This window comes from Brumimicrobium glaciale, from assembly GCF_004152935.1.
Classification (GTDB): Bacteria; Bacteroidota; Bacteroidia; order Flavobacteriales_D; family Crocinitomicaceae; genus Brumimicrobium; species Brumimicrobium glaciale.
The window spans coordinates 1-57,671 of record NZ_SETE01000008.1 but is presented as its reverse complement, the minus strand read 5'-3'; the positions used below and the strand labels follow the sequence as shown (position 1 = coordinate 57,671).

The window sequence follows — 57,671 nt, the reverse complement described above, 5'->3', positions numbered from 1 at the left end:
CTTTTTTAAAGGAAACTAGTCTATTTTATACCTATCTAATCTCTTCTGTATTCTCATCCATTTTGAAAAGCTTGTCAATGTCTTTGAAACCTTGCAAGTCATCTAGTAGCATCTCGATTTGAGGAATAGATAATGATTTAGCAATAATCTTTTTGTCTTTATCCAAGATCCAAACACGTGGAGTCGAGTAAATATCATACGTTGATTGATAATTGATTGACTCGATAGTCGTTTTAGAAGGAATAAGTGAATATGGATTCTCACTTGCTTGCTCATAAATATCTCTAGTTACACCAACATTGATATAAGTCAATTTTTTGTCTTTAATGAATTTTTTCCAATCTTCGAAATCATCTCCTGTTGCTTTTCCAACAGAGTAAATTTCAATGTTACGCTCCTTAAATTTCTTTTCATAAAGCGTTTGAAGTTTAGGCGTTACTTTTTTACAATGTCCACATCCTGGATCCCAGAAAAATAGAATAATGTAATCAGCTTCAACTTCATGTAAGTTATACCATTTTTGATTCGTTGAATCTGGTAAAATTAAATTTGGTGGAACTTCACCTTGAACTAAATGCATTTGAATTTTTGTGTTTTCACACAACTCTTTCAACTTCTCTTGATCCATCCAATGTGCTTTAGGATTTCCGTTTTTGGCTGGTGCACAATAGAAACTACTTACCATTCTTGTTTTCACTTTATCCATTCCCATGAATTTCGATTTCTCAAAGTGAGTAGTCACATTGTTAACCACAAATCTGTACATCATAGATTCTTCTGGAATACTATTAATAACAGGGAAAACATATTTGATAATTGTATCAGGGTGCTGTGTAAGCATGTTTTTAGAATAGAAATACTCTATTTTATTTTGTAAAACAGGTGTATTTACCAAACGGTCATCATTCAAATCTATATTATCGAAAAAATGCTCTCTGAAATACTTATAAGCAAATGCTTTGTCGATTACCTTTCCGTCTGCGTCTTTCGGCGCTTCTGGAATCTGAATATCGGTTGACATTTTGATGATTTTAGAAACTAAAGTTGTCGAATTGTCTTTAACTACCTTATCCTGATAGGTCAATACACTTTTACCAACTTCTTCAATTTGAGCAGTCAATTTTGCTTTTTCTTCTGCATCTTCCTCTCCAAGTTTCGCGAGCTTTTCCTGCAATTCATTTGCTTCATCTCTGTTGGTTTTCATGAATTTCATGTAGTCAAGAAAAATGGTGTTTTCATTTGACTTTTTAACAACCATGTGTTCGATGTAATTAGGAGATTTCGTCTCCATGATTACCTTTTCATTATTGTAGATGAATTCGAAAAAGCGCTGACCTGGCATAAGAACAGCCAAAATTCCAGGATCTTGTTTACTGCCGTCAAAAGTTACTTTACCAGCTACCAATTGTGCTGTATCAGTATAGTATAATTTACTTCCTACGTATTTTACCAAGTGAACAGTGGTGTCTTTTATCCCTGTAACTTTAAATGATAAATCTTGAGCAAAACTGCCTATTCCGATAAAAGCAGTAAGTATTATTGTGTTAATTAACTTCATATTGATTTTTCAGTTTAATGCTAATATAATTTGTATTTATTACTCAGACGATGAATAAATTGATAGGTGTTTCCTTTTAACAGTATTTTAACGAAATAGTTTACAAAGTCTTTAGTACTCCCCGTTTTGCGTTGAAATAATTAACAATTGTATAAATTCCAAAGGCAAAAATAACGGCAAGAATACTTAAGAATGTAAAACCAGCATCAATTTGGATTCCTCCTTTATCTAACAACTTGTCGATGAAGAATTTTACCACACTGAAAGCAATAATACTTGCTCCAGAAATAACCGCAAAAACTTTAATGAAATACAATAAAATCGATTTAATTATCTTTTTAGGAGAATAGCCTTGACGCAATAATGTTCTGATTTCATATTCATTTCTTGAAATTAATAATTGAGCATACTGCACCAAAACTAATCCTGCTAGAAAAACAGTAATTACGCTTATTCCTATTAGGATAGAAAACAAAGTTCCAGCTACGCTTTTTAGTTTTCCTACAATCATTGAATTTTCCTTCGATTCTAAAGAACGTTTTTCTAAGTAGTTTTCAAAGTCTCCAAAACGCCCTTCTTTTACTGTCAGCATCAATTGAGTAATTATAGCAGGTTCGTCTTTTGGGAAATTTATATTTCCATATTCCATAAAAGAAGACGGAACTAAAATGGCAGAAACTTCATTCGTAAAACCTACAATTCTCACTTTTTCCATTTCTTTTTTGCCTGGACTGCTCAATGTGAATTTAAAACCAATTGATTTTGCTAAATCATCAGAAATTGGAGGTATTCCTTTCGCACTAGCAAAAGTATTGAGCATTACTAAAAATTCGCGTGGCAAAACAATGGGAATATATTCATCTCCAGGAGCCCATTTCCATTTATTGGTATCTATTTTTGTGAATTCATTGTCTACTGATTGAACAAATACATCTGTCCGTAAATAGGGAACCAATTCGCTGTCTGTCTGTAATGAAACATCAAAATTGTTGCTTAAAATTGGTTGTAACATTTCTGTGAACTCCTCTTTTCGAATGCTTTCAATTTCTCGTTCGCTAAAATCATTTTTGGATAATTTTAAACTACTATAATTGTTGATTTGCTTTTGGATAATCATTGTGTTATTTCCCAAAATTTCCTCTCCTTCGCCAAACTCATTTACGCGAATTAAATAGTGAATTGAAGTGACTAAAAAAGTAAATCCCAAAAATGAACCAATCATTGCGATGATCAATTGCGATTTGTTCTGATAACTAAATAATATTTTCTTAATCATTGATTTACAAATTTAATTCTCTGTCGAAATCAAAATTATGATTCTCTCCCAAAGTGGTTAAAATAAAACCTGATTTTATATCATTGACTCTGTTATTAATGAGCGACAAAGCACGCTGGGTGTTTTCTACATCCAAATTGCTAAAAGGTTCGTCCATCAATAACCAATCAAATGGCTGACATAAAGCACGAATTATAGCGACCCTCTGCTGTTGTCCCATCGATAGAATTCCACAAGGAACCGACCATTTATCATCGATTTCTAATTCTTCTAACATTTGTTTGAGTTCAGATGAAGAAAAAGAATCGGTTAAATTATTCTTTAAGTGTAAGTTTTCCTCCACTGTCAATTTAGAAAACAACTGTAAATCTTGGAATACAAAGCTAATTTGTTCTTTTCTTAAATCTGCCCATTCTTCTGGTGAAAAAGAAGTTATTTCTCTTTCATCAAAACGAATACTGCCATTGAAGTCCTTACGAATTCCAGCAAGCGTATGTGTGAAAGTGGTTTTTCCTTTTCCACTTGAAGCATTTAACATAACTTTTTCGCCCTTGTGAAGAGAAAATTCACTTCCCCAAATGCTTTTGTCGCTGTGTTGAATTCCAGATAAAGGAATAGGTATAACGTTATTAAAGTGAATATCCATAGGTTTCTATTTTATGGTTTAAAAATAGTCAATAATCGTTCCAATAGACTTGGTGAGATGGATAGTTTTTTTGATGGGTTGGGGGAGAGGAAGTTGTAGGATTGATTGTAAATTGAAAAGTAAGGTTTTTTCCTAAAAATAACCCGCCAATGTCTTCCCTACCTGCGAACCTAGGGCAACTCCCATTCCGCCCATTTTAACGCCAATTGCAGTATTCTTATTCAATAGCTTAACTATTGGGCTTTTTGTTTCTCCGACTCCCATAATTCCTGACCAAGAATAATCAATTGTAAAATCTTGATTGGGCAGGATGATAGTTTGAAGCATTTGTTCTAATTTGTTTTGAATGAGTTGAGTAGTTCCAAATTCTTCGGTTGTTTCTCCTTCAATACTCAAGTTTCTTCCTCCTCCTAGAAGAATGCGGTTGCCTACATTTCGGAAATAATAATATCCTTTTTCAAAATGAAATGTACCTTTTACTTTTAAATCCTTTATTTCATTCGTCACTATAACCTGAGCTCTTGCAGGTTTAATATCATCATCAATCCATTTCTTAGCGAAACCATTTGTAGCAATAATGCAATTTGAAGCTTTTACTTCTCCATATTTTGTTGCTACTTCAATCTCAGTTGAACTATTTTCCATTGAAAGCGCTTCTATTCCAAATAGTACTTCAATATTATTGCTGATTACCTTCTTATAAAGTTCTTGAACAAGTTTTCCTGTGTCCAAAGCACCTTCTAATTGATTGCAATAGGAGGTTTGTATATTATCTAAACCAAAATTATTTGCAGCGTGTTTGTCTTCGGAATAAATTTGATCAATTCCAGTAATCTTTTTAGACTGTGCGTTAATATAATTGATGAATTCGGCATTGATTTCATTCGTTACTCCACTTTCAATTAAATCCCAAGATTTACACTGAGAATATTCAATTGAGCTTTGACTCACCAGTTCAAATAAGCTTTGCAATCCATAATATCTATTAGAAAAGGTTTCCCAAACTAATTTCTCATTTATTGTTTTAAGATCGTCAAAAAGCTCAGTCGGACTCCCGAAGCAAGTAAATCCTGCGTTTTTTGAACTAGCTCCAGTGGGCAAATAACCTCTTTCGAGAATAACTATTTTGGCATTTTCATACTTTTTACGTAAAAACAAAGCAGTACTCATGCCCACGATTCCAGAGCCAATTATTAAAAAGTCTATGTTTTCAAAATAGGATCTTTTTTCCCAAAAACTTAATTGATCAATTTGAAGCATTGTTTTAAGTTTTTGAGTGAATATTAGATTTCTATTTGATTTTAACTTTCAATAAAATTACTGTTTAATTACTTTACTAACGCTGGTTTTTGTTTTTCTAAAATAGAAACCTGATCCTAATTGAGATAAATCTATTATAATCTTTGTTTCAGTATTCTCTAATTTAATAGTTTCTGATGTCACATTTTTGCCGAGTAGGTTGTAAATTAAAACCTCTTCTAGTTCAATTGCGTTTGCTTCAATAGTTATTTGATTATTAAATGGATTTGGATAAATTAATGGTTGACTATTTTCGAGACCTTTGATTTGAACACTTTTTATTTCAAAATATTCCGATCTACCATCAAAATCAGTTTGTTTTAATTTGTAGTAAGATATTCCATAAAAAGGATTGAAATCGATTGAATTATAGTTCAAATAAGTAGATGAATTTCCTGCTCCTTTCGTTATGTTTATTACCTCCCAATCTTTTGTGTTTTTAGATCTTTCTATAGTGAAAAAGTCATTGTTAATTTCAGATCCAGTTTGCCAATTTATGTTTACTTCTTTGTTATCAAATGCTTTTACTGAAAAATCAATAAGCGCAATAGGCAAAGGTGTTTGGACTGGGTTAATGGTGCCTAATGTGAATCTTAAATCGTTTTGTAATGCACTCACTCCAGTAAATTGATAAATATTTCCTCCTACATTTGTGGCTCCAAATATTGGTATTTCATCATTAAAGAAACCATCATTATCGCTGTCAACAAGCAACCCTAAGTCAGATGATGTAACCAGTCCTAAATCACTTAAATCAAAGCTGATATTTATAGTTCCAACATCTACTGCGGAGCCAGAGGTGTTTACTTCACTCGCTCTCCAGACTCTTTCAAATCTCTTCAAAATCGGTGCTGAAACATCTGTTGATTCAATTGCTAATTGCGTTCCATTATCATGTCCCCAAAAAAGAAACTCATTGTCCCCTAAATTAGATGGATTTGAGATCCTAACTATTCCAGTTCCTTGTGAATCTGAATGTTGGTTTGATGAATTTACTCTTCCAATTCCTGCAACATCATGATCGTAATTTCCATTCGCTGGATCATCTTGCTTGTAAAGATCATTGGATGCTAATGTTAATCCATATTTAGCGGATAAATAATTGGCGATTATTGTTTGTTCAGCGCTATTCAAAACCCTGGAAAATTTATAAACCTCTCCAATACTTCCTGAAAAACCTGTACCACCTCCGATTCCATGTCCACCTATCCAAGTGTTACTTGTTCTATCTTCGATATTGTGCGTAAAGTTATCTGTGTTTGCATTGTTTACAAAATACTTCAATCTGTTAGTACCAGCGTTAGCAAATGTTTTAGAATGATATGTCCAATCTGTTTTTGCTTTTATAGTGCTTGTCTGGTTGTTACCTCCAACGTAATCAGCATAATAGTCACTGGCCGATACTCCCATTGTATTTCTTCCCCCATGCTGGATTAGAATATTCAAAGATTCATCAGGAATGTAGCTATAAATTGCACCAAACGACATGTTTTCATTAGAATTCCCTTGGTAGCCTGATTCCAATTCTTGGGTTAAATTAAAAACAAGAGACGACATATTGTTAGCTCCAGCTGTCGTTGATGTAAAAGTTGGGCGTTCCCCTTCACTAGCAGTTAATGTTCTTCCATTTCCAGAGCGATCAGAAATTGAATTAACCAAAGCGTTATTCGAATAGCTTTCACCATTTGCTATATACCAGAATTCTAGATGCGAACTTCCATCAGCTTTTCCAACACCGCCAGGTCCGGTTTGTGAAAATGAGTAATTTAATACTATTGATAGTAGGAGTAAAGTGAAAACATATTTCAATGTAGTATTTTTTAACCTAAGTTGAGGCATGGAATTAATTGATTAGTTGAACTACAAGGATAAGTAGATTATTATGATAATATATCTCAGAATACCTATTATCATTGGTTTTATGGGAATAAGTCAGTTTTTTGTTTGAATATTTTTCAAGTATTAAAATTTAGAAATGGCAGTAATAATAACTTATTGTAAATAGTAGGAGTTTGCTATATAAATTTATCAATAATTGCCTCCTGAATTAAAAATCACAAATAATCCACCAATTATTCCAACCAAAACGGCAACAATTACCATAACACGAATTTCAAATCGAACATTTTTTAATAATGGAATTTTCGAAGTGTTTCTTTCAAAAAATGAAATCATTTTAGGTGCTGATTTTTCAAGGTCGCTGTCTGTTAAGTAACCACCTTCTTTTAAAATCACAATTGCGTTTTCAAAATCACTTTCTCTGACTTGCAGCTTGACTCCTCCAATTGCGTTTGAATATAAAGGATTGACTTGAACAGTTAATTCATCAATAACATTACACTCTATTCCCTCTGCTTCCAATCGTCCGCGAATTACTGCAGTTTCATGTGAGTAATAGACAGTGAGGACTGTTACGAAAATATTATTTTTTTCTATCAAAATAGTTTATTATTTTTTTGAATTATTGAATTTTCCAATTCCTAAATCTCAAATTTTAGAATCCCTTAATCCTTTAATTTTAAATCTCTTCCATTTTATCTTTCAATATATATCCATCTTCCATTTCAATGATTCGGTCTGTTTTTGCTGCGAAATCATGATCATGTGTAACCACCAACATGGACATGTCAAACTCGTCGCTTAAACTTCTGAGCACATTGAAAACGATTTCAGAATTCTTACTGTCTAAGTTTCCTGTAGGTTCATCGGCCATAATAATTTTTGGATTATTGATTAAAGCACGCGCAATGGCAACTCTTTGTTTCTGTCCTCCTGAAATTTTTGATGCTTTTTTGTTTGCTTGGTCCACAATTCCCAATAAATCTAATTTCGCCAGCGCATTTTTTTCTATTGTTTTCCTGTCCTCTTTACCAAGTTTGAGGGCAGGAAGCATCACATTTTTAAGTACCGTAAATTCAGGAAGTAAATAATGAAACTGAAAAATAAAACCAATTTTCTCATTTCTTATGCGCGATAAATCATCCTTGGATTGATTATTCATGCTTTGTCCATCAATTATTAGATCTCCTGTATAGCTTGTGTCCATAGTAGAAAGAATATACAGAAGCGTTGATTTCCCGCAGCCTGATTTCCCCATTATCGAAACAAACTCCTTTCTTTGAACTTGCAATGAAATGTCTTTTAGGACGTGAAATTTCGTTGGTGTTAAAAAGTATTTGTCTATATTTTTGGCTTCTAATATTGAATTCATAATCTTATTATTGTCCTCTAATTATATCGATAGGATCTATCTTTTGCGCTTTTTTTGCGGGTAAATATCCAGCCAGAAAAGTCGAGACTGTTGCGAAAATAAAACCTAAAATGTAAAAGTTAGGATTGTAATTTATTGGATATGTTTTGATTGTCGGTAAGGCTTCAGTTTCAAACTTAATATTGTCAATCAAAACAGAACCGCCATATCCAATAGCCATACCTAAAAATGCACCGATAAACCCGATAACTAAAGCTTGAAGTATGAAAATATACATGACATCTTTTCCTGTAAATCCAGTTGCTTTCAAAATGGCAATATCATTCATTTTTTCATAGATGAACATATTGAGAATGTTGTAAATTCCAAAACCGGCAACAATGAGTAAAGTAATGGAAACAGCATAAGAAATCAGTGTTCTTATATCCGATCCAGTATCAAATTGAGCATTGGCGGTGTTTATATCCAAAGCTTCAACGTCGTAAATGTTTTCAATCAGTTTAGAAAACGGGACAGCTTTTTCAATATCTTTTAGTTTAACATGAATTCTGCTAATGTAATTTCCTCCTGCGCTACTAATTTGTTGGGCCATTTTCAGGTTTACGAAACTTTGAATATCGTCTACTTCAGCTAATCCACTTTGGTATATTCCTCCAATATTAAGCGAGAAATTTGTTCCATTTGTGCTGGTTATTTGAATATTATCTCCAACAGAAAGGGATAGTTTTTTAGCGATTCCAGAACCTAATAATATACTGTTCTTCTTTTTAATTAGGCTGTTAACGTCGCCTTTTACCACGTATTCATTAAAGTTGAAAAGTCTTATTTCTTCATTAACTTCAATTCCGCTAATGACACCATTCAAATTGTTAGATCCCGATAAATAAAATACTTTACATGTCGTTTGAGGAGTTGCACCCAAAACATCATCATTCTTTTTAAGTTCAGAGAGAATAGGTAAAGCATTATGAATTCGGTCTAATCGACTTTTGGGTTTAATGGAATAAATTTGATTGATATTGCTGACTTCATCAAAGTATTTATTTGCAGGTTGATATTCAGTTGGCGTCGTTTTATTATAAATTTGAATATGTGGAGTTCTGTTTAAAACTAGGCCATCCAGAAGAATATTCAATCCAGTCATGAAGCTCATCATGATAATAAACATTCCAATTCCAAATGTAACTCCAAGTGCAGCAACAAGAGTTTGCTTTTTCTTGGCCAATAAATGCGTTTTTGAAATATCCAGAATTAGTCTCAGTTTGTCCATATCCTATGGTTTAATCAATGTTGTAGTCGAATCAATTCCTGATAATATTTCAACAAATTCCAAGTTCTTCATTCCTACAGCAACATTTTTCTCTCCTTCTAAAGTCATCACTCTATTGTTTGGAAGTAAGAATTCAGCAGGAATAACCAACGTGTTTTTTCTTCTTGAAACTATAATATTTGCTTCTCCTGCTAATCCATAATACAACTTATTCGGTTGTTTTACAAATACACTTTCCACCCTGAAAGTTTGACTCAAGTTGTCTTTTTTAGGATAAATTTTACTAACAATTGCTAGAAAGACTTCATTTGCATAAGCGTCTAAAGAAATCAAAACTGAATCTCCCAGCTTGATTTTTGTAATATCAACTTCATCAATATCCATTTCAATGATAAATTGATCGTGACTTCCAATTTCAGCGAACTTTTCTTGTGTACTAATAAAATCTCCCTCTTCTTTTAGAATAGAATAAATCTTACCATCCATTTTAGAGCGAATATTTAAGTCGGTGATTTCGTCCTTTTCTGTTTTAATTTGATTCAACGCTTTTTTGTAAACATTTCCAAGATTGCTTTTAGATTGTTGGAATTTCTGTTTTGCTAATTCAAGCTGAATTTTAGTGTTGTCATATTTTAATTTGACCAATTCGTAATTGGCTTGTGTACCAACATTACTCGCCAATAATCTTTGCTCTCTATTGAAATTTATGGAATCTTGTAATAAATTTTCTTCCAAATTTTTTATTTCTAACTGAATATTTTTGAGCAGATTATTACTCCCTAAATAATTCGATTTTGCTTCACTCAAATTGATTTCAGCATTTTCTAATTGTACATTCACACTTATAGTTGGTGCAATTTGAAATAAGATTTGATCTTTTTTAACCAATTCACCTTCCTTAATGAAAATGCTATCAATTATTCCAGAGCGCAATGGTTGCGAATTGTAATAAACTTCAGGAGTGATTTTTACTGAGCCATAAACTGACTCTGTAATGTTACTCTTTTTAGGCTTTATTTGATTTTCACTTCCTTGATGATTGCATGATGAAATCACGAAAATGACAAGGATTACTGAGATATATTTTTTCATTGTTTTTCTGAAATAGACAATTGCTTAAAAGTGGAAGGAATCTTTGTTTCAAATATTTTTCTGCACTTTTGAAATATACCTCTAAGTTGCTTATTTATTTATTAGGATGCAACACTAAAAACATGAGTTTTATCAGTTATGCCTTTTTGGTTTTTTATTGGTCGCTTAAATATATTATTCTGATTTTAAATCTTTTTGAGAAGCAATTGACCAATAATTATCAGCGAGATCATAAAATGAACCACGAACATCAGATTCACCCTTTTTTTTGAAAGGTGCTTCAATTATTTTGCAACCATTTTCGATAGCTAAATGAAAGGTTTTAAAAACATTAGGAACATAATAATGAAGCATAGTTTTGTGTGCTGGGTAAATATCAGTGCTATTACTGATCATCAAAACACTGTCATCTAGTTTTAGTTCTATATGTGCAATTCTTCCATTGTCATGATTAAATCTGCGCAATTCTTTTGCATTGAAAATAACCTTAAGCAATTCCACTAAATTTTCTGCATCATCAACTATTAAATAGGGTGATAAAGAATTGTAATCTTTGGGTTTAAATGTTTCTGACATAGTTGATTTATTAAATGTTAAAGCCTTTCAATCAAAAGTAATTAAAAGCGAGTGAATATTAATAAATGAGTTTTAATGAATTTTTTTAATTGATTATCAACTAAATAGACTCAGTTTTGATGATTTGTAATAATCAAATTAACCCCAGTCTTTTTTATCGATACTAAAAATATTAAAATCGCCAATTGTTTTTTCTAGTGTCATTCCGTTTTTTAGCGCCACTTTTTCTGAGCCTATATTCTCAATATGAATCATAGAAATTAAAGATTCTGAAAAGTTATTTTCGAAAGCATAATCTTTGCACAATGCTGCTGCTTCAGATGCATAACCACAATTCCAAAACTCAGGAAGTATAGAATATCCAATTTCTAATCGCTCTTCATTGTCAATATTTTGAATTAATAAACCACATTGTCCAATAAATCGATTTGTTTTATTGTTGATCATTACATTCATTCCTCCATTTCCTAAATCATATCTATTCAATGATTTCTCAAACCATTTTTCACACATTTCATTTGGAGACAGTTTTGGGTCAAAGTCTAAGTATTTAGCAATGTTTTCGGATTTAAATAATGGAAGCCATTTATCAAAATCATCTTCATGGAGAAGTCGAAATTTCAACCTTTTTGTTTCTTGATTTGAGAGGAGGTAATTCATTTGATAAAAATAATATATTCTATCATTTATTGTTAAGTAGTCTCTTATTTTAGTTTTTATTTGTTTTTGTATGAAAGTTAAATATTTTCTACTTTTCAACTATACCAAGCAATTTTGTGAGAAAAGCCTCTAGTCTAGAATGTTTTTATTCATATGTCAAAGGCAATCAGTAGAATATGTTCGTTTTTAACAAATAACAATTACGTTTTTTAACTAAATTATGTATATTTGTTTTTTACCTAGATCGCAATATAAATTTTAACCTATCCAAATGAAAAATCTTATATTAATATTATTCTTATTTTCTTTAAGCTCAACAGTCTATTCAGCTGATCGATATTGGATTGCCTCGTCATTAGGTCAATGGAATAATACAGCCAATTGGTCAGCAACAGATGGAGGTCCTGGAGGCGCTTCTGTTCCTTCAAATGGAGATTTCGTTTATTTCAATGCTAATGGATTAGGGAATTGTAATTTGGATGTAGCCGCTGCATTTGATGGAATAAACACAGAGAATTACTCAGGTATCATTGATTTAAGAGGCTTTTCATTTAACCCTACAGTTTCAGGAAATGAAGACTGTAGTTTTTTAGGAGGAACGATAAATGATTCTCCAGGAACTTCAGAGATTAATTATTCAACTTCAGGGCGGACTCGATTCCAGAATGTTAAATTCGGCGCTATTATTAACATTGAAAGCGGGAGAATAGAATTCAATGGAGGTGTCTTTAATGCTATTGTTACTGCTGAGCAAACTGGATCAGCCATCACAAATGGTGACGGTGGATGCATATTTACTGAAAATACAATTATAATTAATTCAGGATCTAGCCGATTAATTTTAGGCAGAATTAATCCCGATGAGTTTCTAAAGGATTTAGATATTATCAATAGTGGATCTGGAAGAATATTTTTAGCTGAGAATAGCTCAGGCAATATTGTAACGGGTGATCTAAAAATTACTGGAAATGGTTCTTCAGAGGCTATCATTTTAAGCGAAGATGAATTTAGTTCATTAGCTGTTGCTGGAGATATGACTGTTTTAACTACTTCATCTGCCAGTAATAGTTCTATTACTATTGGAAATTCTGGTTCTGTAAGCATTGCTGGAAGGTTGGATGTGACACAAAATGCAACTGGCGATAAGTCAAGAATTTTTATTGCCAACGCTGAAACATCAAAAGTTTCTGTTAATGGAGTATCAAAATTTATAAATAATGGAGTCAATGATGACACGAGAACTAATATTGGATTCAGAGGAGATGTGAGTTTTGGCGATTCTCTAATTTTAATCAATAATTCAACATCTAGCACGAATCAATTTATATTGAATCGTAATTCAGGAAGTAGTAATATTTATAATGGCCACATAGTAGTATCAAATACCCAGTCTGACGGTGATGGAGTTTATTTTGGAAATGCGGGTGGTTCAGGAGTTTTGGCTGCTAATAGACGTGTTTCAATTGGTTCTGGTGGGTTTGTTAGTGGTAAACTTCGTTTTGGGAATTTTAATCAGACTGGTACAACTGCACAATCCCTAACCTTAACAGGAACAGCAGAATTAAGTTCTGAATCTAGTGATTGGGGTGGGGATTTTAATGGAGTTGCATCGGGTGTAACTACCCATTCTTCGAGGTTTCATGGAAATACTTATATTGAGAAAACGGGAAATGAAACAGATGACTCCAAAGGAAATAACTTTTTTGATAGAAATGTAGTACTGAAAAACTCTGGTAAGGGTCGTTTCATTATGGGAAGTGATAATCCAGATGTCTTTCAAATGAACTTGGATATTGATAATTCTGGTGAATCAAACATATTCATAGCTAACAGTAGTGCAAATAATATCATAGTTGGATATTTATCTATTAACAACGATGGATTTGGTTTAGGGAGCAATATAGTTAGGATTGGTAACGACGCAGTATCTAGTATAACTATAGGTGGCGATGTTTTTATTAAAAATGTGGGTAGCGCAGATAATAGTAGGGTCTTTTTTCCTCATGCTGGTGGTATTGTATTAAATGGTGATTTGATTATTGATAACTCACCACAGGGTAAAGATGGTGAGGTTAACCTTTCCGCCAGCTTAAATAGTTCATTAGCCGTAAATGGAATACTTAATTTAATCCAAACTGCAAATGGAGGAGTTACAAAAAGGACATATATTGGTGAAAGAGGTTCGGTAGTTATAAATGGCAATACTTCCATTTCTAATAATTCTGACGCTAATAATAATTTCGTTCTTATAGCTGATAAAGCAACGTCAAGCGTTACTTTTAACGGTAATGTTGTTGTTGAAAATACGCACATAAACGGGGAAGGTGTGCAGTTTGGTAAGAGTGGAGGAACTACAAGTTTAGCTAATGGGTTTACTTTAACTATTGGTAGTGGAGGTTTTGCAACAGGAGAATTAATTATTGAAAACCTCACTCAAACCGGTCTCACAGCGCAAAACATTACATTAACAGGGTCCGCTAGTTTTGAAACTATTGGTTCTAGTTGGGAGGGTGATGTAAGTTTTATTAGTCCTAGAATTATATCAGAAAACACCACGTATAGAGGCTTAAGTTACCTTGAGAAAAATGGTGCTATTAACGATAATAGCGAAGGAGGAAATACTTTCGAGAGAAATTGTATAATAAAGAACACCGGATCAGGTCATATTAGAATGGGAAACTCTAGCTTTGATAGATGGGAAGAGAACTTGACTCTTTTGAGTGAAGGCGATGGTGATTTAGCGATTGCTTACGGAGCATTTGGAAACTTTATTGCTGGTGACCTTACTGTTATGGCATCCTCAGGTGCAGGAAGTGCTCAACAAGTAGTTATTGCAAACCAAATTACCTCCTCTTTATCTGTAGGAGGTAACACCACTGTAATTAACAATTCGAATGGTGTAAGAAATGATGTCATTATTGGTGAGAATGGTAAGGTATATTTTATCGGTGACTTAGAAATAACGAATTCATCTACCTCAAATAGAGCTGAAATCATTCTGGCTAAATCAACAAGTGCAGAGATAACAGTTTCGGGAAACACAACAGTCTTAAATTCAGGATTAGGAGGTAATATAAAACAAATTTATGTTGGGAACAGTGGAGATATAAGATTTATTGGATCACTTAATTTAACCCTGACTTCTAATGCCTCGGATGCTGAGATTTTCTTAAATCATGATATAGGTAGCGAGAATGTGTACTTTCAAGGTGTAACTATAAACGCACCATCTAGTTTATCAGATGGAGTATATTTTGGAGCAAACGGTGGAACAGGTACTTTGTCTAGCGGTAGTAATATTTCTATTGGTCCAGATGGTTTTATCGCTGAAAATCTATTAATGCAAAACCTTATTCAAATGGGGAGTACGGCTCAAGTTATAGAATTAAATACAGGAACGACTCGTTTGGAAAGTAATAATTCAATTTGGAACGGTGATGTAGTTTTTCGCAGTCCAAAGTTGTTTTCAAATAATTCAACTTATCATTCTTCTGCGATACTTCATAAAACGGGAGCTGATAATGATGAAAGTGATGGAGGAAATACTTTTTATGGAATTACTGTGTTAAGGAATACAGGGTCAGGTGATTTTAAGCCCTCTAATGTGATAGGTAACACTTTTAATGAAGACGTAACTTATGAAAAAGCTGGTACAGGTGACATTTTACCAACTTATAACTCGACAAGTAAATATGCCAAATCAATTATAATAAACTCTAACGATGTCATGGTTTTTGGGGCGTCTGGTGGCGGAACGGTGTCAATGAATGGGACAGGACCTCAATTTATCTCTGTGGTTGGAGCTACTCCAAAACCGGAGTTCGCCGCATTTGAAACTTCAAACCCAAATGACGACATTACATTAAACACTCCAATAGAAATAATAAATTTTCTCGTCTTGCTTCAAGGGAATATTAATACAACAGATATAAATATGCTGTTTATGTCGGATAATTCATTTGTAATTTCTGTTTCAAACAACGCTTTTGTAAATGGGCCAGTAACAAAAATAGGAAATGATTTGTTTACTTTTCCAGTCGGTAAAGCTAATTTTTATAGACCAATAAGAATGGCTTCAAAACCAGATGACATTTCCGCTCAATTTAGGGCTGAATATTTCCCGCAAAATGTTGTTTCGAGTGGTACTCCAAATAGTCCATTGGAAATTTCAATATTCAATATTAGCTCCTGTGAATATTGGCTTTTGGACAGATTGGCATCAAGTAGCTCAGTTGTTGTAGAGCTTTCATATAGAAATACGGTGCCTGGAAGTTGTAGTGGAGTTGTTGATCAATCTACTCTTTTGGTAAGTCGATGGAATGGAAGTCTTTGGGAAGATTTAGGAAATGGCGGAATATCTGGAAATGCATCAAATGGATCGGTAAAATCTTTTGGAGCTGTTCCTGATTTTAGTACGTTCACCATTGGAACAACAAATGATGTCAATCCTCTTCCTATTGAATTAACTGAGTTTGAAGTTAAAAAGCAAGATGCTTCAGCAATGGTAAACTGGACAACTGCTTCAGAATTGAACAATGACTATTTTGATTTAGAACGTTCAACAGATGGATTTAATTTTGAATCTATCAGCAAGCTTGATGGTGCTGGAAATAGTACTCACTTGATAAATTATAATCACCTTGATAGATATCCAGAAGCTGGAATCAGTTATTACCGATTAAAGCAAGTAGATTTTGATGGTAAATTTTCCTATTCAGATATTAAATCAATTTTGTTTGATGATATTGGTTCCTTGAATATTTATCCAAATCCTTTAAATACAGGTCATGATTTAATGATTGCTTCAAATCAGGTGATCTCTTCAATTGAGATTATAAATGAAACAGGGCAATTGATTCGTAGTGCCAAATTTGATGGAAAACAGAATGAAGTTAAGCTGAGCAATTTGAGCTTAACTTCAGGTTTTTACTTTGTGAAAGTTTATTCTGATATGAACTTGGAGGTTGAAAAACTAATTGTTCGATAGGAATATTGATTATAGCGAATAGTTTACTCGAAGGGCCTTTCATTCTTTATTCCGAATCCATTTTTGAGAGATTGTAGTTTTAAATTTCATAAGAAAATACCCAAAACTCACTAAAACGAGAGGAAGAATGGGGAGAGAATAGCGTTCTTCAATACCTCGTTGGACGAAAATGAGAAAGAAAACGTATATCAATAAGGCGTAAGAAAAGATAGATTTCAGATGAATTGGTGTTTTGAAAAATAAGCTAAAAATCAAAGTCACAAAAGCCAATACATGAATTGAAAAAGCGAATAATCTAAAGCCTTCCATTAGAAAGTTTCCTCTGAATGTTTTTTGGAAAATGTAAAAAGATAAATTCGAGTGAAATGCCAATTCTTTAAACACCTTTATTGGACTTGAAATATAATATTGAAACCAGAATTCTTTTTTGAAATCAGCTGTTAATTCATTAATCTGTAGAATTGTTTTTGTTTCAATTTCTGGAATTTCTTGAGGCATTGGTAGCCTATTCTCATAGTAGTATTTTTGATTTTCAATTGAAAGTTGATAGTTACTAAACATTGTCTCTATTTTGTTTCTATCTAGTTTTTCTACTACTTCATCAGGAAAATGACTAATGATTTTATCGATATCTTCTTGACTAGCATTGCCATGAATGGCTGAACTCCAGAATGGGCCGACATAAGAATGGAAATCCGCACCGATTTCTCCCCAACCTTTGCATAAATCCCAAAGCGCTTCATGTGTTGGGCGAAAACTAGATTGACTATTTTCAGGATAATAAATAGGATTTAATCCTACAATTTGATTGGTGATATTGTAATTCCTTACCTGCCAAACGATCATTCCACTAGAAGCTATAAGACCAACGAGTATTAATTGCGTAAAAAACTGTTTCTTTCTTTTCCAGAAATCTGCATAAATAAAGAATGGAAAAGCTAGACCTAAAATAGCCAAGACAGGGCGGGTAATAAAGAGAAATGAGAAAATCGCAGCAGCAATATAGTAGAAGAGAAGTTTCGCTTTATGCCGATTTTCTTCTTTGGCCCGCATTAAGAAAAACACAAAGAAAATAACAAGTGCTGGAGTAATAGCTTCTGTTAATGTATAATATAGAAAACCAGAAGCTAGGTTGGTAACTCCATAAATTCCCGTAATTAAAATGGCGATTTTCTTAGATTTTATATATCCAAAGGCAATGAAAAACAAGCAATAGACAGATAAAGCAAAAAGTATAAGTTGGGTTGTTTTCACAGCTTTTACTGCGTTTTCTATTTCAAGGAAAGAACCATAGAATACAAATAAAGAAGAATAGCCTGGAGGACGTAAAAAGTATGATCCATCTCCAACCATATTATTTTTTAACTCTCCAATTTCTAGGTAGTTCTGTGCAGGACGAATATAACTCACATCATCTGCAGTAATTACGGTTTCATTGTATCTTAATTCAACGCTGTCTTTCTTTAAAAAATGGATGTTTAATTCATTAAAAGCAAAAGCGCTGATTAAAGATAAGAGGCTAATTAGGATTGCTGTTTTTTGCATGTGTTTATTAGACGTGTTGTTTATTTTTCACTAAAATAACATTGAAAATCGTTTGATTTCAAAACACCCTTTAATTTTAATATTATTTATTTTTCAATTCGACACTATCAATTTTTTCCTTACTTTCTGATTTGAATCGAAATCAGTAACAACAACATAATAAATCCCGTTTGATAATTTAGAAATATCAAAAGTGTTAACATTTTCTTCTGTCATCATCAATTGACCTAGCGCACCATAAATCTCAGTTTTGAATTTCATGCTTTCAGGTAAATCAATCGTGAATGATTCCTTCGCTGGATTTGGATAAATATTTATGGAATTTCCAATCAAATCAAATTCAGAAGTACTAGTTGTCTGTTGAATAGCAAAGTCTTTTGTGTTTATATCAAAATAAATATTATCAACAGGCATAACTTTGATTCTAGCCGTTGTCGTTGTAGGAATGTCTGGAATAGTAACTGCTGCAGAACCATTGTTTGGTGTGCTTTGTGAAAGCACAATTGGATATGTATAACCGCCATCAACTGACAATAAAATCTTCACACTTTGTGTGTTAATTGGAGGAAGATCTGTGTTGTTTACATTCCAAGTAACCATTTGGTTTGACCAAACATCATAAACAATTCCAACTGTATTTTGACTTGTCACTTCAAACGGGCCTGCATCTGCAACCGTAATTTGTATATCATCAGAATTTGTTCCACTTGCATTGATCATTTTACCATTGTAGAGCATTTTATGATTGTCATTCACTGTCAATCGAATATCCATAATTCTGCGTTGAGTAGGTAATTGCTCCTGTGCATTGGCATTAATATTTGCTACAACATCGCTCATTTTTGGGAATGTTCTACTAGAAATAGTGTCAGGAAGTAAACGCATGAAAATTGCTCCTTGAGAATCATCTCCTACAGGAATTGATTGTGGTAATCCAGGATTCATATTGTCCCAAACATAAGTTAAGGAATCGTTGAGATCAGTATCAACGGCAGTTCCAGTTAAAGTGAAAGGTGTACTTATTGGAATTGCATGATCTGAACCAGCGTTAACCGTTGGAATAGTATTTCCAGTGGATATTTTAGTTCCTTTATTAGGAATTGAATTAACCAATAGATTTGATGTTTGATGATATGAAACGCCATGTGCATGGCCTTGTTGATTTCCCCCTTGAATTGTCCAGGCTCCATTTTCAGTTTCGTAATTATTGTTGTTGGGATGATTTATAGTATGAGATTGCGAAAACTGATGTCCCATTTCATGTCTTGTTACAGGAATATCTAGTCCACCAGAAACACCACTTTTTAATCCTCCAGCGCAACCTCCGCCAAAAGGACTTCCAGCGACTACATGACTTATATCGTAATTTGAATCACCAATAATACTGTCAATAACTTGTACCTGGTCATTTAAAATAAGTCCGGCATTTGTGCATCCTCCAGAGCCTGGTGGTAATGTCTGCCATGGATCAGTTGCCGGATCTGAAAAGATTAGGAGGTCATTATTTGGAATAAGTTCAAAGCGAATGGCAAATTCTCTTCCATAAATATCATTTATTGTTTCTAACCAATCTTCCAATAATTGAGGAATCGCACTTGCGCCGCCATTTTCTTGCGTAAATTCTCCATTTGTAGAAACAGCTAATCTCAAAACGCGAAGTGTATCTCCTCTTTTAAAGTTTTTATTCAAATAGGGAGAAGGACAGTAAGGTATTACAGTTGAGGCATTATCAGGATAAAAATTATACAATTTTGGTGATCCATTAACGTTATGAATTTGATCATAAATAGCATCTGTAGTATACTCAAAATCAAATAAATTAGCCACTTGATTCATAGGGTAAAGGTTTAGATTCTGCGGCCAACTCCATCCTAATCCTGCAATGAAAATTGAGCTTCCATTGCTTACGAAATTATCTAAAACGGTTAATTCAGCAGCTGAATAAGGTTGTGTTCCATTCCAGTCATTTCCTAAAATGAGAATATCGGTATTACTGAGCGCTGCCGCTGTAATACTTCCAACAGGAGCATTGAAAGTGTAGCCAGCACCGATTAGTTCAGATTGTATAGCGCTTGAATTGAAATTATCAATCCAACCTTCTTTCAAAGTAACTCTTTTTGTAGTAGAATTCAGCCAATTCATCGCTTGAATTAGAAACTGTAAATTATCACTTTGATTATAATTGTTATTGGATAAAATTCCTTCGTGACCAATAGCGATAACTCGCCCGCTTTGATGTTCAGTTGCCACAGCAAAATTGAGTAAAGGATTTTCACATGGACTACTCGATACAATTGCGGTAACATTTGCATTCAATGGAGAGATGTGTCCTGGAACTGCACCTGGGATGTAAAGTGTGTCGATGTTGGTGAAAATACTGGATAGATTTTGAGACAAAGCGATGTTGCTAAAACCTATGATTAATATGAGAAATAGAATTTTAAATTTCATAAAGTGTTTTGTTAATTATCAATTTTAACTTGTTGAATTTTGAAAATCAATTACTGAATAATTTAAAATTACAAATAATTTATTTAGTGCTTTCCTCAACTGATTCAACCATTTAATCCTCTCATTAATTTCAAATGATATAACTGAAAAATTACTCCTCTTTCCATTTACCTTTTTCTTTGGCTATTTCTATGAATCTCATTCCATGTTCGGTCATTAAACCCTCTTTTATCATTCTTTCTGCTCGTTCAATATTTCTATCGCACCAATTGCTTCTCTTAGGATTTCTTGGTGTGAAAGTCAAGTAATAACTTTCATCATCGCGTTTTTTGCACAGACTATCTATCCAACCAAAACACACAGCTTCTTCGGTTGCCTCAATTAGACTTACACATTTCTGGGTGCTACATTTTTTATGGAGAATAAGCCATACATTCTTTTGTACTTCTCCATTTTTGGCCAACCAATTTCTCCAACCTTTTCTGGTTTTATAGTAAACAGCTGGTTTTCCGTCTTTCATTTCCATATTTGTGTAGATTTTCATTAAGGTTATTGTGATAATTAAATGAAGTTATAAGATATTTATCTCATTCCAACCAACCATCTTTTTTATAAAGTTCAACACCTTTTGAAATCATATTCTGAATTTCATTTTCTAATTCTTCGTCTAGATATTTTATATGGAAACAAGATTTTCCTTTCTTGAATTTTTTTAATGTTTCTGATAAATTTTCAAATTCTTGTGGATGTGTATAAGCAGGGAAGAAATATAATCTCACATCTTTTTCTTTTGGAACAAGACTTGAAAAGTAAATTCCTTCAACTTTCTGCTTTCCTTGATAGGTTTCAATAGTTCCCATTAATTCAAAATTGGCTGGTTTATTGACCTTTACTTTTAATGGACCTAAAAAGCTTTCAAGTGTCTTTTTAAGTTTTTCTCTAATTTCGCTTATATCTTTAATCATGGTGCTTGTTTAATCTTCTATTCAAGAATCGATTATCTAAAGTAAATATAAAATTTAAGTTAGAAGCTGTTAGCGTTGTGTAACGGATTTATCAAGGGAATTAAAAAACTCTACTTTGACTTTCTTTAATGGTCTCAGAAATAGTTGAAAATATGTGCTTTAGTGCATCTAGTTTTAGCTTATAAAAAGTTTTATATCTAAATATTGTGATATTTGTAGGATTTTATTCTCATTTGAACCTATGGAACTTATAGTCCATAATGGTTCAGTTTCCTCTGCTAAACATCAATTGTCCTAAAAGTCAAATTAACTCTTGGTGTCTTTACCTTTCTTGTAGGAGGCAAGCGGTGCAGCCAATTGGTTTGAGTCGTTCCTTTCATCACCAATAAACTTCCTTTTTCTAGAATTACAGAAACGTTTTGTTTGGATGCTTTATGTTTGAATAAAAATTTCCTTTCTGCACCAAAACTCAATGAAGCAATAGCGCCATTTTTCTTTAAATCTTTTTCGCCATCGCTGTGCCAAGCCATTCCTTCTTCGCCGCTGTGATAAAGGTTAAGTAGACAAGAATTATATGTTTCACCAGATTTTTTCTCGATGATTTCCTTCAATTCTATAAGTTCTTTAGTCCATGGCAAAGCCGATTTTGTTGTTTTCGAATACGTATATTCAAAAGGTTTGTCGCCGTACCAAGCTACTTTTCTTTTGGTGATGATTGTCTTACCGAATATGATGGCTTTATCGTTTTCCCATTCAATGTTTTCCATTAACTTTTCGAAGTAAACTTGCGCTTTCTCTTGATTTATCACTGGGCCGTAGTAGTTTACTTCTCCATCAAAAGGTAAAATATTTGTATCGTCATTAAATAAATCCATTTTTTTAAATATTTGATAATGCTTTAATGTAATGTCTTTAGGTTCTTTAAATATTAAAAATCAGCTGTTTTACAATCTAGTTATCTTTCGTTTACGGCGTATCTCTACCAATAAATCTTTCATTGCCCAAGAGATAATTTATTGCTCTTTTTACATTCATATCAATGCTCGCTTCTGTTTTTAAAAACGAAATGTATTTCACTATTTCCTTTTGACTTGAGGGAGTTAACCCTTCAAAAACTTTGAATGCTTCTTTATTTTCCTTGAATGCTTTGGTTAATTTAGGATGAGGTACAACAGTTCTCTCGTTTGGATCAAATTCAATTTCTACTTCTATTAATTCACCAATTCTTTTGGGCGAATCTTTTAGCATGACCATATTTATATATAATCGCCATTCGCCACTATATCTCAATAATGTTTGTTGATATTGTTTTCCATTTACCGTTCCTCTTACTGGAATAATCCCCTTGTTTTTATCGGATTCTTCGAAAATGGTATTCAATATTTCAAGTGGGACAAACACGAAAGGATTTATTCCTATGATTTCTATTTTGGCCTTGAATTTTCTCATTTCTTCAGTGGACTAATTTACTACTTCTCAATCAAAATAAAAAGAAGCCCTATGAAGAGCTTCTTTAAAAGTTATTTTATGATTAGTTACTTCAAATTTAATGCTTAATAAACTTTATCCGTTCAACTGTTCCTTTAGCTTTTATAATATTCAAAAAGTAAAAACCTGCGTTCAAATGAGAAGCATCAATTTTTCCTCCTGAATAATTTTGTTTGAATACAGTTTGACCAGCGCTATTTGTAATTTGAATCGTTGCATTATCTTCTGAAGAAATTCCATTCAATTGAATATTTGAAATTACTGGATTTGGATAAAGTGTAATTTCAGAAAGTTTGTTTTCGGTTGTAACGCCAACATACGTAGCTAGATCAAAACTCCAAAGATCATTTTTTAAACCAGCATTTGAGCCATTTCTAACTTGACCTGCTCCGAAATAGACAACATTTCCAATTGCAAAAGATCCAGGAGCCCATCTGCTTAAGCCCGGATGAGGTGGGAGCTCATTCCAAGCATCATTTTGATAATCATATTCCCAAAATTCTCCAGATGGGATTGAGTTGTGGTTATCTCCATCACCGCTAATTATAAATCCACGGTCACCAATGCTGAGCTGAGTTCCAGCAACTCGACCTTCCGCTGGAAAGTCATTTAATTGAACCCACGTTTCAGTGGCAATTTCCCATTTGTACCAATCTTTAAAAACCTTTGTTCCTGGTCCATTTCCATGACCTAATCCGGTATAAACATCTCCATCAGCGGAAAACATGTAAGGATGGTGCCTTTCTAAACCTGGAAGATCTGGAAGTTGACGCCAAGAATCGGAAGCTATATTGTATTCCCACCAATCTTTCATATTTCCGTTCACATTATTATTTCCCATTCCCACGAAGAGCAAACCATCTTCAATTACAAAAGTTGGATGAATACGTTTTGCACATGGACAAGAAGCCAATTCCGTCCAAGCATTAGTTGCAGGGTCGAATACCCAAAGATCGTTGAGGTAAGCATTGTTTGCCCCAAATCCGAAACCCATGTATGCTTTACCATTCCATGTATCACCAATGGAAAATCCACGGCCTACTCCAGTAAAATCAGGTAAAGTCGCCCAAGTATCTGCTACAGGATCATATTCATAAAAGTCAGTGGTTTCATCTACTAAATCTGTTGAACCTGTCACCATGTAACCTTTACCATCAAGCGAAAAAGAAACGGGGTGATGTCTGCTGTCTCCTGGATTACTTGATTTTTGCTGCCATGATTGAGCGTTTATGGTTCCAAAGAAGAGTAATGCTGTAAAAAGTGCTGTAAAATTATGTTTCATAATCTGATTTTTAGAATTTTAGTTTATAATTTTAACTAAGATAAAAAATAATTCCTTAAAGATTTGACTAAGATTCGATATTTCCTGATAATCTATTGAATTGTCACTTTGGTAGATTTTAAGGTACAATAAATTATAAATTGATTAACATTTTTTGAAAATCTAGAAGATGTTTAGGTAAGATGGCTGAAATTGAATTATTAAGTAGGGCTACCCCTTTAAATCGCAAAACCATTTATTAAACTTAATCTAACTAGAACCTTACAAGAGTATCTATTTATAAGTTCTTTGATAAGGTTTAGCTTTTATTCAACAAGTAAAAGAGATCCTTCGCAAAACACAAAAACAAATTTTTATGTTATCGCTTCAGGATGACAATGTTTAATGTGGTCAGTGGCAAAAAGCGGGTGGCAAAGGAATGGCGTTCCACGCCATTCCTTTGCCACCCGCTTTTTGATCGTACAACCCACACAATCGTCATCCTGATAATCTATAAAAAATTTTGATTTTTTTGGATTGAAGGATCTTTTTTTAGTACGTTAACTAATAGGTGTTTATTGTATGGTCGATGGTCTCTGAGATACTGCGACTTAAATAGGTAACCCTATTATTAAGTTAAGATCTTAATAAACGTCACAAATTGATAGTATCATTTGAAATAAAGTGTTTTTAACAACTAAATTAAAGCTTATAAAACGTTGGTAATAGGTAGTGAAGAGTGGAGAGTTAAATCCATTAATCAATTTAATCAGCGCGTTACTTATTGTTTTACGCAGATTGTAATGATCAAAAAGATTTAAAAACTATTTCTTCACTATCAAAGATGTCCAATTCTGAGTTGAAATATCGTGCAGTATTATTGGTATATATGAATTCAGATAGCTTAATTAGCTTCAATCCTAGAATCATTGAATTTTTAATCCATAAATCTCTACAATTTCAATCCCAATTGATACCCTTCGGAAAGTAAATCTCTCAAATCTACATCACTTCGATTTGTTAGAATAATTACCCCCATATCTGAGAAAGGACCGACACCAACAATTGTAGATGCTCCTTTAATTGATCCATCATCACCCCATAAGAAGTTAATAGGATCCAACAGGAAAACATGGAATCCCATTTTATTATTGATTGATGGAATTTGTTTAGAAAACATTAAATCAATTGTGTCATCATTCAAAAGATGGGTTAAGTTAAATTCCCCATCATTAGCAAGTGCAGAGAAAAACTTCATCATATCTCTACCTGTCGATCTGAGTCCACCACTAGGATAATGTGTAAAAGCATAATGATCGATTGGACTAAGTTGATTATTCACATAATTATAAGGCGTCACTAGCGGGAAATTGGATTGCTTAGCCTTATTTAATTTCCAATAAGACTGTGTCATTCCCATAGGAGTGAAAATAAAATCTTTACAATAAATATGGAAATCTTGACTTGAAATTTCTTGAACTAAAACTGCCATTAATGTACTTGCTGCATTAGAAAACTCATATTGGGTACCTGGTTCAAAATCTTTAAAATTCTCTGACGCATTGTAAAAACTACCTCCCGGAATTAAGTATTCTTCAGCAAAATAATCAATAGGTAGTGGACTGTCATATCCATCATAGTAAAGGCCATCTAAAGCACTTCCATCTGCTATTCCAGAGGTATGCGTCAGTAGCATTCTGAATGTTATGGGTGTAGCAGAGTTAGGATTGGAAACAGTAAAAGGGAGGTGATCATTAATAGCATCATCTAACCCAAAATGTCCATATTCATATAATTGAAGTAGGGCAGTGGCTGTAATTATTTTTGAGGCTGATGCCATTAAAAATAAATGATCTTTTGTGAGGTTTTCGTCTTCTTGAATGTTTGCTTTCCCCATTTGTTTATCATAGAGAATTTCATCTTTTCTGAATATCGTTACAGAAATACCAGGAATATTGAGCGCATTCATTTGTTCAGAAAGATAGGTGTTGAAGGCAACAATATCTTCATTTAATGGTTCCGCCGGAGTATCAGGAATAACAATTGGATCAAAAACTCTTTTCTTACAACTTTGAATTGAAATTATTGAAACGATTAGTATGGGGATAAAAAATAATTTTCTCATTTTGCTATCTTGTTTTTAGCAGGGTATTTACAGATTTCGGAGATTATCACCGACATCCTTTTGGTTAATCTATCCTACAAAGCTAAATATAAATTTTTGCAATAAAGATTAATTCATTAGATGATTGATGTTTAATATCTTATTCTCTTTTTTTTCTAGGGGTAACTAAATTTTTCAGGGGCAAAGTAACTTACTTTAAAAGTACTTGAATAATCTCATTTGATAAAAATGTCAATCCATCATAATCAGTATTACAAAGGCTGGCGATTCTCCCATTTCGTTCGTTTAATACAAAATTTATGGTTGTATAGCCCCGCCAGCTTGGTAATATATATCTTCATTATTAATTCCTTTTCTGTTGATAAAATCAAACTCGAAATTTGATTTTTACTATTCTTTAAAGTATGTGGTTTTGTCATCAAACATTAAATTCCAATCTCAATTCAAATAATCTATAATTGTTTCAATTACTTCTTTTGATCTCAAAATACGAAAATGGCCTGTCCCCTCAACTTCTTTAAATTCAGATTCATTCCAGTTTTTGTGAACGTTTAATGAATATTTTATAGGGATAACTTTATCATCTTTATCATGAATTATTAAAGCCTTTTTGACAGATATGAATTTTACAAATCCGCTTACATTAAGTGCTTTCACATTCATTTTTGTTTCTTTTTCTAATCTTTGAATTAAGCGCTTTCTTACTTTTGTACTTATTCCAACAGATTCTGAAACTTCATCAATTCGCTCAATAAATTTATCTGGTGTAGTAAGTAGTACATATTTATCTATCTGTAAATTAGAGTTGTTATAAAGAGCGAATGTTGTTGCTACTCCACCAAAAGAATGGCTAATCAGTAGTTTAATGTTGTTTTTTTGGATCAAAGTGCCCACCAAATCCGAAAATTCAAACAAGCTGGTTTTTCCCTTACTGCTATATCCATGAGATGGTCCATCAAAAGCATAAACTGTATATCCGTTCGATAAAAGTTGTTCAATAATATCTGAGAAATTTCCCGCTTGTCCTTCCCAGCCATGTATTAAAAGAATCTTTTTATCACCACCTTTCCAAGTATAGAGCTGAATATCGAATTCTTTGAAGCGCATTCTTTCTTTCTCAGCTTTGTCTAAAGTTATTAATTCGTTTTCGCGTAATTTCCTCACTTGGGGATTAGTAAGTTTTTTGTATGCGAAATTTGCAATTATTCCAGGAAATAGAAGAGATGCAATCCGAATTGATTTTTTTTTCATTATTGCGGTGTTAGAATTTAGGTGAAGAAATTGTTTAGCTTCTTACAGCATGCAATTTAGTAAAATTATTTTTAACCATACATTTCTTCCAACTCTAATTTATTGATTCTCGAACGAATAGCTTCTTTTGTTCTTTCAAAATGTTTGGAAATATCGCGTAAATTTACACCTTCACAGTACATAATTGTTAATTCATCGTCTAAATCAGTAGTCCATGGTCGATATGCTGCTTTAAAATCTTTTCTTCTTTTCTCAAGGGAATATGCTTGATCCCCTTTTTCTATTGCGTTGTTTATTACTTTTTCTAAATCTGATTTTTCAGCTTTTTCTTCTTCACTTTCAACACGTAAAACTCGAATTTGAGACGAAGAAGGAAAATCTTCTGGCATCAGTGTCTCTGGAATATGAATACTGTTTTTCGTTCGTGTAATGGCAACATAAAGCAAGTTGATTTCCTCATTTATTTTAGAGAAATTTTCTCCCTTGGATTTTACATCAGCTTTAAGTTTCTCAATTTTCTCTTCGGTTATGAAATCATTCACAATTTGTATCGCGTCATACTCCATACCTTTGCACCTATGAACAGTAGAGAAGATCATTTCTGCTTTGTCTTTTTCATTATCTGCAACATGTTTGGCTTTGATTTTCTTTAGAATATTCGGGATTTCATTTCCATATTCTCGAACTATTTCAATCATTAAACCCAGTTGAACATCTTCCGTTTTTTTGATGTAATCCTCTAAGTCTTCCAAGCTATTCATTTGCTTGATTAACTTATCTCGAATTAATCTGTTTTTTCCATTATGGAGATTCAAAACATCATATAAAGAGGCTCCTTCATCCGCATAAGTGTATGAATTGATATTCCCTTCAAAGTAAATGTGTTTTATATTCTTCTTTTCTGTGACATATTCAATAGCTTTAAGTAAAAGTCCAAGATTGGTGCGGGCAAGAACCGCTTTAACTTTAAATTCCTTGGTTTTTCCTTTTCCGTTTATACTAATCGGTTTATAATCGCTAAAATGATTTTTCCAATTTAAAACCTGCATTCCAAGATCAGCAATATCTTGACTAAATCTAAAACTTGTTGAAAGATGGTAGGTTTTAAAATCTGCCTTTTCTAATGAATTTACGGCATGTCGCCAACCATAAATTTGTTGATGTGTATCTCCCACAATAACTTTACAGGCTTTTTGATTTAGGAAAGCACTTAACATTGCTGGGGATGCATCTTGACCTTCATCGAAAAGGATATAATCATAATTGAGTTGTGGATTTGAAAGTTGAAACTTCTTTAGATAAAAATCATGTGTCACTTCAATTTCACCACTGTCCATTTTACTCAACAGCAATCTTGTTTGTTTCTCAATGAATTTGTAATAAGTTTTTACAAATATCTTTGCCTTACGGTCTGAAACAATGTCCAGATAATTTAATTCTTGAATTTTTGATTTGTCACTATTACAGAAATAAGCAATGAATTTATTGATGTGATTTGCAATAACATATTCCGTGTGCTTTTCTCCATTTCCTTGAATTTTTAGAATCTCAGCAATATCATAAGTTTGAAATCCTTGGGGCCTGACTTTGTAGCCATATTTGAAAACAATGTTTTTGTAAGCTAAAGAATGAGCTGTTTCAACTTTAACATTTGTGAGGCCTTTTTCATGAAACCTTTTCATGGCTTCTAGTTTTACCGATTTATTAAAAGCAAGATAAAGAATTTTGCTTTTTCTCGGTCGGGCCTTTGCGTATTCAATTACGGTCGTTGTTTTTCCCGACCCAGCAACGGCATTAATTTTAATGTTTCCCGTTGAATTTATTATGTCATATTGTTCCGTTGTGAATTCCATTTTACTTGTTGATTTATGTGGCTAGTTGAAGGTCGAAAAATGCTCAACTTAAATAAAGATACAAAAAAAATCTACTTTGAAAAACATGTTTGATATTTTACTTTGCAATCAGTATAACTTTATTTAAAACTCAAATAGATTATAAATTAATGGTAAACAGATGTTTAATATATTTTATTTGGTTCTAAATATTAATTCTATGAATTTCCATGCTAAATATTGAATAATCAATTATTTTCGAAGTTCATTAATTACAAAAAATTACTACTATGAAAATCTTATTTATAAGTGCAGCTGTTGTTGGATCTTTATTTTTTAGTTCCACAAATTCAATCGATGAAAAAGTGGCTGAAATGCCAGAAATGTCAGTTGCAATCCATCAAAAAGGTCAAGAAGAATTAATATTTTTGGAAGCTGAGAAAGCATTCTTTACAGCGGGTGAAAAGTTGATGGGTCACCAATCAACTTTTAGAGTGAAAGGGGCAGAGGCTCCAATTAAAATTACTTCAGGTGAAGATTTAGTCTTTTATGTTCGGGGTAAAATGAGCAAACAAAATGTACCTTTTACTTTAGCTAAAATGGATATTGTAAAAGACAAAAAGAGGGTTATTCAAAATACTCCAAAAAACAATCCAGACAATGATATTCCAATTCAACGTGTTGGTTGTGATGGAAGTGAAGTGAATAAAAATTTGAGAATTATTAAACGAATTCCCTCCAAAGGATTAGAACCTGGCGTTTATGGTGTCGTTTTTATGTCCTCAACAATGAAATCATTTCCTATGAATGCCGAATCGCTGACTACAGATGTTTACTCTTTTGAAGTTCTTGGAAATTGAAATCTAAAATGATCGGGTTTTACTTTGTGCCTGCTCGTAAAATGATGATTCGCATAAATTGATTTCTTCAAATGAATAGCGTCTTTAATGATTCTATTCATTTGAAGTTTTATTAATCCATCCAAATGATTTTGTCTAATAATGATTAGGACTTAAATGTCTAAACTATAACCAATCCCGTAAATATGACCTTGCTTGAGATTTTTAGTATTGAACTTATTCTCATAAATGTAAAATACCTTAATGCTACTTTTTTTGTTCAAATCAAATTTTGATCCTGCAGAAAGTCTTGATCGATTAAAAGCATAAACATCATTCAATTGATAATGTAATTCGAAGGAAATAAAAGGTCTAATGTCTTTCTTTTTGTTTTCTATCTTATATTCTAAAGTAGTTTTGTTCCGAATATAGGTAGGATTATTTCTGTCGCTAGGTGCTGATTCTATTTGATATTTAATCCTATTTTTTAATTCATATTCGCCAAACTTAAATTCATATTCTAAACCAATATCGAATCGGTGACTTAATTCATAGCTATATTCTTCATAGTCATTATCTCTTGAATAGCGATAGCCAATACCCCCTGAAAACCTTTTCGTAAAATCATATTCTGCTCCAAATTCTCCTAAAACTTTATCCGTATGAGTGAAGTTTTCATCTAATCTATACTCTGTGCCCAAAGTGAATTTAAAATCATTAAACTCCTTACTAATAGATATGCCTGTCCACAATCTTGCATCACTTACCACTTGTGACTGTGCAAAGACCGGGAGCATCAATAGGATGATATATGGAAAAAGTTTACTCATTTTTGTTGCTTATGAATGTATTTTCAATGGATACATTTGAGTTTTCATCTTCATAATAAAAAACAATAATTCTAACAGTATCCTTTAAGAAATCAATTCTCCCTATTTGAACTTGGTGAATGTTTAATCCTGTACGATCTTTTAAATCAGCAATTAATAGTTTGTGGTTTTCTGGCTTTACGTTTTCAATTTTTTCGTAGACAATCTCTTTTCTAGATTCGTGTTTTAAAAGGAACACTTTTTCAAGTAAATATGTGGCCAATACAATCGTTCCATTCACTAAAAGTAATTCGGCTAAACTTACTTTTTGATCAGACAATGAGTTAACGATAGCAATCGCTATAATCATGAAAAGGTAAGTCATTTCCTTGATTGGTAGCTGTTCTGTTCGGTATCTTAAAATTCCAAAAATAGCAAACAATCCAAATGCAAATCCAAGTTTAAGTTTTACTCCATTTAATAGAATACAAACAAAGAAAATGAGAATATTGAATAGGAAATAAGTGAATAAATAATCCTTTCTTTTGTGAATAGGATAGTATATTTTTCGAATAACAATAAAGGCTACAATTAGGTTAATGGAAAACCTAATGAGCATTTCAAAGAAGCTATCAAAATCAATAATTTTTGATCCTAAGATTGGAATTTTAAGCAATAACAGTTCTATCATTTTCTAGTTTATTTATTTTTAAAATATGTTCTTTAAATTTGTTTGATTTCACATTTTTGTTAGTCAAAACGGTACCTATACAATATTTACTCATACTGCTTTGTCGAATGTGCCTTCTTTTCATTACACGAATAAAGTCAGAATTTGCAGTAGCTTTTTCTTGCTTTACTTCAGCAATAATTAAGTGAGGAATCTCTACTTTTTCTCCTCCCTCGATCTTACTAAAACCGATATTTAGGTCAATGGTTAATCTTTCTTTATCTACTCTGTGAACTAAAGTTAACCGAGAAAAGCTATTCCATAATGTCGGTACGAGATCGTCAGCATTATAAAAGGAATTTTTATTTATAAAATCCTTAGACACCGAACCTAAACTGTTTTCAATGGCTGGACTTTCTAATCTTGATTTATTGGTCTTTCCTTTATTCGATTTGAATTTAACCTCTAAAAAAGTTAAATTTGAATCAATATACTCCCTAAATCGAATTTTAAGTCTATTCAGTTTTCCGTTGTGATGCGTTATATAACTTGATAAATTTTTGGTGTCATAGTACAACGTTCTGTAGCTATTTATTCTACCATATTCTGTGGAAAGTACCCTGTAATTGGGTCTTATTTCCTCCAGAATATCACACAATATATTTGAATTAAAGATGAACTTTGTGTCCGCCCTGTTGAGCAATTTCACAGTGTCCATTTCTTTAAGTGAAATAGGATCAATTTTTTGAAGTATGTGATTTAGATTTTCCAATTATTTGCTTACCTCAATTGTTCCAATATCTTTTGTTTCTTTTTTACCTAAAGTAACAGATTTGAAAACGGGCTCTAAACCAGACGGATTTGTCGAAACTTCACTGTATGAATAAACTTTATAAGTCCCTTCTCTTAAGTTTTTGAATTCGAATGAACCATCATAATTGGTTTTCATGTCCTCATCATAGGTTTCATTGTCTTCACCATAAATGATAAAAACATCATAATCTGGAATGAAATATTCTCCTTGATTATTTCCTGATTTATCAGACATAAAAACCTTTCCGGTTATGGAAGATCTTCCACCTTCGCCAGCTTCTTTTTTACAAGAGAAAAGCGCTAAAAGGCTTACTAAAAAAATTATAGAATACTTTTTCATTATACAAAGACGGTTGGTGTTCCTGCGAAATTAATAATTATTAACTAATATTTAATGTTCAAGAAATGTTTTTTTAATAATAAAGATATGTAAGCCAAGCGTCTTCGTCTTTTTCTTACGATAAAGGTGTTTTTGCTTTTTTCGTATAATGAAAGTAAATTTTCACTCTTTATTCAATGGGCAAGGTTTTTGCATGAATTTTAGCCTTATGAAAATTATAAATCTGATACTTTTCTTTTGTGCTTTTCAAGCGATATCGCAAGACACTTTTTTACTTGTACGTCAATCTACATTTGAAAATGATACATTGACTCGCTTGAATTCCATAGAGTATAATTCAAAAAAGTTACCTATTTATTCTATTTCGGTGAATTACAAAAGGAAGGATACAACCGAAATTTTTACGGAATACAATAGTGACAATAAAATAAGTCAATATGTTCAAAGTGGCCCTTATTTTCGTGATAGATGGGACACTACTTTTTACTCTTATGAAAATGATCTTACAATCATCACCCAATCGGGCAGAAATTACGAACGTATTCGGAAAACAGATCGTTTAGGTCGAAGCTTAAGTTCTTCGTCCAAATCATTTAATGATACAGGAAGATTAATAATACATAATGTAGACACTACATTTTATGATGACTTAAATTATGTACAAACAAGTAAATCATACCGAAAAATTGATATCCCAAAGCCTAAATTTAATCCTTCTAAAGAAACTCATCGAATGTATTTAGATGGTCATGTTGTTGATGTTGAATTACCTTCAAGGATTGATTTTACTGAGATTGATAAACCAAAAATGAACAATAATAAATTTGAATTAAAAGCTGTCACTAAAGTTATTAGAAACAAAGCAGGGCAAGCATTGGAAATTATAAAGAGGAACGATACAACAGGAAGGTATGAATATGATTCTTCAGGTCGGATGATTTATTTAGAGGTTAAGAATTCTCAAAAAGGAGACACTACTTTTATGAGTTACAGTTACGAGATAATTGGAGATACATTGATTAAGACAGATTGGAAAATGCAATCTCGAGAAGACGCTAAACCTATTAAAGGAACAGTTTATAAGGAGTCTATTGCTAAAGTTGATGGAAATACTCTATGGAGGTATGTTTTTGTTGATGGTTTATTAATCGCTGAGTCGAATAGGGCTTATAACGCCGAAAATCAGTTGACTAGAATTGTGATTAGACGTGAAAAGGAAGTTGAATGGTCTGAAATTAAGTATGTTTATGAATATAAGAAGTTTTGATTTTAAGGTCATCGTAAGTTATGTATCAGAGAAGAGCGGGGATGTGTGTATAGCGTGTCACCACTCTGTGGCTTTTTAAAAACGTTAAACGTTTTTTATTAACATGTCACCCACTCTGTGGGCTAAGTTGAAGATGGGCATAGTTCAGAGATTCTTTAATTAACAGCCTATCTTGTCAACGCAATTATAAAAAAAAAAATGTCTAATGTCTAACATCTAATAGTCTAAAATCTAAATACCTCAATTAATAAGGAGTTTTATTCTTTAATGAATTCATGTGGCTTTTGGAACACATTGCTTCAGTTTAAAACACTCAATCCAACTTTGGCAATCCGAACATCTTCACTTCCATGCGCTCCACCAACGCCAATTCCACCAACCACTTTTCCATTGATAAAGATTGGAATTCCGCCATCCATCATGAGCATATTTTCATCCAAATAACGAACATCTTCTGGAATTGAACCTTCTTTGATTCCTTTCGCAATTTCTGCAGTTTCTCTTTTTTGAGAACAAGCAGTATAAGCTTTTTTATAACTCGCACGAATTGTATGAACACCTGCATTGTGATGTCTCAATACAGCTAATGTTTGTCCCGATTTATCAACAATTGTAATCGTCACAAATAGTCCATCTTTATTGGCTTGGTCAAAAGCTGCTTGAACCATTTTGGCAGCCATTTCTCCTGTTAGAATAGGTTCTGTAATGTTGTTTTGTGCGTTTGTCATAGTTGTGAAAATTGTGAGGATTAAAAAGAGGAATTTCTTCATTTGACGAGTTTTGTGAATTTGGAATTCAATCAATTACTAAAGTAAGAATTATAAACTGCATTTGAAAGTAGGGTAGAGCTGTTCGTAAATGTTTTCACTGACAATTATTTCCCTAAACCAATCACTTTCTCAGCCGTAACATTCCCCGAATAAACTGCGCCTTCCATATAACCTGGGTAAGTGGAAGCTGATTCTGAACTGGAAATGAATAATCTGTTTTCAAATAAAGAATTCTTGAATATTGGATTTCCATTGTTTTGATGGGGTAAAAGAGCGCGATCAGATTCCTCAAAAGTGTATCTTTCATCGCTCCAAATACATTCTTCATAATCAATAAAGTCAGCAGCTTTTTTACCGAATACAAGTTTTACTTGTTCTATTACGCGTGACTTTCTTTCAGAATACGTCAGTTGCTTAAATGAGACACTGGTAAATCCACACAATGCAAATTTGGATCTTTCGTGATTGCAATGATCATAGAATTCAGTGATTGGTCCAGCTTGACTAAACAATGCTGAGGGAAGTTTTTCTTCCTGCCAAAACGGACTTTTGTAAGTCAAAGCAATCTTAATTGAATCCTCCATCCAAGTATGTGTTTCTTTAGCCACAGATGATAAATCCTTCGGTAATTCCGGATCGAAATTAATTCTATTTGTCCATAATTTTGGTGGAATGGCTAAAACAACTGAATCTCCTTCAAAGACATCATTAGCAAAAACCTGAAATGAATTGTTCTGAAATTTAATCTCCTTTACCGATTGATTAAGAAAGACATCTTCCTTATTTAATTCTAGAAATAACGTGTTGATTAGGTGAGAAGATCCACCTGAAATTCTATAACTAGGCGCTTGCTTCGGAATTTCCATTGTTTGAATTGGTGAATTGGAGGATGCCTGAAAGAACACTGTATTCTCCATGTGCTGCTCAAAATATTCGATATTTAATTCCTCCAATAATTTGAGTAAATGAACATGTTGAGCATAAAACCAAGTTGCACCCATTTCAACAGGTGTTTCGTTTGTTCCATAAACAGTATTTATTCTTCCACCAATTCTCGTTCTCGCATCAAGAATCTTAAATGGAACACCTTCTTTTTTGAGTCGATAAGCTGTTAAAAGTCCTGATAAACCTGCACCAATTATTATTGTCATGTTACAAAAATAGTGAAGTGCAAATCAAATCAGTTTAAATTTCTGAGAATAGTTCAGTGAAATTATCAATTGTTCCCTTGATTACCTTTCGCTCTTTTTATAGTATTAGAATACAAATGAACAGTTTAGCCTACTGGTCTTCTTTATACATTGATTTAACTGCTTTTTCTGAACTTATATATTGTAAATAATGGAATAAAAATTATTGCACTTCCCATCATTCCAAGAACAAGTGCAACATTTGCACCGGGCCAATGCATGATTTTAAAAAGTAATCCTAAAATTGTTAGACTTGAAAATAATGCTCCCGTAAAATATGCTAGACCTTTCATACTTGTTGTGTTTTAATACTTCCTACTCTTATGGCTTTTCGGATTTCGCCCCGTTTGTTCAAGTGATTGCTAGACTTCACTTTAATTAAAAATATCCTAAATGAAAAATCTACCAATTTAGAAGACTCTTCTATTCTTGTTTAAACTACATGAATAGTGGTTTGATTTCAAGCGATAAAAATATATCGACCTGTAAATTAGTTGTTTAGTGATGTGAATTTATAAAAATTATTTTAATTTCCTAAACGATTGTTATAAATATTTGATTTTTCTGAAGTGGGTTAATCGTTTTAAACAAAAAATAGGATGACTCATGCATAAATGCCGAACCATCCTATTTAATATTTTCTGAGTATAATTAAATCTCAGTTATTTAAGCTTTTAAATCTCTTATTTAATCATTAATTTCTTAGTCAGACGTTGTTTTTCATTACTGAAATTCAATAAGTAAAGTCCTTGAGGGAAATCTAAATCAATTTGATTTTGGCCATTTTTAAGTTGAACAGTCTTTAATAGTTTTCCGCTAGTATTTAATAATTCAACAACTTCAAAGTTAGCGTCATTTGTAAATTGAATACTGTTTGAAGCAGGATTTGGATAAACATTAATTTCTGTCAATTCATGAGCATTTGTTGAAAGAATACCACAAGACCAGTTACTGAAATCAACAAGACCAAGTGTAGCATCGTCAACTACATGAAATACAACTTCTTCGATTTGTGCAGAATCAGCAGCTTCATTTGACTCTATCCAACAATTTCCCATAGCGCTAATTTCAAGTGCAGTATTGTTGTAAAGCGCGAAGACTTCACCGTTATTTCCGTTGTCAGAGAATAGATTGTTTCCTAAATCAGAAGCAGTTCCTAAATCAACAGAACCTTCGCTAATTACTGTAATTCCCCAAAGATTTCTACGGATTTTATTTTCACGCACAATGATCGTTTGTGTATCATTACTACTGTTTACGGAAATTCCACTTCCTCCAAGGTTGGGGTCATTTTGTGTATTGTTGTCCTCGATAATATTTCCTTTGATAGAAGCATACGCATTTGATCCCGCTACAGTAATTCCATATCTATTGTTCTGAACAACGTTGTTTTTTATAATTGTATTGATCTCTGCACCTAAGAAATTTGAAACTCCAATTCCACCAACTTTTATCATTGCAGGATCACCAATAATAGTATTGCCGATAATTCTTAAAGTATCCGTTCCAGTTGGGCCCATGTTCAATTGCGGACGATTCTGATTGGCTTGACCATTTTTTTCTATCCAGTTATTCAGTATTTGAGCTGAAACACTTTGGTTTGCACCTGATCCAACTGCAGGTAAATCGTTTTTGTAAAAAGTGTTGTTTTGAATAATTGCAGAACCTCTAGATAATGAAATCACAGCACCACTTGAAACACCCGAAACGTTATAAGCCAAGTAAGAATCTTCGATAAGAAAATCCTCTGTCAATACTTTCAAACCTCCTGTATAAGTGATTTCAGTATTTTTTATTGAGCCAAAAGAAAATTCCTCAAAACGAATTCCATCTGATGGATTCAAAGTGTCCGACGAACTGATAAAGATTTTAGTATTCCCTTGACCAGCATCCGTTATAAAACTACCTTCAATGGTAATGCGTTTGTCGAAATCAACCAATAAGGTATCAGAAGTTGTAATTTCTAAAGTGTCAGTAGCCGAAATAATCAAATCATCACTTAACGTAAATTTTGTTCCATCAAAACTTAAGATGGTTGGATCAAGCACTGATAAATCTGCCAAATCGAATTTCTCACCATTTCCAGGAGTTGTCAATTGAGCAAAACTGCTTAAAGTCGTAAAAATACTAACGACTAATAATGTAAATTTTTTCATATTGTTTGTTTTTTAGTGTAATTGCTTAAAAGTCCGATGTATCCAAAAATACGCTTGGCTTTTATGCGTTCTTTAATTCTTTGAAGTCACGAAGATACCGTTTTTAAAGGGGGTGAGTAGGAGGAGAGGGATTCATTTTGTTATTAAAGCACAAAAAAATATTTCAAGTAATAGCGCTTTTAACTTACAAGATTACAAAACAGGATGTTTCAGTAATTTAAAAGTCTATTCTTGATTTTTTAAATCGTTTTTGAATGAACGGAATGTTTTTAGCGCGAATTATTTTTTTAAAAAAAATAGTTTTTGAAGTGCCTCAAATACTAGACTTAATATTACATTGGAGTAAACAACTCCAAAACTCCAAAACTCCACAACTTCACAACTTCACAGATTTACAAATTCACAAATTCACAAAAAAACAATCTACAATTCCCCCTCAAAAGTATTCCCTAAACTTATATCTCCTGATTTATATCCTTTCATAAACCATTCTTTCCGTTGTCTAGAAGTTCCGTGAGTAAAAGAATCTGGAGTTACATGACCTTGAACTCTTTTCTGAATTGCATCATCTCCAACTGCATTTGCTGCACTTAACGCTTCATCGATATCGCCTTCTTCAAGGTGTTGTTTCATGTAATATGCCCAAACTCCAGCATAGAAATCGGCTTGAAGTTCCTGTTTTACAGTCATTTTATTGGCCTCTTTTTGAGACATTTTACTTTGCATTTGTCTGACTTTAGCACTTGTTCCCAGAAGTGTTTGAACGTGGTGACCAACTTCGTGTGCTATAACATAAGCCATTGCGAAATCTCCACCTTCGGCACCAAAGCGAGTTTCTAATTCATTGAAAAAGTCTAAGTCCATGTACACTTTTTTATCACCCGGACAATAGAAAGGTCCAGAGGCAGAAGTCGCATTTCCGCAAGCTGTAGCAACATCTCCAGTAAATAAAACCATTCCTGGTTCTTCGTAGTTCATTCCGTTTTCTCTAAAGATTTTATTCCATATATCATCTGTATCTGCAAAAACTGTAGAAACAAAATCTCCCAATTCAATTTCTTCAGCTGAAAGTTCTCGTTGGGTTAAGTTCTGGGTATTTGAAGAGGAAGATTGTGTTATTTGATCTAAAATTGGAGCCAATGTTTGCCCCGTTTCTCCACCAAATACACTAATCAAAAGGATGATTATTCCAATAAGTCCACCGCCACCGATGAGTTTTTTACCAGAGCTCATTCCACGTCTGTCCTCAACGTTACTGCTTTTTCTTCTGCCTTTCCATTTCATATTGAGTGGTGTATATTTTGGTGTAAAAATATGGAAAGTATAGAATATTTCCTTCTGTTTTTATTGACATGCTCCACTTTAACATTGTTTACCACAATCAAAGAAACATTATCCACCTTCAATTCGTTTTATAAAAAAGACAAATTATGGAAAGAAAAGCAACAGCCGTGTGGAACGGAAACGGAAAAGAGGGTAAAGGTCATTTAACAACACAAAGTAAAGTTTTAAATAAAACCAACTATTCATTTACCAGTAGATTTGAAAATGGTGAAGGAACAAATCCTGAAGAATTAATTGCAGCGGGTCATGCGGGATGTTTTACGATGCAGTTGACTTTTAATCTGCAAGAAGCAGGTTATACAGCTGATACATTAGAAACAGAAGGGACAATCACATTGAAAGATGGAAAAGTAACTTCTTCTAATTTAAAACTCAAAGCTAAAGTTGATGGAATCAAAGATGATGAGTTTTCAAAACTGGTAAAAGATGCGGAAAAGAATTGTCCGATATCTGTGTTGTTAGATACAGAAATTAAAATGGAGTACACTTTGAATAAATAGTAGAATTAATTTTGATGTTATTATTCAATAGAATTTAATACTCAATCAAAAAGCGGGAAATCCTTCTGGAAATCCCGCTTTTTTATGTTATAGATAATGAATCTTTTTTTTTGTATTCAATGGTTTAGAATTCTTACAATTTACTGTTGAAAATTGTCAAACTAGTTCTTAAATAATACCTGTTGTATTTAGCTTGGCTTATACCTCTATTTCAACTTCATTTTCTATCTTAATACTTTCATAAATAGGGATGTCTGAACCTAATATTTCAATAGAAACAGTTAATGCATAAGGTACTTCAGATTTGTTTTTATCCCAGCCTTTATGACCTCTTACTGCAATATTTAATTCATTTGGTAATTCATAGGACTTCATTATTGTCCAATCTTTTTGAAGACTGCTGTTCGTTCTACTTATTCCCTGAACTGAGCCATGGTCACTACGATCATTAATCATCCATTTAAAAGTATCAAAGACTTTACGAGCGTCTTTATCATAATCAGTTTTTGATTCTTCAATTTCTTTTAAAGCATATTCTTTAAATTCCTCAAAAGATTCACCAATTTTAGAAGTAGACCAATCAAGCCAAGTAGCTAAGTATGACTTTGTTTTTTGACGGGTACGTCTAACTTTGGTTGAAAAAGCCAAGGTGATTTCAATTAAAATATCATATTCGTCTCCTTGTCCTCTTATTTCTTCTGGAATACTTAAGGAATATAAATGGCCTTCTTCTGCTTTTAATTTACCCGTATTATAAAATGTAATTCTATGCTCTGAATTTTTGGTAACCCTTTCTAGTGAGGGAAGCCCGTATCCAAAATACCGAATACTTGTTTTAGAAGGGTTTCTAAAGTGTTCGTTTGGTAACCGCGCCCCTTGAGCAATAAAAGCGCGGATTAAATTATTATCCTCATCAGGATAAAGCTGTTTTAGCATTGCTGCTATGTATGAAACTTTTGGAGTCGTAAATGAGGTGCCTACAGAATCCCTTCCTAAAGCACTCCCACCATGGAGTGTAGATCGTATAAGCTCTGGTGAAGTACTCTCATGTTCTCTTATTTGATTATTTCCGTTTTTAGAAATAATAAAACCTCCACCATGTTCAACAACATCAGGTTTTATCCCACCCCATATTCCAGTACCAATTCTAGAAAAAGGTGATACTTCTCCAATGCCTCCAATAGAAGTCCAATTTACATCTTCATAATTGTTGATATTAATAGAACCAACAGATAGTGAGAAGATACTTTGAGATGGATTGGCTAATCTACAATACTTTTCCTCTAAATATTGTGGATATGTTGCTCCCTGATTTAAGAAGTGCTTAATGTCGAAAGTAGATATATTTCCTGCTGAGATTAGAAAAAGTAAATCTTTTTCATAAGATAACTTATCTATAATTGCTGCCCATGAAGACATATGCCCAGTCTTATGAGGAGCATTAGAACATATTGATAAGTTGAAAATTTTGCAATCTGAATTGTTATTAGATATTTTAATCATTAATTCAGCAGGATAGTTATGAATTAATGAGTTATTTGAATCAAGAACTCTAATGTTTCTAATGAAGCAAGGCAATTGATATGGAGTAGTTAAGTTTGCCAAGCCATTTGGGTACAATATGGCACCAGCCACTTTTGTTCCATGACCTCCCCCTTTAACACTATCAGCTGTTGAAGAATCAGAATGAACGTAGGATTGGGAATGTTGTTTTTTAATGGCCTGTGTTAAGTATTTGTGATTTTCCATAATACCACTATCAATAACACCTACTTCAATAGCATCATTACTAGGTGGTAAAATCTGGATTTCAATTTATGGAACATGGCTCTCAGTTTCAGAAATTCCTAATATTTCTTCAATTTCAGATACTTCAAATACATACTGATAATTTACTACAAGGTCTTTTAAACCTGTACCTGTAATAGAAACTTCACATCCAAAGCTATCATCAAGATGAACTATTGAGCTAATTAACTCACCATAATGTTCGATAAATCCATGAAAGTGATTTTCTCTTTCCAACAGAAGGTTATCACGTTCGATTAACTTATCTTGATATTTTTTCAAACGAGTTTCACCTCCTGTTTTAGTCTGATCTGGTTCCGGACCTATTGATTTTGCAAAAGCAATTGATACTTCCAAATTGTAAAATTTATCATCTTGGATTACTTGCCATTCAGCAAGAAGTTTTTCAGATAAAATGTGACTAGGTCTCCAATCCTCTCTATTTCCCTCAAATATTTCCCAAAAATCAGCTATTCTCCCGGTTCCATGTTCAGAGTCTATAAATCCTTGAATTTTTTCTTCTAATGTTCGGAAATTATCCAATGATGCACCAATAATATACCCATCCTCTTCTTCCGATATTAGTTCAATACCAAAAGACTCTAAATCAAATTCAGCATCAATAATATCAGGATTGACTCGAATAAAAATAGGAACAATGTCTTTATCTAAATTTGCAAGATTATTATCTTCTCTTTGATTAAAAGAATTAATCCAATCTGATTTACCTGATGAAGACCAACGTTGGAGTTTTTGACTATGTTGTTGTCTATTATTTTTATTTTCTAAGGTTCTAGGATTTGGGCCACCTCCACCAAAAAAGCGAGGTTTACCTTTTAGTTTCTGAACAAATTTTAGGTGAGGAAACTTTTCCATAAGTTATTATCTGTTAATAGCTAAGTTCTCTTTCAAAGCACTATTTATGTCTTCTGAGGATATCTCATCGTTTAAATTTATTACAGCTTTTTTAGCAGCATCGTTGGCAATCTTTACAACTATAGCATAAGACATGCCTAACATTTTTTTAGAGTATTCTATTAAATTAATATCACTTTCAATTTTAAGAGCGGAAAAGCATATTTTGAGTAATTCAAAAATCTCATTTTCATTTGGTTTAGGTAATTCAATAAAGTCGTCGAATCTACGAAATAATGCATTGTCTAAACTTCCTTCAAGATTAGTAGTTGCTATTATAATTCCTTCACCGTCATACTCTTCTAATAATCCAAGTAAAATGTTGACTATTCTATGGATTTCTCCAACATCATTTGAAGAAGCACTTCTTTTTTTTCCTATTATATCAAATTCATCTAATAACAATACGCATGGATAGTCTTCGATACTTTCAAATAAACTCTGAAGATTGGATGCGGATTCACCTAAATAAGAAGAAATAATCGAATCAAACCGAACTTTGTAGTAAGGTAAACCTAATCTCCATGCTATACGTTCAGCACCCATTGATTTACCGCATCCTGATGACCCATAGAATAATATCTTCTTTCTAGGTTTTAACCCATGATGAGCCAACCTTTCTCTAGCAAGATATTCTTTTTCAATTCGTAGTATTTTACTCTCTACCTCTGGCGATAAGACCATTTCATGTCTTAAAAGATTATGTTCTACATGAGTAGCTAAGGGAAGTTTATATCTTCTATCAACAGGTATTCTATAATCTTTTTCTTTTGCAACTTTTAAAGACGGAGTTACAGGTTTTTTTAAAAGGTTGTCTTCTAAAATACTATTAAGCTTGACTGCTAATTTAGTATGTCCTTTACGCTTCTCATCTTCGATTATACTATAAGCAATCTTCATTAGAGGAGCGTCCTTTTCTCCAGTAATCGACTTGAATAATCTTGTTAAAAGTGCCTGATTCATAATAATCCAAAGTTATGAATTAAATTCGTTTAATCTCTTACCTAACCAAAAAAACCAATTCCTTTTCTTACCTGCTTCACCTTAATATAATTAATTCTCAATTTCCTTTCATATTCCTTGAAGGTCATTGCTCCTGTGTTATTCACAAAAAAAAAATATTAAAACTCCTTCTTTCCTTGATCTTGCAGTTCTAACATTTCGCTGCGTAAAATATTCATCAATATTCAATCGTTTATAATAATTCAAAAAGCGGGAAATCCTTATGGAAATCCCGCTTTTTTATGCTTTACAAAATTACTTCTGTCTAATATAGTTTGTCTTTATTGACTCTTGTTTGCCTTATCCAATATTACTCCAATCGACATTGCGAAAATTAAGGGATCGTTTGGCATGACATGTTCAATTTGATAAGTATAAGTGCCTGTTTCTGGATATATTTTATCGGCTTCAATCATGTGTTCACTGTCCCAAATATCAAACCCAGGATCACCAATATAATCACCTTTTTCGTCACGTATCTTTAAATCATATTCCGCTGTAGTTACCTCTCCACTTGGACTCGTTTCTGTAACTTCTACTTTTGCTACTTGATATTGATATCCAGTAGCGTATCGTAAAGAAAGACTCATGTTATAGGGTATACTGCTATCTTCAATGGGCACTTTAAATTCACGCTTGTCCTTACTTAACCATTCCACTTCTGGGGATAAATCAAGGTGTTTAACATATATACGTCCTTCTTGCTGACAAGAGAAAAGTAGAAATGAAAGTAGACAGATAGAAAATATTTTTTTCATGTTTTTAATTTTGATCATTTGAAAAAATAATGAAGAATAAAAGTAATTATGAAACTAATATACTAATGTTGGGATGACAAAGCAAATTAAAGAGGTGTATTTACTTTTGTCTTACCTGCTTCACTTTTGAAAACTTAATTCCCAATTTTCTCTCATATTCCTTCAAAGTTTTCGCTTCTGCGTTATTTACAAAACACATAGAAACACCTTCTTTTCCAGCTCTAGCAGTTCTACCACTTCGGTGGGTATAATATTCATCGCTTTCTGGAAGTTGGTAATGTGCTACAAAAGTCAAACCTTCAACATCAATTCCTCTTGCTGAAACATCCGTTGCCACAAGAATTCTTAATGATTCATTTTTGAATGCACGCATTACTTTATCGCGTTCTTTTTGGAGTAAATCTCCATGAATAGCATCTGTTGAAATATTTTTCGCGATTAATTGTTTGGCTAATTTTTGAGTTGCTGCTTTGGTTTTACAAAAAACGACTCCTCGGTTTTTGTGTTGAGATTGTAAGAAAAGTAATAATGCTTCCAATTTCTCAGATTCATCACAAACTAAATATTGGTGCGAAATGTTTTTATTAACAACATCTGCTTTCTTTACTTCAACACGATCAGCGTCTTTCTTTAAATGTTTCGAAATAATTTGCTGAATTCCATGTGGAATAGTAGCTGAGAACAACCATTTATTTTCAACTGAAGGAAGGAAACTTAAGATTTCATCCAATTCTTTTTGGAATCCCATGCTTAACATTTCGTCAGCTTCGTCTAAAATAACAGTTTTTACTTTGCTTAGATCAACAGCTTTACGGTTCACTAAATCGATCAATCGACCTGGTGTTGCTACGATAATATGTGTTGTGCGTTGTAAATTTGATACTTGACGTTCAATGTGTTCTCCACCATAAACTGATTCAATAAAAACTTTATCAGCATATTTTATGAATTTGAACAATTGCTTTGCAACTTGTTGCGCCAACTCACGTGTTGGACAAAGTATTAGACCTTGAACATCATTTATATTCGAATCAACTTTCATCAATAAAGGCAAACCAAAAGCAGCAGTTTTTCCTGTTCCTGTCTGTGCTTGCGCTACCATGTGGGTTTTATCACCCAATAAAATAGGAATGACTCTATTCTGAATGTCAGAAGGTTTAACAATGTTTAATTCAGCAATACCTTTTGCCAAGTTTGCGCTAATACCTAGTTCTTCGAAGTTTTTCAAAATGGATGTTTTTTATTCGGTGCAAAGGTACATAAAAGATAAAGTGTAAGCTAAAAATTATTTTGATGGATTTCGATTGGACTTTTACCTTTATAATGAGCGATTTTAATATTTGATTCCAACGCGTTTATAAATGAAATGCATTAGCCAAGCTGGGCCAATTAATAAAAACTGAATATCCTTTAAAAAGGAAGGTTTTTTCCCTTCTACTTTATGTCCGTAAAATTGACCAATCCATGCCAACACAAAGACAATTACTGCGATAATCCACAATGGAAAAATAGAATTTTGTAGTAGAAGTTCTGAAATATATAAAGAAATAGAAATGAAAATAAACATTCCTAAAGCTATCGAAGTGGATAAGGAGAAGTAATAAATAAGAACAGGAATCATTAAAAAAACTGCCCAGTTTGAGAAGAAGTAATTTCCAAAATTTTCAATCAAAAATGAATTTGGAATGGAATAGAGTAGTGCGATGATGGACCAAAATATCAGCGGAACACAAATCCAATGAATGCGTTTGTTTTGTGCATTCTGATGACTTTCACTGTATTCGTTGAGGAGGGCTTGTAATTTTTGACTCATGTAAGCAGCTTTTCTTGTTACCTATAAAGTTAGGAAAAGAAATTGAATCTTAAGAGAACTTCAATAATCAAGTTAGAAGGTAAATCATTAGGAAGAAGAAGAAGAAGAAGAAGAAGAAGAAAGGGATTCGGAACTATAAGCCATAATTTAGATTGATTTTACAGACGCTAAACAAAAAAAAGCGATTCGGAATTCCTCCAAATCGCTTTTTCTAAACTAACTACTTATTCAACCACTAATCAATAACAGTAACTAAATCTTCCTTACTTTTTCTAACTTTCTTTAAGTTTACTAACCAATCATCAGATTCATTTCTGTATCCGATTGGCAACATTACACAGCTTCTCAGTCCTTTTTCTCTTAGACCTAAGATTTTGTCCACTGCGTCAGCTTCGAATCCTTCCAGCGGTGTGCTGTCTAATCCTTGAAATGCAGCTGCGGAAATTGCTTGAGAAAATGCAATGTACGCTTGTTTTGCAGCGTGATTAAAGTTTTCCTCTGGATCTCTTTGTGGGTAACTTCCCAATAACATCTGACGGTAATTTTCCCAACCATCATTTTTAAATCCACGAATATCATTTGTTAAATCAAACATTTTGTTGATTCTATCTGCTGTATAAGTGTCCCACGCAGCGAAAACCAATAAATGCGAACAGTCCGTAATTACTGATTGATTCCATGCAACTGGACGAATCTTTTCTTTCAATTCTTGATTCGTAATCACAATAACTTCGAAAGGTTGTAATCCGCTTGAAGTAGGAGAAAGGGAAATCGCCTCAATAATATTGTCAATTTTGTCTTGTGGCACTTTGTTACCATTCATCGCTTTTGCAGCGTATCTCCAATTTAATTTATCTAATAATTCCATTTTATTGTATTCTATATTTGTATGTGTTTAACCTAAAATTTTATTGTTCTTTGATAGAATCTCAATCCATTCATTGAGCATATCCTTCATTTTTATAACCTCTTCTAATTGAACGTTTTCGTTAAGTAAAATCTTAACGAGCTCTCCCGGAATTGGCTTTGCTAAAGTTTTGAATTCACTTCCTTTCTTTGTCAATTTTACAATCACGCTTCTTTCATCTTTTGGCGATCTATTGCGTTCAATGATTTCCATTTTCTCCATACGCTTCAACAATGGCGAAAGTGTATTGGTATTTAAAAGTAGTTTTTCCGAAATCTGATTAACTGAAATCTCATCATTTTCCCACAAAACCATCAACACCAAATATTGCGGATAAGTGATTCCCATTTCATCCAAATAAGGTTTGTAAGCTTTTGTAATCAACCGAGAAACCGAGTAAATCGGAAAGCAAACTTGATTTTCTAACTTTAATTTAGAGTCTTCCATTTTTTAAAATATTTTCTTCTGTGAAACAATCAAAATCCAAATCATAATTTTTAAATTATCAATTATCAATTGACTTCCTTGCTTTCCATGCACCTGATGACCACAAAGCCCAAACGATCAGTACAGGTTGAAAGAACAATCGAATTAATCTTGCTGTGTCAGAATTCAGAGGGCCAAAATCTTTACCATCTATATATTGTGCGATGTTTCCTGGGAATATTAAAATATAAAATATAGCTAAGGCCCATCCAAAATTTACTCTTTGTTTTTTCCAAAACATTAACCCAAGTCCTAAAGTCATTTCAACTATTCCTGATAGAATGACTACTAAATCTTTGCTCATTGGCAACCATTCAGGAACTTGTGCTTGAAATTCGACCCTGTTAAATGTCAAGTGACTAAACCCAGCGACTATCATGAATAAAGCAATTATGATTCTAAAAATCTTCTGTGTTAATGTTGTTTCAACGTAATTTTTCATTTCTTTTATTTATATCTTTTGCGATTATATCGTGTACGACACAAATGTACGGCTTTTTATTAAAACAAGAAGTTTTTATTATTATTTTATGTTTTTTTTAGTTATTGAATCATTCAACCAGCATTGACTTTGATTCAAATTACACAGTATAGTTGTTTTTAACGCTTTTCTAAAGTCCAACGATTAAACCCTGTCGTTTTTGGATTAGTATAGATTTTGGTAAGTTTTAGAAACACTATTACGTTTCACTGCGTCTAGAAAAATAAAGTATTTTACTATTTAATAAAGAGGTTTTTACGGTATAATATATTCATTTGTACAAATTTCAACAATTGTATTGACCGTGTCTGTAGGAATTTGACTATTCTAATAAGGAAAGGAATGTGCTAAACCTGTGAAAATAGCTCTCAATGGTTTATATATTCCATCTATATCCAAATTGCGCACAGCCATATTAAAAATTATATTTGAATCGTGAAACTAAAGGCATCATCTTCAATTTTAAAAACCTCGGGATTTAGAGCTTCTGCAGAAATAGGTTTTACTAGACAACTTAAATTTACCTATCAAGGCTAATTCTACCTGTATTGAATTCGGGTTTTGGTCGTAAATAAAGATGTAAATTGATATAATAATCAATTCTGCTTATTGTTCCCCTTGATCGGTTTCATTAAGTTCAGATCCGCATTTGGTGTTTAATACGTCTCAGTTAATAACAGTATAAATCAACAATTGACATTCACAAAAAGACCCCTAACTTTCTTTTTCAAAAATTATATTTCTTTCCGAATTTTTCTTGTACATGTTCTTAGGATTGATCTCTCCGTTCGCAGTTGAACGATAGCTTTTGTTATTTGGGTTTAGAATACATTCGAGTTGATGTTCAATTATTTTTTTTAAAGGAAAAAGGAAATCCTTCGTGTCGCATTGTTTTAAGCCACCTTCCTTAAGTAAATTTAAACAGTATACACTGACTCAATAGTAATAAGGCAAAGAGATTCTGGCGGCTGCTTAATAATAAGTTTTGATTTTAATTTATTATCAAAACTCACGCTTTTAAGTTTTTGCAAGTTCTTACTTAATTTAAGCATTTTACGTGCGTAAGGCCATGTACCATCGAGAATAAAAATGTTGAAATCAGTCTTATTGTATTTTTTAGCAAATTAATCATTTCCAACTTCTCCAACGTAACCTAAAACTCTAATGATAGTATCTTTTACTTCTTCTTCTATAATGTTTTTATCTGTTGTACTTTGAATCTTTTCAGCTGAATCTACAAATATAATTAGAATTTTTTTGGAGGAATAATATATGTTAGAGTAACCACAAATACTAGTCCCAGTGCTAATTTGTAATCAACAAAAATCAAGAAAAAAGCAATTACTTCTACAAGTGGACCTTTTACCCAGCTTATTATTGCATCCTTTTTTAATTCTTTTTTTGTCCTGTCTGTTTTAAATAATCCACTTTTGAATATTGCATAATGATGAAGCAATCTAAATGTTACGGCTTTAATGAAATAAGCACCTACCAATAGCATTGTAGCAGTTTCCGTATTATGAACCTGCCCAAGAAGTGCAGTTGGATAAACGATAAGCGAAAGTGAGAATAAAAACAATAGATTTAGCCAAATAAAAGGAGCATCTACAGCTTTCATTTTGCTAAACAGAATATGATGATTGAATAGGTGCACTGCTATTACCAAAAAACTAATTGCGTATGGAATTAATTGTGGAATCAAATATTCTAGTAGTTCAAAAATTGAATATTTTTTTATCAGAAAATCTTCTGGAATTTCGAATGCCATAACCAAAATGGTTATTAAAATGGCAATTACTCCATCGCTAAAATTTTCTAATCTAGCTTTGTCTATGATGTTCTTGTCCTTCATATTAATATTTAATTAATTCAATTTGCATGGTTCTCTTACCCTTAGAAGTTTGAGATGCGATTATGTCACCTACTATTTGATATTGATATTCGCAATTTTGGTTTTTTAAAGAGCGTTATTATTGCTCTTAAATGAATTTCATTTTGATGTTGGATTGATATTGTATCTTTAAAAAAAAAAAGAGGGCAATTAGTTTTAATTGCCCTCTTAATAAGTAATTAAGATGTAATGTTTATAATTTTACTTTTTAATATCGCTATTATAAATGTACAAATATACTACGAAGGTAACTTATCGTGTTACTAAAATAGTCCAATAACTTATGATAAAAGGTCAAATAATTAGACGATCATACCATGTGGGTCAATAACAAACTTTTTAGCGACTCCTGAGTCAAATTCTTCATACCCTCTAGGTGCATCTTTTAGGCTTATCACTTCCGCATTTACGGCTTTGGCGATATTTACCTTATCGTGCAATATGGCATTCATTAGTTGTCTGTGATATTTCATTACAGGTGTTTGTCCTGTATGGAATGAATGAGATTTAGCCCATCCTAATCCAAAACGGATTTTCAGACTTCCTTGTTTTGCAGACTCTTCTGTAGCTCCTGGATCTTCAGTCACATAAAGACCTGGAATTCCTATAGCTCCACCAGCTTTAGTGATTGCCATAGCTTGGTTTAATACAATGGCAGGCATTTCTTTACCTGCGTTGGCTCCGTGTCCAGTAGCTTCGAAACCTACACAATCCACAAAACAATCTACTTCAGGAATACCTACAATCATAGCGATTTGCTCTTCTACAGGAATCCCGTTAGTTAAATCAATAGTTTCACAACCAAAACTTCTGGCGTGGGCAAGACGTGCTTGATTCATATCTCCTACAATTACAATGGCAGCACCTAATAATTGACAGCTTGAAGCACAAGCTAGTCCTACTGGACCTGCACCTGCAATATATACAACTGAACCAGCAGTAACTCCTGCCATAACTGCTCCATGAAATCCTGTCGGGAAAATATCAGTAAGCATAGTCAGATCCAATATTTTTTCCATTGCTTGATCCTTATCTGGAAATTTTAATAAGTTAAAATCCGCATAAGGTATCATTACGTATTCGGCCTGACCTCCAATCCAGCCACCCATATCAACATATCCGTAAGCACCTCCTGGACGATCTCCGTTTACATTTAAACAGATATTCGTTAGACCGTTTTTACAATTCACACAACGACCACAAGCAACATTGAAGGGAACAGAAACTAAGTCTCCTATTTTGATATATTCTACGTCGCTACCGCATTCTATAACCTCTCCTGTGATTTCATGCCCGAGCACCAAACCTTTTTCGGCAGTGGTTCTTCCTCTTACCATGTGTTGATCTGAACCACAAATGTTACTTGCTACTATTTTTAAGATAACACCGTGTTCACATTTACGATCTCCCAATGCAAGTTTGGGATAGTCTATTTCCTTTAATTCTACTTCTCCTGTACCTTTATAGGCAATTCCATGATTTTTACACATAATGTTTTGGTTTTAATGACATTAATTATATTATAATTGTAAAATTAAGGTTAATTCCTTAGTTAGTACTTATGAAAAAAGGTCAAATATTCAATGCAAGGAAAACATTACTAGATGAAACGATAAATATATATCATTACTATAAATGAAATATGGTATCTCACCTTTTACTATTTGATTGTTTTCTGTGTGTTTTTCTAAACATTCCTTGAGTGTTTTTTTAGAAAAAAAGAAAAGTTTACAATAGTAACTCACTTCTGCATCAAGCAACTCTGTCCAAATCCAATTTTGTTTTTAAGCAGCTAAGATTGGTCTTTATTTACTAAAGCTGATGTCCCTAAAAAGTGTACATGCTTTTTTCCAACTTGTAAAAAGCTAAACATATTCATTCCTAAATTGACCTTACTTTTAATAACATCATTGGTCATTTTAAAATCATGGCCGAATAAACCTGACCTTTCTTTTTTGTCCTTGAATATAAATTTCGGGTATGTTTTGTATTGGCATCTGGATTTTTTTTTTCAGCTTGGAGGTAACGGTTTAGGCTTTAAGTAGAACCTGTTTTCTATATGTTTTATAGAAGACACAAACTTTTAGATAGACATGAATGTAAAAATCGAAGGGTTGCACAAGCTGACAGCAAAGGACGTGTTACCAGTTGTCACTTCTCCCTCCATAATTTGTGAGTTCGTTTTCCAAGCTCAACTTTAACACATCTATTAGCGCTGCTGAATTCTGAGATGTCCTATTTTTTATTTCTTCTTTAAAATCAGAAGTTTTGATATCCTTCCAACTATAAATAAGGAAGAGAATAAAATTCTATTACTATCTAAATAGTTAGAAATTAGCCGTTAGGCTTTGGTCCTTATGTCTAATATTTAACATCCAATTTTTGATATAGAGGTTTTTAGAAACTAAAGCGAAATGCACAAGAGTGCATAGTTTTAACTCTATCTGAGACCAATGAACACTACCTAATTTTCTTTTTTATCACCATAAAATGCATCCAAGGCATTGTACAATCCAGGATGTTCTACTCTTAATCGTTCTGGTTTTTCAAAAAAGAATTCACTCACAACGGCCAAGAATTCAGCACGGTTAGCCGCTCCGTAGTCTCTAATTGATGAAGTTCCAAAATCAATTTCATTCATTTTAATGTTTATGATGTGTAGCCAAGGCATTAAATCAACATCATTCATGGAATTCCCTAACACCCCATCGATCTTTCCATCTTGTTTATCAAGAATATGTATGAATTCATGAATTACTACATTTTTATTATCTGTATTGTCATGAAACCCTTGATGCACAGATTTTCGGGATAACATTACTTTTCCTTCCATGGCTCCCCAGCCTACCAATCCATGCGCCATTTTGGTTGAATCAGGGATCTGGAATTTATCAGGATAAAGCTGAACTTCTTTGAGGTTTGCATAATTCCATTTCGAAAAACGAAAAATGGGAATTACGGCTCCAGCTGCAATCAATATTTTATCTTCATGCGATACTTCAGTATTCATTCCTTGGATATTCACATTCAAAAGAAAAATGTGGACTTTTCTTTCAAATTCCGTTTTCTCATCTCTTGTAAGTCGATTATAGAAGTTGACACGTTCCTTAAGTATACTTCTCCATAATCTTGGAAAGGGTTTTTTTGATTTATTGTTGTTTATTGGCTTTATTGAGTTATGGAATTCTTGCTTAGAAGCCTTTAACTTTCTGTATCCAAAAAGTAATCCAAATGCAACTCCTATTATTAAGTAAATGGTGATATTGTTCATGCATTTAAAGATAACATTTCAACAGAGAATACGAGTAGAGAAATTTATAAAATTTTATATCGACTACATTGTAAAGGAATCATAACAGAAAATGAAAAAACATAAAGCAAACACGAAAAGTAATTTCATCTATTTTAACTACTTTAGGCACGATTTAAGGTGTGATTTTTACGATTAATCCATTGATTAATCACACACACTGTGAAAAATATTAACAATAATTCAGGTACATCTATGGCTTTCTTAATCGCTTTTGTTTTTGTATTATTTGTTGTGGTCGTTCCAGTATTGGGTAACATTAAAAATGATAGAGCATGGGACCATAACTTAATGAATAATGAACAGCAGACGAACGAAATACCTCCTCATGATCCATTATTAGAGGCATACATAAGCCTTGGTGCACTCATGGTTCGCAAGGATAGATCATCTTACAAAGAAAAAATACTTTATTTAAATAGTTATTTTTCTAAGCATTTCCCGCTTTCACATTATGACTTTGGACGTTCGTTCACAGAAAGTTTAAAATACCCTATTCATCCCCGCGTAATTTCTAAGTGGTTGCGAAGAAAATTACCTCAACGAAAGCAGCGCTTGCAAATCATGTATTTTTTGGCAAGTCTATCAAATGTTGACGGTGCTATGAACAAACGCGAAATAGCATTATTAAAAGACATAAACAATCTGTTAAAACTATCGACGGAGGATTTTGACAGCATTATAGCGATGTATACTCAGAAACGAGAAAGAACTAAATCTTCAGGAAATTCAATTTCTCGAATTTCTGCGATAGAACTTGCATTCAAGGTTATGGGTATTTCTAAAAATGCTTCAAAGGATGAAATTAAAAAAGCCCATCGTCGCCTGGTAAAATTGCATCATCCAGATGTTTTTGCCACTCATGGGGTGGAGCATCAGGAAATTGCCGAGAAAAGATTTATAGAGATTCAAAAAGCATACGAAATTTTAGAAACGAGGTGGAAGTAGTGTTTTGAGCATTTTCTAGAACTTATTATATAGTTGTTTATGCTTCTTTATTTGAAGACGTGCATTAAAAAGCAGGAGAAAATTAATTTCTGAATAATTTTTAGTTATTGAAATCACCCGTTGTGGACCTCTTCGTCTTACTGATAACGCCTTCCTAAGGTGCGTATCCCGAAGGATGCACTATGCCATTGTTAGTGGCTGGCATTTTGATGTCCGTTTATTTAATTTCTTTCAACTCCCTGTTTTTTGTTTTAGTAACTGAAACAATTGTCAACGCCTCAAACGCTTCTTAATTTTCTTAATTTGTTTCAATGCGTTTTCATTATCAGAATTAAATTTTAAAGACTTCTCATAAGAAAATAAAGCAGATTCATATTCCTTATTCTTCATATACGCGTCTCCTAAACTATCGTATGAGTTCCATGAGTAAGGATGGTATTTTATATTTAACCTAAATAGATTAATAGCAGAACTAGTTTCTTTTTGCTCAAGAAAACTATATCCGGTATAATTAATTTCTCTTTCAAAGAAACCTAGCATACCGCTTATGTTTTGAGTTTTGATATAATCAGCCAAGGCAGTAGAGTCTTTAGCAATGTCAGTTGTATTTATTGTATTAATAAACTTTTTCGCATTATTAAATCTATTAAATTGACTTTGACCATCGGTACTGTTAGGAAACATAGATGGAATGACTAAAATGGTATCTCTTTTATTTAATTTATCTTTTAATTTAAATTTCACCGAAAAATTGTAATCATGATAAAAATATAGATTAACGGTTCCTTCATTCAAATCATAAATAGTTGTATACAAGGTTCCAGCAACATTATCTGGCCATCGTTGATGCAGCGTATCACTTAGCGACCGGAGATAACTTAATGTCGTGTCTGCTTCGGCTTCAAGCATTTTTCTACCCCTTTGATAAAAAGGAATTTTTACTGCATTTAAATCAGGGGTTCTTGATGGGCAAAAGTTTGATAATAAATATTTGTCATCGTTTCCTTTGATCATAGTATCTGCCTCAACAATCAAGTAATCGCCAGATTTGTCAACGTATAAGATCATACCTTGAGATAAAGAACTTAAATCATAATTGTTTAGGAAGTTGCGTACATCATCAACATTTTTACATGTCTGCATAATGGTTTTTCCCATGTCTGCTTGAAAAATTGGCTTATTAGATTTATGTCTCGGAATGTATGGGTCAATAGCAAATCCATCAAACACAAGGCCTTCTTCATTCATTCCTCCTTGAGGATACATATTGTCATATCCAACATACATAGATCCATATTCACTTGTTTTCCCTTTTTCAAACCAAATGCGAGTATTAGAATTCCAAAAATCTTCATTATTGCCTACAAATGTTTTACCATGCATTGTTATTTTGTACATACTGCAAGCGTATGATTGAAAATGATTAAATAGGAGAAATAGAAATAATATTTTAATCTTCATTTTGTATTGATTTAGATTTTGTCGGATGTAAAAGTATTGTTTAATTTTTATTTATAATAAATTCAACTCTTCGATTTTGTTGTTTACCCTCATTTGTATCATTTGTTGTGACTGGGTTTGAGCTGCCGTATCCATTATAATTTATTCTTAATTTGTTAATTCCTTTTAAAACCAAATAGTCTGCTACAGATTGTGCTCTTGCTTCGGATAGTGTTATATTTTGGTCTTCATTTCCTGTATTGTCAGTGTGTCCGCTAATTAAAATAGTAGTATTAATATTTTTACTTTTACTTAAAAATTGAACTAATCTGTCTAACTCTATAAAAGATGCAGTAAGCAATTCACTATTATTTGTAGTGAAGAATATATTTTTCAATCTAACCGTTTCTCCTATTTTTGGCGAATATATCTTCGGTATTGAGTCCGTAACTTCATTAGTAACAACAGAATCGGTTTTCTCATTTATCGGTGTTAAAGACACATCATCGATATAATAGTGATCAAATACTATGCACTTACCTTCAGAAAGTTTATAATCAAAATGACCAATAATAATTACTGTTTCACCTCCTTCTGCTTTATAAACTGCCGAGAGCTTTGTCCAATTCTTTTTGTCTTTGTATCCTTTCGGGTTAATAAAATTAACTTGTGGTTTCTCTTCAATGCCTCTAGTGGTAACGCCCCATATATTTTTATTGGTAAATAGCACACCAAATTCTTTCACTGATCCAAGCGTTCTTTCCGCCTTGCTGATATAAAACTCTATGCGGTATTCCTTGTCTTTTGTTAAAGGCACGATTAGTTTTGTTTCTATGTATTCAACATATTTTTTACGGATGCAAATTCCAGCATACGCATCTCCTGTATGTGGTGTTTGACGACCAAAAATGTTTTTTGGTGTACCGCAACTTCTTCCTTTACCCGAACCTTTATAGTAGTAATCTGAATAAGCCTTTGGTGCTATCCAGTAATTTGCTCGGTTTATACTGTTGCCCTTTTTTTCGGGCATTCTATTCGCTAATTCAAAACTCGGATTAGGAATGAGATTTTGCGCACAAATATTCATCGAGATACAAAATAAATAGGTGAATACAAATGGTATAGATGTCTTCATATAAAAACAATAACTTTAAATTTGTTAAAAGTTACATATTGGGATATAATGTTATTCCGCTGTCGACTTACCGCACCACGATTGGTGATAACAGATGAGCCTTTGCGGCGGCCTGTTTGCTAAATGTTTTATCGAAGATACAAACTTTTAGATTTACATGAATGTAAAAATCGAAGGTTTTTACAGGCTGACCGTCAAAGGCTGTGTGTGTGCCTTGAATGGTAAATATAAAGAAATTCTCACAACTTGTTGAGAGAAAGTCCAGAGAGTGTAAGTCTCTCATGTGCTGGGGTAACGCCTGGAAACATTAGTAAGTCGCAAGCTGGTTTGGAGTGATCCATGCAGTGAAGTAAGCGAGACTACAAAAGTCTGAACTGACGAACAGGAACGGGATAAGAGGCATAGCTGTACGGATGAGTAAGCACATCATTGCGAAGTCCAACGAATACAAGAAGTACAGCTATGTAGATTCCGCAGGGTTAGACGGAAGGACATTTACCTTACCAAGGGAGGTCTCCGAAGTCACGAGTTGGCAAAACGGAGAAGTCAGCAGAGGTCATAGTACTTTGGAGATACGAGCCGATGAATGAAGCGGAGGTCTCACAA

The 57,671-nt window shown here is 32.9% G+C and carries 50 protein-coding genes; 5 read left to right on the top strand and 45 right to left on the bottom strand.

Going from position 1 to position 57,671, the window contains the following annotated elements; all coding sequences use genetic code 11:
• Positions 1 to 31: 31 nt before the first annotated feature.
• The 11 genes from ERX46_RS16250 to ERX46_RS16200 all read right to left on the bottom strand — a co-directional run bounded on the left by ERX46_RS16250 (position 32) and on the right by ERX46_RS16200 (position 11,588).
• Positions 32 to 1,558, bottom strand: coding sequence for a thioredoxin-like domain-containing protein (locus ERX46_RS16250; RefSeq protein ID WP_130094924.1), 1,527 nt, complete (start codon positions 1,556 to 1,558; stop codon positions 32 to 34).
• A gap of 100 nt (positions 1,559 to 1,658) precedes the next feature.
• Positions 1,659 to 2,834, bottom strand: coding sequence for an FtsX-like permease family protein (locus tag ERX46_RS16245; protein WP_130094923.1), 1,176 nt, complete (start codon positions 2,832 to 2,834; stop codon positions 1,659 to 1,661).
• Between the two features lie 4 nt (positions 2,835 to 2,838).
• Entirely contained in the window at positions 2,839 to 3,480 is a 642-nt protein-coding gene (locus ERX46_RS16240; RefSeq protein WP_130094922.1) for an ATP-binding cassette domain-containing protein, read from the bottom strand.
• Between the two features lie 132 nt (positions 3,481 to 3,612).
• Complete coding sequence (locus ERX46_RS16235) at positions 3,613 to 4,740, bottom strand: NAD(P)/FAD-dependent oxidoreductase (protein WP_130094921.1); 1,128 nt, start codon at positions 4,738 to 4,740, stop codon at positions 3,613 to 3,615.
• 57 nt (positions 4,741 to 4,797) lie between these two features.
• Positions 4,798 to 6,588, bottom strand: a complete 1,791-nt coding sequence (locus tag ERX46_RS16230; protein WP_165366262.1) for a T9SS type A sorting domain-containing protein — start codon at positions 6,586 to 6,588, stop codon at positions 4,798 to 4,800.
• A 219-nt stretch (positions 6,589 to 6,807) separates the two neighbouring features.
• Positions 6,808 to 7,218: a DUF2007 domain-containing protein gene (locus ERX46_RS16225; RefSeq protein ID WP_242494590.1), complete on the bottom strand. Its 411-nt coding sequence runs from the start codon at positions 7,216 to 7,218 to the stop codon at positions 6,808 to 6,810.
• Between the two features lie 79 nt (positions 7,219 to 7,297).
• Positions 7,298 to 7,990 (bottom strand): ABC transporter ATP-binding protein, encoded by a 693-nt coding sequence (locus ERX46_RS16220; protein WP_130094919.1) that lies wholly within the window; start codon positions 7,988 to 7,990, stop codon positions 7,298 to 7,300.
• A 7-nt stretch (positions 7,991 to 7,997) separates the two neighbouring features.
• Positions 7,998 to 9,260, bottom strand: a complete 1,263-nt coding sequence (locus ERX46_RS16215) for an ABC transporter permease (RefSeq protein WP_130094918.1) — start codon at positions 9,258 to 9,260, stop codon at positions 7,998 to 8,000.
• Between the two features lie 3 nt (positions 9,261 to 9,263).
• Entirely contained in the window at positions 9,264 to 10,352 is a 1,089-nt protein-coding gene (locus ERX46_RS16210) for an efflux RND transporter periplasmic adaptor subunit (protein WP_130094917.1), read from the bottom strand.
• Positions 10,353 to 10,526: 174 nt separating this feature from the next.
• Complete coding sequence (locus ERX46_RS16205; protein ID WP_130094916.1) at positions 10,527 to 10,928, bottom strand: VOC family protein; 402 nt, start codon at positions 10,926 to 10,928, stop codon at positions 10,527 to 10,529.
• A 138-nt stretch (positions 10,929 to 11,066) separates the two neighbouring features.
• Complete coding sequence (locus tag ERX46_RS16200) at positions 11,067 to 11,588, bottom strand: GNAT family N-acetyltransferase (protein WP_130094915.1); 522 nt, start codon at positions 11,586 to 11,588, stop codon at positions 11,067 to 11,069.
• 271 nt (positions 11,589 to 11,859) lie between these two features.
• Between ERX46_RS16200 and ERX46_RS16195 the strand changes: the two genes are divergently transcribed.
• On the top strand, positions 11,860 to 16,575 hold the full coding sequence (locus tag ERX46_RS16195) for a T9SS type A sorting domain-containing protein (RefSeq protein WP_130094914.1): 4,716 nt from the start codon (positions 11,860 to 11,862) through the stop codon (positions 16,573 to 16,575).
• Positions 16,576 to 16,614: 39 nt separating this feature from the next.
• Here the strand turns inward: ERX46_RS16195 and ERX46_RS16190 are convergent, their stop codons facing one another.
• The 10 genes from ERX46_RS16190 to ERX46_RS16145 form a co-directional block, all read right to left on the bottom strand.
• Positions 16,615 to 18,120 (bottom strand): hypothetical protein, encoded by a 1,506-nt coding sequence (locus ERX46_RS16190; RefSeq protein ID WP_130094913.1) that lies wholly within the window; start codon positions 18,118 to 18,120, stop codon positions 16,615 to 16,617.
• A gap of 93 nt (positions 18,121 to 18,213) precedes the next feature.
• Positions 18,214 to 20,571: a zinc-dependent metalloprotease gene (locus tag ERX46_RS16185; RefSeq protein ID WP_130094912.1), complete on the bottom strand. Its 2,358-nt coding sequence runs from the start codon at positions 20,569 to 20,571 to the stop codon at positions 18,214 to 18,216.
• Positions 20,572 to 20,722: 151 nt separating this feature from the next.
• A complete protein-coding gene (locus tag ERX46_RS16180) occupies positions 20,723 to 21,115 on the bottom strand; it encodes a YdeI/OmpD-associated family protein (protein WP_242494589.1) in 393 nt (130 codons plus the stop codon).
• 43 nt (positions 21,116 to 21,158) lie between these two features.
• Positions 21,159 to 21,536 (bottom strand): hypothetical protein, encoded by a 378-nt coding sequence (locus ERX46_RS16175; protein ID WP_130094911.1) that lies wholly within the window; start codon positions 21,534 to 21,536, stop codon positions 21,159 to 21,161.
• Between the two features lie 278 nt (positions 21,537 to 21,814).
• Complete coding sequence (locus ERX46_RS16170) at positions 21,815 to 22,411, bottom strand: alpha-ketoglutarate-dependent dioxygenase AlkB family protein (protein WP_130094910.1); 597 nt, start codon at positions 22,409 to 22,411, stop codon at positions 21,815 to 21,817.
• A 91-nt stretch (positions 22,412 to 22,502) separates the two neighbouring features.
• The gene (locus ERX46_RS16165; RefSeq protein ID WP_130094909.1) at positions 22,503 to 22,985 is read right to left on the bottom strand and encodes a YdeI/OmpD-associated family protein; all 483 of its coding nucleotides are present in this window, start codon (positions 22,983 to 22,985) and stop codon (positions 22,503 to 22,505) included.
• 97 nt (positions 22,986 to 23,082) lie between these two features.
• On the bottom strand, positions 23,083 to 24,306 hold the full coding sequence (locus tag ERX46_RS16160; protein WP_130094908.1) for a Kelch repeat-containing protein: 1,224 nt from the start codon (positions 24,304 to 24,306) through the stop codon (positions 23,083 to 23,085).
• Positions 24,307 to 25,237: 931 nt separating this feature from the next.
• On the bottom strand, positions 25,238 to 26,410 hold the full coding sequence (locus ERX46_RS16155; protein WP_130094907.1) for a serine hydrolase domain-containing protein: 1,173 nt from the start codon (positions 26,408 to 26,410) through the stop codon (positions 25,238 to 25,240).
• Positions 26,411 to 26,848: 438 nt separating this feature from the next.
• Entirely contained in the window at positions 26,849 to 27,661 is an 813-nt protein-coding gene (locus tag ERX46_RS16150; protein WP_130094906.1) for an alpha/beta fold hydrolase, read from the bottom strand.
• Between the two features lie 71 nt (positions 27,662 to 27,732).
• Entirely contained in the window at positions 27,733 to 29,514 is a 1,782-nt protein-coding gene (locus ERX46_RS16145) for a UvrD-helicase domain-containing protein (protein ID WP_130094905.1), read from the bottom strand.
• Positions 29,515 to 29,783: 269 nt separating this feature from the next.
• Between ERX46_RS16145 and ERX46_RS16140 the strand changes: the two genes are divergently transcribed.
• Positions 29,784 to 30,353: a hypothetical protein gene (locus ERX46_RS16140; RefSeq protein WP_130094904.1), complete on the top strand. Its 570-nt coding sequence runs from the start codon at positions 29,784 to 29,786 to the stop codon at positions 30,351 to 30,353.
• Between the two features lie 152 nt (positions 30,354 to 30,505).
• Here ERX46_RS16140 and ERX46_RS16135 read toward each other — a convergent pair whose 3' ends face one another.
• From ERX46_RS16135 to ERX46_RS16120, 4 genes are read right to left on the bottom strand one after another with little or no spacing between them, the layout of a single operon-like run.
• Positions 30,506 to 31,162, bottom strand: a complete 657-nt coding sequence (locus ERX46_RS16135) for a DUF2490 domain-containing protein (protein ID WP_130094903.1) — start codon at positions 31,160 to 31,162, stop codon at positions 30,506 to 30,508.
• On the bottom strand, positions 31,155 to 31,832 hold the full coding sequence (locus tag ERX46_RS16130; RefSeq protein WP_130094902.1) for a DUF4956 domain-containing protein: 678 nt from the start codon (positions 31,830 to 31,832) through the stop codon (positions 31,155 to 31,157). The genes ERX46_RS16135 and ERX46_RS16130 overlap by 8 nt, the downstream gene beginning before the upstream one ends.
• Positions 31,810 to 32,583 (bottom strand): polyphosphate polymerase domain-containing protein, encoded by a 774-nt coding sequence (locus ERX46_RS16125; protein ID WP_130094901.1) that lies wholly within the window; start codon positions 32,581 to 32,583, stop codon positions 31,810 to 31,812. The genes ERX46_RS16130 and ERX46_RS16125 overlap by 23 nt, the downstream gene beginning before the upstream one ends.
• Positions 32,584 to 32,964 (bottom strand): peptidase associated/transthyretin-like domain-containing protein, encoded by a 381-nt coding sequence (locus tag ERX46_RS16120; protein WP_130094900.1) that lies wholly within the window; start codon positions 32,962 to 32,964, stop codon positions 32,584 to 32,586.
• Between the two features lie 208 nt (positions 32,965 to 33,172).
• Between ERX46_RS16120 and ERX46_RS16115 the strand changes: the two genes are divergently transcribed.
• Positions 33,173 to 34,231 carry a hypothetical protein gene (locus ERX46_RS16115; protein ID WP_130094899.1) on the top strand — a complete coding sequence of 353 codons (1,059 nt, stop codon included), beginning with the start codon at positions 33,173 to 33,175 and terminating at the stop codon, positions 34,229 to 34,231.
• 299 nt (positions 34,232 to 34,530) lie between these two features.
• Here ERX46_RS16115 and ERX46_RS16110 read toward each other — a convergent pair whose 3' ends face one another.
• The 5 genes from ERX46_RS16110 to ypfJ form a co-directional block, all read right to left on the bottom strand.
• Positions 34,531 to 35,001: a GlcG/HbpS family heme-binding protein gene (locus ERX46_RS16110; RefSeq protein WP_130094898.1), complete on the bottom strand. Its 471-nt coding sequence runs from the start codon at positions 34,999 to 35,001 to the stop codon at positions 34,531 to 34,533.
• A 104-nt stretch (positions 35,002 to 35,105) separates the two neighbouring features.
• On the bottom strand, positions 35,106 to 36,152 hold the full coding sequence (locus ERX46_RS16105) for a flavin monoamine oxidase family protein (protein WP_130094897.1): 1,047 nt from the start codon (positions 36,150 to 36,152) through the stop codon (positions 35,106 to 35,108).
• Between the two features lie 155 nt (positions 36,153 to 36,307).
• Positions 36,308 to 36,484, bottom strand: coding sequence for a GldL-related protein (locus ERX46_RS17550; protein WP_165366261.1), 177 nt, complete (start codon positions 36,482 to 36,484; stop codon positions 36,308 to 36,310).
• Positions 36,485 to 36,874: 390 nt separating this feature from the next.
• A complete protein-coding gene (locus ERX46_RS16100; RefSeq protein WP_130094896.1) occupies positions 36,875 to 38,347 on the bottom strand; it encodes a T9SS type A sorting domain-containing protein in 1,473 nt (490 codons plus the stop codon).
• Positions 38,348 to 38,770: 423 nt separating this feature from the next.
• Complete coding sequence (ypfJ, locus tag ERX46_RS16095; RefSeq protein WP_130094895.1) at positions 38,771 to 39,631, bottom strand: KPN_02809 family neutral zinc metallopeptidase; 861 nt, start codon at positions 39,629 to 39,631, stop codon at positions 38,771 to 38,773.
• A gap of 146 nt (positions 39,632 to 39,777) precedes the next feature.
• On the opposite strand from ypfJ, the gene ERX46_RS16090 reads away from it, so the two are divergent.
• Positions 39,778 to 40,191, top strand: coding sequence for an OsmC family protein (locus ERX46_RS16090; protein ID WP_130094894.1), 414 nt, complete (start codon positions 39,778 to 39,780; stop codon positions 40,189 to 40,191).
• Between the two features lie 198 nt (positions 40,192 to 40,389).
• Here ERX46_RS16090 and ERX46_RS17620 read toward each other — a convergent pair whose 3' ends face one another.
• The 13 genes from ERX46_RS17620 to ERX46_RS16030 form a co-directional block, all read right to left on the bottom strand.
• Entirely contained in the window at positions 40,390 to 41,970 is a 1,581-nt protein-coding gene (locus ERX46_RS17620) for a S8 family peptidase (protein WP_262708100.1), read from the bottom strand.
• A 36-nt stretch (positions 41,971 to 42,006) separates the two neighbouring features.
• Positions 42,007 to 42,855: a hypothetical protein gene (locus ERX46_RS17615; RefSeq protein WP_207214190.1), complete on the bottom strand. Its 849-nt coding sequence runs from the start codon at positions 42,853 to 42,855 to the stop codon at positions 42,007 to 42,009.
• 6 nt (positions 42,856 to 42,861) lie between these two features.
• Positions 42,862 to 43,857 (bottom strand): AAA family ATPase, encoded by a 996-nt coding sequence (locus tag ERX46_RS16080; protein WP_130094893.1) that lies wholly within the window; start codon positions 43,855 to 43,857, stop codon positions 42,862 to 42,864.
• A gap of 320 nt (positions 43,858 to 44,177) precedes the next feature.
• Positions 44,178 to 44,654: a gliding motility lipoprotein GldH family protein gene (locus ERX46_RS16075; RefSeq protein ID WP_165366260.1), complete on the bottom strand. Its 477-nt coding sequence runs from the start codon at positions 44,652 to 44,654 to the stop codon at positions 44,178 to 44,180.
• 100 nt (positions 44,655 to 44,754) lie between these two features.
• A complete protein-coding gene (locus ERX46_RS16070; RefSeq protein WP_130094891.1) occupies positions 44,755 to 45,882 on the bottom strand; it encodes a DEAD/DEAH box helicase in 1,128 nt (375 codons plus the stop codon).
• Positions 45,883 to 45,987: 105 nt separating this feature from the next.
• Positions 45,988 to 46,467 carry an Mpo1 family 2-hydroxy fatty acid dioxygenase gene (locus ERX46_RS16065; protein ID WP_130094890.1) on the bottom strand — a complete coding sequence of 160 codons (480 nt, stop codon included), beginning with the start codon at positions 46,465 to 46,467 and terminating at the stop codon, positions 45,988 to 45,990.
• Positions 46,468 to 46,702: 235 nt separating this feature from the next.
• The gene (locus tag ERX46_RS16060) at positions 46,703 to 47,335 is read right to left on the bottom strand and encodes an NAD(P)H-dependent oxidoreductase (protein ID WP_130094889.1); all 633 of its coding nucleotides are present in this window, start codon (positions 47,333 to 47,335) and stop codon (positions 46,703 to 46,705) included.
• A gap of 27 nt (positions 47,336 to 47,362) precedes the next feature.
• The gene (locus ERX46_RS16055; protein WP_130094888.1) at positions 47,363 to 47,821 is read right to left on the bottom strand and encodes a MarR family winged helix-turn-helix transcriptional regulator; all 459 of its coding nucleotides are present in this window, start codon (positions 47,819 to 47,821) and stop codon (positions 47,363 to 47,365) included.
• A gap of 58 nt (positions 47,822 to 47,879) precedes the next feature.
• Positions 47,880 to 48,302, bottom strand: coding sequence for a DoxX family protein (locus tag ERX46_RS16050; protein ID WP_130094887.1), 423 nt, complete (start codon positions 48,300 to 48,302; stop codon positions 47,880 to 47,882).
• A 956-nt stretch (positions 48,303 to 49,258) separates the two neighbouring features.
• Positions 49,259 to 49,393: a hypothetical protein gene (locus ERX46_RS17895; RefSeq protein ID WP_394345124.1), complete on the bottom strand. Its 135-nt coding sequence runs from the start codon at positions 49,391 to 49,393 to the stop codon at positions 49,259 to 49,261.
• Positions 49,394 to 49,587: 194 nt separating this feature from the next.
• On the bottom strand, positions 49,588 to 50,193 hold the full coding sequence (locus ERX46_RS16040; RefSeq protein WP_130094886.1) for a TMEM175 family protein: 606 nt from the start codon (positions 50,191 to 50,193) through the stop codon (positions 49,588 to 49,590).
• A gap of 341 nt (positions 50,194 to 50,534) precedes the next feature.
• A complete protein-coding gene (fdhA, locus tag ERX46_RS16035) occupies positions 50,535 to 51,722 on the bottom strand; it encodes a formaldehyde dehydrogenase, glutathione-independent (RefSeq protein ID WP_130094885.1) in 1,188 nt (395 codons plus the stop codon).
• 974 nt (positions 51,723 to 52,696) lie between these two features.
• Positions 52,697 to 53,503 (bottom strand): M90 family metallopeptidase, encoded by an 807-nt coding sequence (locus ERX46_RS16030; protein ID WP_130094884.1) that lies wholly within the window; start codon positions 53,501 to 53,503, stop codon positions 52,697 to 52,699.
• 201 nt (positions 53,504 to 53,704) lie between these two features.
• Here ERX46_RS16030 and ERX46_RS16025 point away from each other — a divergent pair, with 201 nt between their 5' ends.
• Positions 53,705 to 54,490 (top strand): DnaJ domain-containing protein, encoded by a 786-nt coding sequence (locus ERX46_RS16025; RefSeq protein ID WP_130094883.1) that lies wholly within the window; start codon positions 53,705 to 53,707, stop codon positions 54,488 to 54,490.
• A 270-nt stretch (positions 54,491 to 54,760) separates the two neighbouring features.
• On the opposite strand, the gene ERX46_RS16020 is transcribed toward ERX46_RS16025, so the two are convergent.
• Both ERX46_RS16020 and ERX46_RS16015 read right to left on the bottom strand, forming a co-directional pair.
• Positions 54,761 to 55,951 (bottom strand): hypothetical protein, encoded by a 1,191-nt coding sequence (locus ERX46_RS16020; RefSeq protein WP_130094882.1) that lies wholly within the window; start codon positions 55,949 to 55,951, stop codon positions 54,761 to 54,763.
• 40 nt (positions 55,952 to 55,991) lie between these two features.
• Positions 55,992 to 57,065, bottom strand: coding sequence for an OmpA family protein (locus tag ERX46_RS16015; RefSeq protein ID WP_130094881.1), 1,074 nt, complete (start codon positions 57,063 to 57,065; stop codon positions 55,992 to 55,994).
• Between the last annotated feature and the right edge of the window lie 606 nt (positions 57,066 to 57,671).

What these genes read in the sequence shown, in the direction of transcription:
- ERX46_RS16135 (WP_130094903.1), bottom strand. Translation starts at nt 31,162, where the DNA reads ATGAGTAAACTTTTTCCATATATCATCCTATTGATGCTCCCGGTCTTT.
- ERX46_RS16020 (WP_130094882.1), bottom strand. Translation starts at nt 55,951, where the DNA reads ATGAAGATTAAAATATTATTTCTATTTCTCCTATTTAATCATTTTCAA.
- ERX46_RS16080 (WP_130094893.1), bottom strand. Translation starts at nt 43,857, where the DNA reads ATGAATCAGGCACTTTTAACAAGATTATTCAAGTCGATTACTGGAGAA.
- ERX46_RS16065 (WP_130094890.1), bottom strand. Translation starts at nt 46,467, where the DNA reads ATGAGTCAAAAATTACAAGCCCTCCTCAACGAATACAGTGAAAGTCAT.
- ERX46_RS16215 (WP_130094918.1), bottom strand. Translation starts at nt 9,260, where the DNA reads ATGGACAAACTGAGACTAATTCTGGATATTTCAAAAACGCATTTATTG.
- ERX46_RS16210 (WP_130094917.1), bottom strand. Translation starts at nt 10,352, where the DNA reads ATGAAAAAATATATCTCAGTAATCCTTGTCATTTTCGTGATTTCATCA.
- ERX46_RS16105 (WP_130094897.1), bottom strand. Translation starts at nt 36,152, where the DNA reads ATGACAATAATAATTGGTGCAGGTTTATCAGGACTTTTAACAGCTTAT.
- ERX46_RS16030 (WP_130094884.1), bottom strand. Translation starts at nt 53,503, where the DNA reads ATGAACAATATCACCATTTACTTAATAATAGGAGTTGCATTTGGATTA.
- ERX46_RS16100 (WP_130094896.1), bottom strand. Translation starts at nt 38,347, where the DNA reads ATGAAAAAATTTACATTATTAGTCGTTAGTATTTTTACGACTTTAAGC.
- fdhA (WP_130094885.1), bottom strand. Translation starts at nt 51,722, where the DNA reads ATGTGTAAAAATCATGGAATTGCCTATAAAGGTACAGGAGAAGTAGAA.
- ERX46_RS16250 (WP_130094924.1), bottom strand. Translation starts at nt 1,558, where the DNA reads ATGAAGTTAATTAACACAATAATACTTACTGCTTTTATCGGAATAGGC.
- ERX46_RS16185 (WP_130094912.1), bottom strand. Translation starts at nt 20,571, where the DNA reads ATGAAATTTAAAATTCTATTTCTCATATTAATCATAGGTTTTAGCAAC.
- ERX46_RS16155 (WP_130094907.1), bottom strand. Translation starts at nt 26,410, where the DNA reads ATGAGAAAATTATTTTTTATCCCCATACTAATCGTTTCAATAATTTCA.
- ERX46_RS16220 (WP_130094919.1), bottom strand. Translation starts at nt 7,990, where the DNA reads ATGAATTCAATATTAGAAGCCAAAAATATAGACAAATACTTTTTAACA.
- ERX46_RS16240 (WP_130094922.1), bottom strand. Translation starts at nt 3,480, where the DNA reads ATGGATATTCACTTTAATAACGTTATACCTATTCCTTTATCTGGAATT.
- ERX46_RS16235 (WP_130094921.1), bottom strand. Translation starts at nt 4,740, where the DNA reads ATGCTTCAAATTGATCAATTAAGTTTTTGGGAAAAAAGATCCTATTTT.
- ERX46_RS16075 (WP_165366260.1), bottom strand. Translation starts at nt 44,654, where the DNA reads ATGAAAAAAATATTTTCTATCTGTCTACTTTCATTTCTACTTTTCTCT.
- ERX46_RS16040 (WP_130094886.1), bottom strand. Translation starts at nt 50,193, where the DNA reads ATGAAGGACAAGAACATCATAGACAAAGCTAGATTAGAAAATTTTAGC.
- ERX46_RS16160 (WP_130094908.1), bottom strand. Translation starts at nt 24,306, where the DNA reads ATGAAACATAATTTTACAGCACTTTTTACAGCATTACTCTTCTTTGGA.
- ERX46_RS17550 (WP_165366261.1), bottom strand. Translation starts at nt 36,484, where the DNA reads ATGAAAGGTCTAGCATATTTTACGGGAGCATTATTTTCAAGTCTAACA.
- ERX46_RS16140 (WP_130094904.1), top strand. Translation starts at nt 29,784, where the DNA reads ATGAAAATCTTATTTATAAGTGCAGCTGTTGTTGGATCTTTATTTTTT.
- ERX46_RS17895 (WP_394345124.1), bottom strand. Translation starts at nt 49,393, where the DNA reads ATGCTTAAATTAAGTAAGAACTTGCAAAAACTTAAAAGCGTGAGTTTT.
- ERX46_RS16190 (WP_130094913.1), bottom strand. Translation starts at nt 18,120, where the DNA reads ATGCAAAAAACAGCAATCCTAATTAGCCTCTTATCTTTAATCAGCGCT.
- ERX46_RS16015 (WP_130094881.1), bottom strand. Translation starts at nt 57,065, where the DNA reads ATGAAGACATCTATACCATTTGTATTCACCTATTTATTTTGTATCTCG.
- ERX46_RS16195 (WP_130094914.1), top strand. Translation starts at nt 11,860, where the DNA reads ATGAAAAATCTTATATTAATATTATTCTTATTTTCTTTAAGCTCAACA.
- ERX46_RS16145 (WP_130094905.1), bottom strand. Translation starts at nt 29,514, where the DNA reads ATGGAATTCACAACGGAACAATATGACATAATAAATTCAACGGGAAAC.
- ERX46_RS16180 (WP_242494589.1), bottom strand. Translation starts at nt 21,115, where the DNA reads ATGAAAATCTACACAAATATGGAAATGAAAGACGGAAAACCAGCTGTT.
- ypfJ (WP_130094895.1), bottom strand. Translation starts at nt 39,631, where the DNA reads ATGAAATGGAAAGGCAGAAGAAAAAGCAGTAACGTTGAGGACAGACGT.
- ERX46_RS16165 (WP_130094909.1), bottom strand. Translation starts at nt 22,985, where the DNA reads ATGAGAAAATTCAAGGCCAAAATAGAAATCATAGGAATAAATCCTTTC.
- ERX46_RS16150 (WP_130094906.1), bottom strand. Translation starts at nt 27,661, where the DNA reads ATGAAAAAAAAATCAATTCGGATTGCATCTCTTCTATTTCCTGGAATA.
- ERX46_RS16175 (WP_130094911.1), bottom strand. Translation starts at nt 21,536, where the DNA reads ATGATTAAAGATATAAGCGAAATTAGAGAAAAACTTAAAAAGACACTT.
- ERX46_RS16055 (WP_130094888.1), bottom strand. Translation starts at nt 47,821, where the DNA reads ATGGAAGACTCTAAATTAAAGTTAGAAAATCAAGTTTGCTTTCCGATT.
- ERX46_RS16120 (WP_130094900.1), bottom strand. Translation starts at nt 32,964, where the DNA reads ATGAAAAAGTATTCTATAATTTTTTTAGTAAGCCTTTTAGCGCTTTTC.
- ERX46_RS16245 (WP_130094923.1), bottom strand. Translation starts at nt 2,834, where the DNA reads ATGATTAAGAAAATATTATTTAGTTATCAGAACAAATCGCAATTGATC.
- ERX46_RS16115 (WP_130094899.1), top strand. Translation starts at nt 33,173, where the DNA reads ATGAAAATTATAAATCTGATACTTTTCTTTTGTGCTTTTCAAGCGATA.
- ERX46_RS16090 (WP_130094894.1), top strand. Translation starts at nt 39,778, where the DNA reads ATGGAAAGAAAAGCAACAGCCGTGTGGAACGGAAACGGAAAAGAGGGT.
- ERX46_RS16200 (WP_130094915.1), bottom strand. Translation starts at nt 11,588, where the DNA reads ATGAATTACCTCCTCTCAAATCAAGAAACAAAAAGGTTGAAATTTCGA.
- ERX46_RS17615 (WP_207214190.1), bottom strand. Translation starts at nt 42,855, where the DNA reads ATGGAAAAGTTTCCTCACCTAAAATTTGTTCAGAAACTAAAAGGTAAA.
- ERX46_RS16130 (WP_130094902.1), bottom strand. Translation starts at nt 31,832, where the DNA reads ATGATAGAACTGTTATTGCTTAAAATTCCAATCTTAGGATCAAAAATT.
- ERX46_RS16060 (WP_130094889.1), bottom strand. Translation starts at nt 47,335, where the DNA reads ATGGAATTATTAGATAAATTAAATTGGAGATACGCTGCAAAAGCGATG.
- ERX46_RS16205 (WP_130094916.1), bottom strand. Translation starts at nt 10,928, where the DNA reads ATGTCAGAAACATTTAAACCCAAAGATTACAATTCTTTATCACCCTAT.
- ERX46_RS16050 (WP_130094887.1), bottom strand. Translation starts at nt 48,302, where the DNA reads ATGAAAAATTACGTTGAAACAACATTAACACAGAAGATTTTTAGAATC.
- ERX46_RS16110 (WP_130094898.1), bottom strand. Translation starts at nt 35,001, where the DNA reads ATGAAGAAATTCCTCTTTTTAATCCTCACAATTTTCACAACTATGACA.
- ERX46_RS16170 (WP_130094910.1), bottom strand. Translation starts at nt 22,411, where the DNA reads ATGGATTTATTTAATGACGATACAAATATTTTACCTTTTGATGGAGAA.